This is a genomic window from Nonomuraea antimicrobica, assembly GCF_039536965.1.
GTDB classification, from domain to species: Bacteria; Actinomycetota; Actinomycetes; order Streptosporangiales; family Streptosporangiaceae; genus Nonomuraea; species Nonomuraea antimicrobica.
On the sequence record NZ_BAAAZP010000192.1, the window covers coordinates 1 to 56611 of the forward strand.

Sequence of the window (56611 nt, forward strand, 5' to 3'; positions counted from 1 at the left end):
GCTGCGCGCGGTGCCGGGCGCCGGGCACGTGACGCTGACCTGGGACCCGGTGCCCGGAGCCATCGGCTACCTGGTGCACCGCGACGGGCGCCCGGCCGTGCCGCCCGACGTGGACGTGCCCGCGGTGCCGTCCTGCCGGTTCGTGGACACCGGGCACGGGGCAGCGGCCCACCCGGCGGCTTACACGGCGGCCTACACGGCGGCCTACACGGTGGCCGCCGTCCTCACCATGGACGCCACCGGCCCCTTCTCGCCGCCGGTCGAGGCCGCGCCGCTGCCCGCCCGGGAGGGGGCCGAGGTCGCCGTACGGGTGGACGCGCGGCGGGTGACACGCGAGCTGCCGCGGCCGTGGGCGTACATGGTGGGGTCCGAGCACTTGTCCCACCTGCTCAGCACCGACGAGACCGGCGGCCGGCCCATCGGCGAGGAACTGGCGGCGGCGCTGCGCCTCGTCCACGAGGAGCTGGGCGTCCGGACGGTACGCGCGCACGCCATCCTCGGCGACGACCTCGGCGTCTACCGTGACGGCGGCCGGTACGACTTCTCCGGCGTGGACGCGGTCTACGACAAGGTCGTCTCGCTCGGCCTGCGGCCGATCGTGGAACTCGGCTACATGCCGCGCGACCTGGCCTCCGACCCGTCCAAGACCGTCTTCGAGTACGGCGCCATCATCTCGCCCCCCAAGGACTTCGAGGCGTGGGGTGACCTGGTCAGGGCGCTGGTCGAACACCTAGCCGCCCGCTACGGCCTGCGCGAGCTGATCGACCACTGGGCCTTCGAGGTCTGGAACGAGCCGAACCTGGCCGTCTTCTGGTCCGGCACGCCCGAGGAGTACTTCCTGCTCTACGACGTCACCGCCGCCGCCGTGAAGAACGTCCACCCCGACCTGCGCGTCGGCGGCCCCGCCTCGGCCGCCGACGGGTGGGTGGAGGAACTGCTCGCGCACGTCGCCGAGTCGGGCGCGGCGCTCGACTTCGTCTCCACCCACACCTACGGCAACGCGCCGCTCGACTGGCGGCCCACGCTGGCCAGGTACGGGCGGGACGTGCCCATCTGGTGGACCGAATGGGGGCCCACGCCGACCCACTTCCACGGCATCGGCGACGGGCCGTTCGGGGCGGCGTTCGCCCTGCACGGGATGAGGTCGGCCGCCGGACGGGTCGCCGCGCTGGCGCACTGGGTGGCCTCCGACCACTTCGAGGAGCTGGGCCGGCCGCCCAGGCTCTTCCACGGCGGGTTCGGGCTGCTGACCGTCGGCAACCTGCGCAAGCCGCGCTTCCACGCCCTCGCCCTGGCCGAGCGGCTGGGCGGCGCGGAGCTGGCCGCCGAGGTCACCGGCGACGCGGGCGGCGTCGAGGTGTGGGCCGCCCGGCACGACGAGGACGGCCGGATCGGCGTACTGGTCTGGAACGGCACGCTCAACAGCGCCCAGTCCGCCGGGGCCGCCGAGCTGGACCGTACGGTGACGCTCACCGTCGGCGGGCTGGACGGCACGTACACGCTCACCCACCACCGCATCGACGGCGAGCACACCAACGTGGAGGCGGCCTGGGCGGCGATGGGCGGCGGCGACTGGCCGTCCGGCGCGCAGTGGGACGAACTGCGCGCCGCCGACGGCCTGGACGCGCTCACCCCGCCCGCCACGGTCGGCGGGCCCGAGCTGACGCTGACGTTCGACCTGCCCATGCCGGGCGTCTCGTTCGTCGAGCTGACCCCGAGCTGACACTCCCTGCGCCTGCGGCGGCGGTCCCGGACCGGCGGCCCGGCGGGGGGCGGTCCTGTACGGGGAGGCGCACCGGTGAGAGCCTGTGCGCATGACCGAACCGGCCGAGGCGCTGGCCGCCCGCATCGAGCGGTTCGAACAGGTCGCGGATCCCGGCCTGATCTGGGACTCCGCGGCGCTGTCCGAGGCGGAGCAGGCGATGCGCGCGTGTGCGGGCGACCGGTCCGACGCGGCCACCTGGCGACTGATCGGCATCCTGCACCTGGCCCGCTTCCGGCTCGACCCGGGCACCACGCAGGACGCGGCGGTGGCGGGCGCCTTCTTCGCCGCCGTCGCCGTCCTGGACCCCGGACGGCTGCCGGAGAAGCTGCGCGGCCCCAGCGTGCCGCCCGGCGAGTCGGCAGAAGCCTGGGCCGGGCTGGTGGAGGAGGTGTTCCGGCACGTGGATCCGTCCGCGTACCGGCACGTCGGGCTGCTCGTGCACGCGCTGGTACGCCGCGCCATGGCACACCCGACCCCGGAGGTGGCCGACCGGCTCGGGCAGTTCCTGCTGCAGGAGTCCATGCACGCGGCCGACCCCTCCTGGGTCCCGGGCGCACTGGCGTCGCTGGGCACCGGAATGGTCCGCCTGTACGAGGCGAGCGGCGACCGGAACGTCATCGACGACGCGGTGCACGTACTCCTGCGCGCCTGCCTGTCCGCGCCGGGGTCCGCCACGGGGTCCGCCACGGGGTCCGCGCCGGGGAACGCGCCCCACCCGCCCCCGGCCGACGATCTGGTGACGGCGCTCGGGCTGGCGGTGCCCGGCGACGAGGAACTGGTCAGGGCGTACCTGGCGGCGGCGGAGCCCTCTCCCACCGCGCAGGACCGGTCGCGGGCGCTGCTGGCGCTCGTCGACCTCACCCGGGCGCGGGCCACGGCCACGTACGCGGACGGGGACCTGCTGGCGTTCATCCGGGTGGGACAGTGCGCCCTGGACTTCTGGCACGAGCGGTGGGCGCACCCGGAGGTGCTGGCACCGTACGCGGCCGGGCTGGTCGAGTGGTACGTCGTCACAGGCGACGAGCGCTCGCTGGAAGCCGGAACGGAGATGCTCGAAGCCCTCCGCGTGCCCCCCGACGAACGCACCCGAGGACTCGGGAGCGACCCCGTCGTACGCCTCGCCCTCCTCGGGGAACGCCGCCGCCACCGCTACGACGTCACCGGCGACCCCGCCGACCTGGACGCCGCCGTCACGGCCCTGCACGAGGCCGTCCGCCTCACCCCGCCCACACCCACGGTCCGTGCCGGGCAGCCCGAGGAGGCCCGGCCCTCCGGCCGGAACGGGTGCTTCGACCGGGCGGGCTTGCTGACCGACCTGGCGGACGCGCTGCTCATCCGGGCCGTCGTGACCGGAGGCGAGCCCGCCGAGCCGATCGCCGTCGCACGCGCCGCCCTGGCCGCGCACGGCGAGCACGGTCCGGACCGGGCCAGGCCCCTGCTGCTCCTCGGCCAGGCGCTCACGATCCGCCTGGTGGCCGATGACGTCGATGAGGCCGTGGCCGCGCTGCGCGAGGCCGCGTCGGCCGACGAGCGGATGGAGGTCAGGACGCGGGCGTACGGGCTGGTCTCGGACGTGCTGCTCTGGCGCGCCACACAGACGGAGGTCGAACGGCCCGCCGAGGACCTCCACGAGGCTGTGCTGTCGGCCCGGCAGGCCGTGGAGTCGGCCATGAAGACCTCGGGCGGGCAGGCGTCCGCCCAGCGCGCGTTGTGCGGTGCCCTGCTGGCCCGCTACGCGGCGCAGGGCGACCCCCGCGACCTCACCGAGGCACTTCCCCTGATCGGCGACGGCGACCCGGACCTGCTCGCCGACCTCACCACCGCCCTCGACACCCCTCCCACCCCCGGCCGCCCCGACTCCGGTGACCGCCGTGCGCCGGCCCGTCCTTCCGCGCCCGCCGACCCCGCCGCAGCGGACGAGGGGGAGCCGCCCTCCCCGGACGAGCCGTCCGCCGCGACCGGCGTCGGCGAGGCGCTCGTCCCCGTCGTGGACGAGGAGCTCGCGCGGGCCGCGACCGAGGCGGCGCTGCGCTCGCAGGACGAGGCGCTGACCCGCAAGCTGCTGCTGGTGGCCGAACGGGCGGCAGGGACGCGGGCCGGGCGCGGTGAGTTCCTGCTCGGCGTGGCGTCGCGGCTGGCGGAGGCGGGCCGGGCACGCACTGCCGAGGGCGTGCTGGAGCGGGCGGTCCAGACGTTTGAGGCGGCCGGGGCTCGTTCGCGGGCGGCGTACGCGCTGTCACGGCTGGCGGAGCTGGGAGACGTGGCTCGGGCGCTGGCGGCCCACGCCCGTTCGGCGGCCCTCCACCACGACCTGGACGACCCCCGCTCCGAGGCGTCGCAGCTCGCCCGGATGGGCCTCCTGCACCTCAGGAACGGCGACCCCGGCCAGGCGGTCGAACACCACCTGCGTGCCGTCGCCCTGTGCGAGGCCGCCGGGCTGGCCGCCGAGGAGGCCGCCCACCAGGGGCACGCGGCCGAGGCGTACCTGGCGGCGGGCGACCCCGCGGGGGCCGTCGGGTGCGCGGTCCGGTCCCGTGAGCTGTACCTGGAGCTGGGCGAGCCGGAGGCCGCCGCGCTGGCCCTGGTCCACGCCGCCAGGGCCGCGGTGGACGAGGACGACCTCACCGCGTCCGCCGAACGCATGGCCGCCTGCGCCATCGAACTGGAGGCCGCCGGGGCCTGGGAGGAGGCGTGCCGGACGCTCGACGCCCACGCGGTCGTGCTGGCCGGGCGCGGCCACCCGGGGCATGCCGCGGCCTGCGAGACCCGGCTGGTGGAGATCGTACGGCGGCGGGGACGGCGCCGCGAGCCCGCCGACGAGTGGTACCGGATCGCGCGGCGCCGCCGTGGGCGCGGCGACGTCGACGGGGCGCGCGTGGCGTTCGAGCTGGCCGAACGCGAATACGAGGCCGTCGGCCACGACGACGGTGCAGGGTCGGTGCGCTACAACCTGGGGGTCCTGGAGTACGCGGAGGGCGAGACGGAGCGGGCGCTGGAGGCGTTCGGGGCGGCGGGGGAGACGTTCGCGGGGCTGCGGGCGTCCGCGAAGGAGGCGGCGGCGCTGACCATGCGCGCCTCCTGCCTGACCGTCCTCGGCCGTCTCGACGACGCCGTGAACGACCTGGACCGCGCCCTGGAGCTGTCCGCCGAGGAGGGCGAGCTGGAGACCCTGCTCACCGCCACCCTCGGCCGGGCGACGGTGGACGTGGCGCTCGGCCGGCCGGGTCCGGCGGCGGAACGGCTGAGCGCGGCTCTGACTCTGGCCGCCGGGGACGCCTTCAAGGAGGCCGTCGTACGGGAGCGGCTGGCGGCGCTGGCCGCCCGTACCGGAGACGTGGGGGCGCAGGCGGAGGCGCTGGAGGCGGCGCTGGCAGGCTTCCGCGACTCCGGACAGCACCGGCTGGCGGCCCTCACCTCGATCAGGCTCGGCTTCACCCTGGAGGCGCGCGGGGAGTTCCGCCGCGCGCGGGCGGCGCTGGAGGAGGGGCTGACCGGCCTGGAGGCGGCCGAGGACGTACGTGCGGGCGGCGCGCCGTTCGAGATCGTCGCCGCCATGGGCGGGGACCTGGACGGGGCGGTCCTGTCCCGCCTGGCGGCCATCCAGCTCACGCTGGGGGACGTCACCCGGGGCCGCGCCGGTCTCACCCGGGCCGTGTCCCTGCTGCGGGGCGGGCGACGCCGGACGCCGGACGCGGAACACCTGGAGACCTGGCTGCGCCTGGAGGAGGCCGAGGCGTCGGGCGACCTCGGCGCGGCCCGCACCCTCGCGGAACAGACCCTCGCACGCACCGAGCAGCCCGGCCCCACGGCTTCGCGCGAGGTGATTCCGCTCGGGGGCGGCTCCGGCGGCATCGACCGGTCGTACCTGCTGGCCAAGCTGTCGGCCTACTGCCGTGACCTGGGGGACCTGCCCGCCGCCCACGCGTACGCGGGCCAGGGGCACGAGCTGCGCGACGGGCGGGTGGTCGAGCACCTGTGCAACCTCGGCGCGGCGGCCGTCGGGCTGGGGCGGGCGGAGGAGTCGGCCGGGCACCTGTCCGAGGCGGTCGAGCTGTCACGCGACTCCGAGTCCGCGCTGCCCGTCCGGCTCGTGCGCTCCCTCGGCCTGCTCGCGAACGCTCTCACGGACCTGGGGCGGTGGGGGGAGGCCGCGACGGCGTACGCGGAGGGCCTCGCCCTGGTCGACGCCCCCGTCTGGCGGGCGTTACGCGTACCGCTCCTGACCGGCCGCGCCACCCTCCACCTCAAGCTCGGACAACTGGACGAGGCCGCCGCCCGCTACCGGGAGGCCCTCGCGCTGAGCGAGGAACTGGGCCGCTCGACGGACGGGACGCCGGGGCGGCGTGGCGACCTCGCCGCCGCCTATGCCGACCTCGCCCTCGTCCACGAGCTACGCGGCGAGCCCGCCGAAGCCAGGGCGCTCGCCGAACGCGCCCTGGACCTCGAACGCGCCCACGCCCGCCCCCACGGCACGGTCCTGGCCCTGATCGCCCTCGCTCGCCTTGAGTCGGCCGCTTCCCGCTCGAAGGTGGCCGGTTCCCGCTCGGAGTCGGCCGCCTCGCGCTCGGAGTCGGTCGCTTCGCGCTCGGAGTCGGCTGGTACCCGCTCGGAGTCGGCCGGTTCTCACCGGGAGGGAACCGGCTCCCGTTCGGAGAGCGGCGCACGTCCTGAGGCGGGTGGTTCGCGGACAGAGGGCGGTGGGATCGGGCGGGCGGTGACGCGGTTGCAGGAGGCGCTGGCCCTGGCCCAGGAGACCGGCTTTCGCGCGGGGGAGGCGATCGCGCTGAGCGACCTCGGCGCTCTCGACCTCGCCACCGCCTCCTGCACCCGTGCCCAGCGGCGGCTGTCCACGGCCATCGACCTGTTGACGGACCTCGGACACGACCTGGAGCTCCGTACCGCCTGCCACCGCCGTTCCATCGCCGCCGAGTGGCTCGGCGACCTCCCGGCGGCGCTCGCCGACGCGGAACGGGCCTGCGCACTCGGGCACGAGCCCTCAAGGGACCGGGCGATCCGGCTGGCCGTGCGTTCGGCCCGTGGGATGGCGGCCTGGACCCACGCCGAGCACGCCAGACTCCGCGCCCTCACCGCCCACCTCGACGGCCCATCCGCTCGAAGCACCCCCGGCACCGGTCACAACACCTCCCAGACCGACTTCGACCGCGTTGCCGCCCGTGCCATGCCGGGCCCCGGTCGAGACCGTCCCGCGTCCTGGCTCGACCGTCCGGCGCTGCACAGCGTCCCCGCCGCGGGACTCGACCGCGTGGGCTCTCACGCCGTGCCCGCTGACCTCCTGGGCGCCGAGCGGGACGGGCTCGACACCGTCCGTACGCTCATGGCGGCCGCCCGCAACACCCGCGACCCGGAGGCGGCCGCCCGCCTCATCGGCCGGGCCCGCGCCGCCCAGGCCGACCTGGAGGCCCTCTGGCGGCGCATGGAGGCCCTGGCCCCCGACCACGTCGCGCTGCGCCTGCGTACGCCGCCCAGCCGCGCCGAACTCGACGCCCTCGTCTCGCCCCCAGAGCCCGGTGAAGGGCCGACCGGCCTGCTCGCCTTCCACCTCGCCGAGAACACACCTCCACACGACAGCACGGACACCGCCGAGCCCCCGGCCGCCTCAGGCGGTGAGACCGCGGCCGACTCCGGCGGCGAGACCGAGGCCGCTTCGGGAGGTGAGACCGTGGTCGTGCTCGCCCATCGCACCGGCTGGCCCGAGCCGCGCGCCTTCCCCACCACCGTCGGCCGCGACCTCCTGGCCGACTTCCTGCGTGCTCTGCACGGCCCTCGTCCGGACCTGCTGGACGTCGAGGCCCGCCGTCGCCGCGCCGAGCTGTGGCGCCGCCTGGCAGACTCCCTGCTCGCCGACGCCCTCGACGCGCTCGGCGACGACCTGGCCCTGCTGCATCTGATCCCGCACGCCGAGCTGTGGGAGGTCCCGCTGCACGCCCTGGCCCCTGGCGGTCGCCCGCTGATCGACCGATGCCCCGTCGCCTACGCCCCCTCCGCTGCCGTCCTGGCCCGCCTGGCCAGGCGCGCGTCCGTACGGCGGGACGGCCCGCTGGTGCTGGGCTTCGCTCAGGACGCCGCTGGGCGTCCCGTCGTCGAGGCGGAGGCAGCGGACGCGGCGGCCCTGCTCGGCACCTCGCCGCACCTGGGCGGGGAGGCCGCCTCGGCCCTCCTGCCCGGCTCGTGGGACGTGCTCCACCTCTCCTGCCAGGTCGTCCACGACGCCGCCGACCCGGGTGGCTCTGGCATCCGCCTCGCCGACGGTCTCCTCACCGCCCGCCGCCTCATGACCATGAACGTGGGCGCGGACCTCGTCGTCGTCCCCGCGCACGGGCAGCAGGCCGAGGCGGACCCCGATGCTTCGGCGGACGGCGGCTCGCGTGCCGGTGAGGGCCCGGCAGGCACGGCCTCGCCTCGTGGGGAAGACGCGGCACGCGGTGGCGCACCTGGTGGCCGGGGCGTGGCAGGCGGTGGTTCGCGTGCGGGGGAGGGGACGGCCGCGCTGGGTCACGCGTTGCTGCACGCCGGTGCCCGGTCGGCGGTGCTCACCCTCTGGCCCGTCTCAGCCGAGATCACCCGGGCCCTCATCCACGACCTCCACACCCACCTGCGCGACGGAGCGGCCCCGGCCCAGGCTCTGCGCGCCGCCGTGCTGGGGCTGCGTGAACTCTACGGCTCCACGGAGCCGGAGCTCTGGGCCGCGTTCGTGCTCACCGGCCTGCCGGGCGACTCGCCCGTCCACTTCGAGTCGGGCAGCAGCGCCACCAGCACCAGATAGCCGAAGAACCCGACCGCCAGCCCCACCGCGTAGCCGCCGAACACCTCGGGTGCGTCGAGCAGGGCCACCACCAGGCCGCCGCCCACCGGGGCGAGCACCGAGGCGAGCACCGCCGCCAGGTCTGTCAGCGGCGCGCCGGATTGCCTGCGGCGCAGCGCCCCGTACGTGATCCAGCCGATCACCAGCCCGAAGCAGATCGCGCCGAGCACCGCCATACGAGAACCTCCAAGTCACCCGCCCACCACCGCTCGCCGGGCTGTCGCGTGGCCCTGCCCGCCGGAACGATCGCCGTTCACGATCGCACGCACAGGCCCCGGCTGGCTAGGGGCGAACCCACCCGAAAAGGCCCAGAAGCGGCAGAACCGCCACGAAGCGGCGCACCAGACGGCTCAGCGGCGGCGGGAGCGCACTTGAAGCGGCTGACCGCACCGGAGCGGCTGGGCGGGGCTCAGAGGTAGGACCTGGTCGCGCTCACCAACTCGGCCGCGGCGTCGCGGGTGTCGATGTAGAGGGCGGTCTCGGGGGTGCGCTCGCGTACGTCCTGGTCGCGGATCGCGAACACGGCCGGGGACACGCCCACGTCGCCGTAACGCCCGTTGACGGCCGCGCCGATCGCCCGGCGGACGTCGCCGAGCACCTCGCGCGAGGTGTGCCCGGCACCGGAGGCGGCCAGATAGCCGAGCATCCCGGCGAAGCGCAGCTCACCCTCGGCCGCCGGGTGCTGCTCGGGCAGCACGGGACGGTCGAGCCAGAACACCTTGCCCGCCAGGAACGCCGCGTAGCCGTCGCCGTCGCCGCCCAGCACGCGCGTCGTCTCGGCGAGCAACTCCCCGAACTCGGCCAGCTCCGCCTCCGGCGGCAGGTCCGTGGTGACGAACAAAGGCACGATCAGCGAGTCGAGCATGTCACTATCCCTCCGTGAGGTGCCTCATCGTAGGATGCCGCACCGACAATCTCCGCGCTCGCCACTCCGGCCCCACCTCCGCCGCGCGGCAAAGGCCGGAATCCTGGTCGGAAGGGCCGCCCGAAGGCGGGGAATCGGTCATCGAGCGCGCGGGCCTCGACGGGCCCGGACGCAGGAGGGACAGGTCAGCGTTGCGTCCATTCGTCCTCGACGGCCGAGTGCACGATCGAGTCGCGCCACCCCTGCGGCGTGTGCAGGTGGTGGCGGATGCGTCCCTCCTCGACCATGCCCGCCGTCAGCATCGCGAGCTGGGCGGGCAGGTTGGCGGGCGAGCGGGCGCCCCAGATGCGGTGCAGCCCGAGCTGCTTGAACCCGAACGACAACAGCAGCCGGACGAGATCGGTGCCGATGCCGCGCCCCCACTGGTCGGGACGCAGCCCGAACCCGATCTCCCCGCTGTGCGGCAGGTCGGCCTCGATCCGCAGGCGGGCCACGCCGATGACGTCGGGACGTTCGGCGTCGATCACGGCCAGCACGTAGAGCAGGCGCGGTTCGGCCGCGGCGGCGGACACGGCCTCGTCGACCAGCCCGCTCACCTCGTGACGGTCACGTGGCGCGAACGGCGCGTACTGGGTGGCGGCGGGACTGCCGTAGATGGTGTGCAGCGCGTCAACGTCGGCCTCCGTGACATCACGGAGGCCGAGTCGCTCGCCCTTGCAGACCACGCGGCGCATGCGGAGAAGGTAACGCGAGTGTCGTGATCTTTACAAGCCCTTGTCAAGTGGCGAGTTGACTGCCGTAAGCTCGCGCGACAAGTTCGGCGACGGCGCTGTGCGAGCCGAGGGGTTCCGCGTGGCCGGCGTCGATCGCCGCGGCGGCCTGCTGGACGATGCCGGCCGGCGCCTCGTGGCCGATCAGGCAGGGCGCGACGGCCAGCCGTTCGGCCCCGGCGGCGCGCAGGCGCTGGGCGGCGACGGTGACGCCGGGCTCGCTGTCCAGCGACGCGGACACGACCGGCAGCGTGAGCCGGGAGGCCAGGAGCACGGCGGTGGCCTGCACCCCGTGCACCGCGCGGTCACCACCCACAGTGGCGAGGATGACGGCGTCGACGGGGCTGGAGACGTTCAGCAGGCGGACGCGGTCGGCCCTGGCCAGCCCGCGCTCGGCCAGCCGGATGTGCAGGGCCTCGGCCAGCAGCGGGTGCGGACCGAGCGCGTCGGTCACGACGGCCCCGGAGCCCGCGGCGGCGACGGCCTTGCCGATCTCCGCGAGGACGAGGGGATCGTCCCAGGTGAGCAGCGGGACGACGATGGCGTCCCGGCCGGAGGGCAGGGAGTCTGCCAGGTCGCTCACGCTCGTCAGGCGCACCTCGATCTGCGGGTTGTCGACGCGTACGACGGCCGCGATCTCCTCGGCCACGCCGGCGGTGTCGCCGGGGGTGACGAGCACGAGCACAGGGGCGTCGGGCGGCAAGGACGTGGGCACGGGCCGACGGTGCCGACCGCCGCCCGGCCTTGGGGAACGTTCTCGTACAGGCAGGCTCACAGGCGCGCAGTTTATGCCGATTCGGGGACGCTTGTTCCGGGAATCGATGGCGATTGCATCACAACGCCGACTGTGTGATGGAGATCACATGAAGACTCCCCGAAATGTTGATTTATCCGCACAAATCGGAAAACTAGCGGCGACAAGGACCACCTCAGCCCGGCCCGGCTCGCGCCGGGTGTGCCCACGGCCGAGCCGGTGATTGGTCCAGCGGACCGCCCGTGTCCGCTGCCCTCGTCAACGCGGCCAGGAACGGCCTCGGGGCCGTCGGCATCCTGATCCCCCTGGTGGCCGCCACCGGGGCGAAGACCTGCTCCAGGTTCGCCCGGAAGCAGAATGCTCGGCAGATGTAACCCTTTTTCCGGTTCTTACCAAGAGGGGGCGAATCGACGAAGGGAGCACGACCGGTGCGTCGTAAACAGGCGAAGATCGCCACAGATCCTGTGGCCTTCGAGGCCTTCTACCGGCGGCATGTCGATGCGGTCACCCGTTTCCTCGCCCGCCGGGTCGACGACCCGCACACCGTCGCCGATCTGGTGGCCGAGGTGTTCGTGGCGGTGCTCGACTCGGCCCACACCTACCGGGCCGAGCAGGGGGCCGAGATCGCCTGGCTGTACGGCGTGGCCCGCAGGACGCTCTCCGCCGAGCGGCGCAGGGCGTACAAGCAGTACCAGTTGACGGGCCGGGTGAGCGGGCGACGCACGCTGGACGCCGACGACATCGCCGAGCTGGAGGAACGCGTCGACGCGGAGCGGCACGCCAGACAGGCGTTCACGGCCATGGCCGAGCTGCCGGAAGGGGAGCGCGCGGTACTGGAGCTGGTCGTCATCGACCAGCTCACGGTCACGGAGGCCGCGCTCGCCCTCGGCATCCGGCAGGGCGCCGCCAAGGTGCGCCTGCACCGCGCCCGCCAGAAGCTTCGGAACCTGCCCTTCGTCATGAATGGAGCACCAGGATGAACTACAAGGAGCAACTGCTGATGGAACTCAAGGCTGAGATCACCGACCGCGTCGAGCGGCGGCGCGGCATCACCCGCCGGCTGTACGCGGGGGGCGCGGTGGCTCTGGTCGCCGCGACGGCGGCGATCGCCGTTCCCCTGCTCACGGGCACGGACAAGCCCGCGTACGCCGTGAGCACGAAGGCCGACGGCACGGTCAGGGTCGAGATCAACGAGTTCGAAGAGGCCGACCGGCTCGAAGCGGACCTGGCCAAGGCGGGCGTCAAGGCCGACATCAGCTATGTCCCGGCCGGTAAGCAGTGCGAGGTGGGCAGGGGTAAGGCGATCGGCCAGGCGCTGGCCGGCCAGCCGCGCGACGCCGCTGTCTGGATGAGCGACGGCGGGGTGGACATCGACCCCCGGCATATCGGCGCGGACCAGACACTCGTGCTGGAGTTCGCCGGGCACGTCCAGGAGACGGCCGAGGCGAAGGAGAGCCGGGTGCTGTGGCGGCTGACGGGGCAGTTGGTCACCGGCCCGGTCGCGCCGTGCACGGTGATCGACGACCCGTCGTGGAAGGGCGACGCCGGGAGCTGATCCCAGCCGGCCCGCCGAACGCGAGCCGAACCGCTCCGAACCGGCGGCACGGACCGGGCGTGGGCTGACATGTGTCACATCGTCCGCGCTGACCTATGGCACTTCAGCCGGTTCCGGGTCGTCGGTCAGGGTGGTGGCCATGCGAACAGCAGTGGAACTCAAGGACGTGAGCAAACGGTACGGCGGCACCGTCGCCCTCGACGCCGTCGATCTGGACGTCGGGCAAGGGGAGACCGTCGCCGTTCTGGGGCCGAACGGCGCAGGCAAGACCACGTTGTTGTCGATCGCCCTCGGGCTCCTCGACCCCGGCTCCGGAGCGGTCAGGGTCTTCGGCCGCACACCCGTGGAGGCGCTGCACGCCGGCGGGGTGGGCGTGCTCCTGCAGGACTCCGGGCTGCTGGAGGACGCGCGGGTGGCGGAACTGGTCGCGGCGGTCGCCGGGATGTACCCGCGTCCGCTTCCCGTCGAGGCGGCGATGCGGGCAGCGGGGGTGGCCGAACTCGCCACCCGCCGGGTCGGCCGGTTGTCCGGGGGCCAGCAGCAGCGCGTACGGTTCGCTCTGGCGCTGGTCGGCGACCCGAAGCTGCTGGTGCTCGACGAGCCCACCGTGGGCCTGGACGTCGAGAGCCGCCGAGCCCTGTGGCAGGAGGTACGCGCCCGCACGGCCCAGGGCAGCACGGTGATCTTCGCCACCCACTACCTGACCGAGGCCGACGACTACGCGGACCGGGTCGTCCTGCTCGCCGGTGGGAAGATCATCGCCGACGGGCCGGTGAACACCATCAAATCCCTGGTCGGCGGCACGGAGGTGCGTTTCGTCTTCGAGGGCGCGGACGCGAGCGGATTCGAGACGCTGCCGGGCGTGCGGCAGGTGCGGATCGAGGGGCGGGCCGTCGCGCTGCACACGGGTGACTCCGACGCCACGCTTCGTGCCCTGTTCGCGGCGTTCGACGACGTCAGGGAGGTACACACGATGAGCACCGATCTGGAGAGCGCCGTCGTGAGCCTGGCGGGAGGAGCGGGACGATGAGGTCGTACCTGGGGCTCGAACTGCGCCGCGCCTTCCGCAACCCGGCCGGCATGATCCTGCTGACCGGCTTCCCGCTGGCGCTCTACCTGCTGTGGACCAAGGTGCTCAACGTGGTGCCGCAGGGGCAGCGTGGCGACTTCGCCGCCTACTCCATGGTCTCCATGGCCACGTACGGTGCGATGGGGGGCGCGTTGTTCATCGGGGGCGCCATCGCGCTGGAGCGGAGCAAGGGCTGGTCGCGGCAGCTCGCGGTGACGCCGCTGCCGCCGCACGGCTACGTGGTGGCCAAGCTGGTCAGCGGGATGACGGGAGTGCTGCCGAGCATCCTCGTCGTGCTGGCCGCCGGCGCGGTGCTGGGCGGGGTGCGCCTGCCGCTGTGGACGTGGCCGGCGCTGGTGGTGCTGATCTGGCTGGGCGTCGTGCCCTTCGCCGCGCTGGGCATCGCGTTCGGCTACACGCTGCGCGGGCAGGCGGCGAACCTGGCCATGATGGGCGTCTTCTTCGGGCTGTCCGTCCTGGGCGGACTCTGGCTGCCGGTGCAGGCGATGCCCGAGGGGATGCGCGCGCTGGCGGAGTACAGTCCCGCCTACCAGGCCGGATCGCTCGGCTGGCGGGCGTTGGACGGGCAGTGGCCGACCGGGACCGGCGTGGGTGTGCTGGCGGCCTGGACCCTGCTGTTCGCAGCGCTGGGCGCGTGGCGTTACCGTCGGGCCTTGTGACGGTGAGGACGGTGCCGGCGGTGCTGGATCACGGCCGGGCCCGCGCCAGGGCCCGGGCGGGGTCCGCCGCGTGGCTGCTGCTCCTGTGCTGGCCGCTGTGGTCGCTGCTCACCGCGGACCCTGGGCTCGTAAGAGTGGCGTGGGCGCTCGGGGGCGTGGCGCTGCTGGCGGTCTGCTGGTTGATGATCACCTGGCGGCTGTTCAGCGGCCGGGGAGGCAGCCCGCGGCCGTGGGCTCTGGCCGGGTTGCTCGGCGCGACCCTGGCCCTGTTCCCCGTCCTGGGACTGCCGTGGGCGTACGTCTGCTTCGTGCTGGTCGTCTCCGCCCTCGCGGCCACCTTGCGGCCGGCCGGATTCGTCGCGGCGGCGGTGGTGACGGCGGTCGTGGAGGTGGTCGTCCTGTGGGCCCTGGGGGCGTCGTTCGCCGGGATCTGGTGGGTGCCGCTCGTGATCGCGGTGCAGGCGGTGGTGGCGCAGAGCCTGAAACAGATGGGGGTGCTGGTGATGCGGCTGGAGGCGGCCCGCGCCGAGGTCGCGCAGATGGCCGTCGAGAACGAACGGCTGCGCTTCGCCCGGGACCTGCATGACATTCTCGGCCACACGCTCACGTCGATCACCATCAGGAGTCAGCTCGCGGCGCGGCTGGCCCGTACCGACCCGGACCGCGCCGCCCGGGAGATGACCGACGTGGAACACGCCGCCCGCCAGGCCCTCGACGAGGTGCGCCACGCGGTCACCGGCTACCGCGCCCCCGCCTTGTCGGAGGAGCTCGACAAGGCCGCCCGCGGTCTGCGCTCCGCCGGGATCGAGCTGGACGTCTCACCCGCCGAGGGGCCCATTCCCGCCTCCGCCGAGATCCTGCTCGCCTGGGCCGTACGGGAGGCGGTGACCAACGTGCTGCGCCACAGCCGGGCCCGGCACTGCCGGATCGTCCTGAGCGTCGACGACTCGGCCGCGGGCCTGGAGGTCCGCGACGACGGTACGCCGACGGGCGAGGGGCCCGGCGCGACGCGGACGGGGCACGGGCTCACCGGGCTGGCCGAGCGGGTCGCGGAGGCCGGTGGACGGCTGGAGGCGGGCCCGTCGCCCGGCGGGGGATACCGGCTGTGCGTGCGCGTGCCGGTGGAGGCGTCGTGATCCGCGTGCTGATCGCCGACGACCAGGACCTGGTCAGGGGCGGCCTGGCGGCGCTCCTCGCCCTGGAGGACGGCATCGAGGTGGTGGCCGAGGTCGGGCGTGGAGACCTGGTCGAGTCCGCGGTGGCGGAGCACGACCCCGACGTGGTGCTGCTCGACATCGAGATGCCCGGACTGTCGGGTCTGGAGGTCGCCGAACGACTCCGCGACCACCGGGTGATCATCGTGACCACGTTCGGCAGGCCCGGCTATCTCAGCAGGGCGCTGAAGGCCGGGGTGGCGGGTTTCGTGGTGAAGGACGCCCCGGTCACCGAGCTGACGGCCGCCGTACGGCGGGTCATGACCGGCGAACGGGTGATCGACCCGAGGCTGGCGGTGAGCGCTCTGACCATGGGCCCCAGCCCGCTCACCCAGCGAGAGGCCGAGGTGCTGCGCGTGGCCGCCGACGGCAGCACCGTGGCGGACATCGCCCGCAGGCTGTTCCTCACGGAGGGCACCGTCCGCAACTACCTGTCCTCCGCCATCGGCAAGACGGGAGCCCGCAACCGGGTCGAGGCCGCTCGCGTGGCCGAGTCCCGCGGCTGGCTCTGAGCCGGGTCCCGCGCCCGGCTCTGACCGGCGGGCGAACCCGCCCACGACCTCAAGACGACCTGGCCGGAAAATGCGTTGCCGTAGGTCCACTCAAAACGTATTGTTCTGCACTCGTGATCGCAGTGGTGGAGCGAGTTCTGCCTGCCCGGCTGGGGACAGGTTTTCGGTGGTTGCTGGCCTCGAGCTGGCTGACGAATCTCGGTGACGGGATCGCGGCCGCCGCGGGCCCGCTGCTGATCGCGACCTTGACCCGCGATCCGCTGATGATCTCGCTGTCGGCCCTGGTGAGCTGGGCCCCGCCGCTGGTGTTCAGCCTGTACGCGGGTGTGCTCTCGGACCGGTACGACCGGCGCAGGATCGTGCTCGTCGCGAACGCGGTGCGGGCCCTGGTGCTGGCGGCGCTCGTCGCGCTCATGGCGACCGGCACCGTGACCGTCGCGCTGGCGCTGGTGGCGCTCACGCTCCGGTCCGTGGCCGAAGTGTTCGCCGACAGCGCGACGGCCACGCTGACGCCCATGATGGTCGGCAAGGACGATCTCGTCGTCGCCAACGCCCGCCTGGGCACGGGTTTCATCACGCTCAACCAGCTCGCCGGGCCGCCGATCGGCGCGGCACTGTTCGGCCTGGGCCTGAGCTGGCCGTTCGCGGCCCAACTGCTCCTGGTGATGGCGGGGATCATCCTGGTCTCCCGGATCACGTTGCCTCCGGACGGCCGGCAGGCCGACGATCCCAGGCCCGGCACCGTACGAGAACTCATCGCCGGGCTCACCTGGACGATCCGGCACGCGGCGGTCCGCACGCTGGCGCTCACCATCCTGATCTTCAACTTCACGTTCGGCGCGGCCTGGTCGGTCCTCGTCCTCTACACCCAGGAGCAACTCGGCCTCGGCGCCATCGGCTTCGGCCTGATGACCACCATCGGCGGCATCGGCGGCTTGATCGGCACGGGCCTGTACGGAGCCATCACCCGCAGAGTGAGCCTCGGAGCCCTGATGCGGATCGGGCTCATCATCGAAACGCTCACCCACCTGGGCCTGGCACTCACCCATTCGCCGTGGGTCGCAGGGGGCATCTTCCTGGTCTTCGGCGCGCACGCGTTCATCTGGGGCACGACCTCGGTCACCGTCCGCCAGCGCGCGGTCCCGCGCGAACTCCAGGGCCGGGTGGGCAGCGTCAACACCATCTGCGTCTACGCCGGTCTGGTCGTCGGCTCGTTGATCGGCGGTGTGCTGGCCTCCCGGTTCGGCGTCGCGGCGCCGTTCTGGTTCGCCTTCGCCGGCTCCGCGGTGTTCGTCGTGCTGCTGTGGCGGCAGCTCATGCTCATCGCCCACGACGACTGAGATCGGGGCCGGCACCTGTCGAGGGATTCGGCGACGCGCTGGAAGCCGTAGGGGATCGTTGTCTAACGTGCGGGTACGACCACCGACTGCGGGTTGCCGGGGGCGTACACGGTGATGCCCTGGGGCAGCGACTTCAGTTTCTCGATCTCCGCGCACGCCGGGCACGTGTCGTAGCCGTCCTGGCGGGCCCGGTTCGCCTCCGCCTCCGCCTTGGCCTGGGACACCTTCGCCTGGGCCTCCGAGACGGCGGCCGAGGCGGCCAGCGAACGGTCCACGGCCTTCTGCACCTCGCCGGGCAGCGTCACCTTCACCAGCGTGAACCGCAGCCCGGTGAGGAACTCTCCGCCCAGCGTGACGGGCAGGTCGCGGGCCAGCGTGGCGTTGACCGCGTTCTGCACCTTGGCGATGCTGGCGTTGCTGTCCTGCGGCTTGAGCGTCGAACTCTCCAGCAGCGAGCAGGACGGCACCAGCTCGGCGCAGCGCATGGCCCCGATCTGCCCGCGCAGCGCGTTGTCCACCACGGGACGGACGGCCTGGCCGAAGAAGGCGCTCCAGCCGTCGTCCCCGTCCCAGGGGTAGAGCGAGCGGTCGTCCTGCGCGCGGAACGTCCGGGTGCCGTACTTGTCGTCGAACTTCTTCAGCGTCCCGTGGTCCAGGTTGAGGGTGAAGTAGAGGGTGCCCTCGATGCCGAGGTTGACCCCGTCGCTGCTGGGCACGGTCACCACGTCCACGCCGAGGGTGGTGGCCCGCTTGGCGTCGGCGGTGATCGTGTAGAAGCGCTGCTGCGCCGGGTAGGGGTGGACGGACGACCACATCCCCGTCCAGGTGAGCCCGGAGCCGGGGTCGATCACCTGGCGTACCTTGTTGTCGTCGAGCGGTCCGCCGTCGCGTACGACGGCCACCTCGCCACCGCTGGTGCTCTTCATGCCCCCCAGGCCCCCGATGAGCAGGGGGATCGCGACGAGAGCGGCGACTACGGCCAGGGCGATTCGCATGTGGTCCCCTTTCCGCGCGGGCGGCGTCGGCAGCCGCCGCCCGCGACTTCCGCGGCATTCCTGTGACGTCAGACGAACGAGCAGGTGGAGGGGCAGGCGGTCAGGCGAACGGCCCGACCGGCGGCGATTTCGGGGAACCCCCGGACGCGGCCTGGGACGCGGCTTCCGGCCCATTCGTGGACGCGGTCGCGGACGCGGTCTCGGGTGCTGCCTCGGCGAGGTCGAGATCGCGGGTCTCCGGCGCGATGGCCAGGCCCACGGTCGTGATCGCCAGAGCGGCGACGACGTAGATCGAGACCGCGACCGTCGTCCGGTAGCTCTCGAAGAGCTGGAGCGCGATGATCGGGGCGAGTGCGCCGCCGACGATTCCGGCGACCTGGTAGCCCATGGACGCGCCGCTGTACCGCAGGCGCGTGCTGAACAACTCGGCGATGAACGCGGCCTGCGGGCCGTACATGAGGGCGTGGGTGACCAGCGCCACCACGGCGGCCAGCGCGATGAGCGGGAACGACTTCGTGTCGAGCAGCGGGAAGAACGCGAACACCCACACCGCCGCGGCCACCACGCCCGCGAGATAGACCGGGCGGCGGCCGTACCGGTCGGACAGGGCGCCCGCGGCCGGGATGAGCGCGAGCTGCAGGGCCGAGCCGATGAGCACCGCGTTCAGCGCGTACGAACGCGGCAGCTCCAGCACCCCGGTGAGGTAGACGATGATGTACGCGGTGAAGGTGTAGAACGCGACGTCCACCCCGATCCGCGCGGTGAAGGCCGACAGCAGCGCCCGCGGATGCGTGCGCAGCACCTCGACCAGCGGCATCCTGGCCTTGGCGCCGCGCTGCTGGACCTCGGCGAACAACGGCGACTCGGTGATCTTCACCCGGACCCACAGGCCCACGAACACCAGCACGCCCGACAGCAGGAAGGGCACCCGCCAGCCCCACGACAGGAACGCCTCGTCGGACATGGCGAAGGACATCACGGTCAGCAGGCCGGTGGCCAGTACGTAGCCCGCGGGCACGCCGACCTGCGGCCAGCTCGCGTTGAAGCCGCGACGGCGGCCGTCCCCGTGCTCCAGCGACATGATCACCGCGCCGCCCCACTCGCCGCCGAGCCCCAGTCCCTGGACGAACCTGAGCACCGCCAGCAGCAGCGGGGCCAGCACGCCCACGCTCGCGTAGCCGGGCAGCAACCCGATGAGGAACGTCGAGACGCCCATCACCAGCAGCGTGACCACCAGCACGGTCTTGCGGCCCACCCGGTCGCCGAAGTGGCCGAACACGACGCCGCCGAGCGGCCGGGCGACGAACGCCACGGCGTTGGTGGTCAGCGAGGCCAGGGTCGCGGTGAACGGGTCGAGGGAGGGGAAGAACAACTTCGGGAAGACCAGGGTCGCCGCGGTGGTGTAGAGGAAGAAGTCGTACCACTCCAGCGACGTGCCGATCAGGCTGGCGAGGATCACCCGCCGGGTCTGTTGCGTGGAGCCTGCCATCCTTTGCTCCTTGAGTTGAGGGGGGATACTCATTCAACGTAAGGATCGTTGAACAATTCGACAAGAGGTTTGCTCCATGATTCCCTGTTAAATGTGGATGACGTGGTTGCTGATCTCTCCCAGGACCGCCCCCGTCTGGGACGCAGCAGCACTGCGGAGCGGGTGGCCGACATTCTGCGCGAGCGCATCAGCGAGGGCTTCTTCCAGCCCGGCCAGCGGTTGTCGGAGGAGGCCATCTCCGAGGCGCTGGGCGTGTCGCGCAACACGTTGCGCGAGTCGTTCCGGCTGCTCGGGCACGAGCGGCTGCTCGACCATCGGCTCAACCGGGGGGTCTTCGTCCGGCTCCCGTCCGTGGAGGACGTGTCCGACCTCTACCGCGTACGCCGCGTGCTCGAAGGGGCGGCCGTGCGGCGCACGCCGTCGGAGCGGGCGCTGACGCTGATCAGGGAGGCGGTGCGCGACGCCGAGCGCGCCGCGGAGCAGGACGACTGGCAGGGGGTCGGCACCGCCAACATCCGCTTCCACCAGGCGCTGGTGTCGGTCAACGAGAGCCCCAGGATCGACGAGGCCATGCGGCAGCTCTTCGCCGAGCTGCGCCTCGTCTTCCAGGTGATGGAGAACCCGCGCGCCTTTCACGAGCCGTTCGTCGACCGCAACCGCAGGCTGCTGGGCCTGATCGAGTCGGGCCGTACCGGCGAGGCCGCCGCCGATCTCGACGACTACCTCGACCATGCCGAGCGGTTGCTGATCCGCGCCTACGAGCCGAACCGCTAACGTTTCGGCCATGGACCGGACCTTCACCGTGGACGAGGCCCGCGCGTTGCTGCCCTCCGTCATCGAGGAGGCGGCGGTGGTGATCGCCGCCCGCGCCGACCTGGCCGAGCTCGATTTCGCGCGGCGCTCCGGCGGCAGGTCGGAGCGGGGCGGCCTGCCCGAGATCAAGGGGCTGCAGGCCCGCATCGAGGACGTCCTGAGCGGGTGGAGCGGCCGCGGCATCGAGGTCAAGGGCATCGCGCCGGTCCTCGTCGACTTCCCCGCGGTGCTCGACGGGGTGTCGGTCCGGCTGTGCTGGATCGAGGGGGAGTCGGAACTCGCCTGGTACCACCGTACGGAGCTGGGGTTCGCCGGTCGCCGACGGCTGTGATCGCACGACGGGCGCGGTGCGCCCTTGACACGGCCACGTCACGCCCTGTATTCAACTTATAGGTTGATAAACCAGGAGGTTGAATACAGTGCTTCTCAAGGACAAGACCGCCGTCGTCTACGGGGCCGGTGGCGCGATCGGCGGCGCGGTCTCCCGAGCCTTCGCCCGTGAGGGAGCCCGCGTCTTCCTGGCCGGTCGTACCAAGGACCGGCTCGACGAGGTCGCCGCGGACATCCGCGCCGCCGGTGGCGAGGCCGAGACCGCCACGGTCGACGCGCTCGACGAGGCCCAGGTCGACGCGTTCACCGCCGACGTGGCCGGGCGGGCGGGCGGCATCGACGTCTCCTTCAACGTCATCGGCGTCCAGGACGTGCAGAAACCGCTCGACCAGCTCTCGGTGGCGGAGTTCCTGCGGCCGATCGAGGTGGCCACGCGCACGCAGTTCCTGACCGGCCGGGCCGCGATCAGGCACATGGTCCCGCGCGGGTCCGGCGTGATCCTCATGTTCGGCGGCGGCGGCCCGCAGACCCTGCCGGGCCTGGGCGGGTTCAAGGTGGCGCTGGACGCGATGGAGGGCATGCGGCGACAGTTCGCGTGCGAGGCCAGCCCGTACGGCGTGCGCGTCGTGACCATGGTGACGGGCGGCATCCCGGAGGCCATCCCCGACAGCGAGCCCCACAAGGCCGAGATCGCCGCCGAGCTCGACCGGTCGGGCCTGCTCGGGTACGCCGCGACGCTGGCCGACGTGGGCGCCGTGGCCGCGTTCACCGCCTCCGACCTGGCCAGGTCCATGACCTCGGCGACCGTGAACCTCTCCTGCGGCGCCATCGTCGACCACTAAGGTGAGCGAGCGCGTACCCGACAGGGAGATCACTCCGGATGCCCGACGACCAGCTCAGCCTCACCTTCGCCGCCCTGGCCGACCCGACGCGGCGGGCGATCCTCGCGCGGCTGGCCGACGGCGAGGCGACGGTCAACGAGCTGGCCGAGCCGTTCGAGATGAGCCTCCAGGCGGTCTCCAAGCACCTCAAGGTGCTGGAACGGGCGGGGCTGATCAGCAGGGGACGTGACGCGCAGTGGCGGCCGTGCCGCCTTGAGGCGGCCCCGCTGGAGACGGCCTCGGAGTGGATCGACCGTTACCGTGACCGCTGGAGCGACCGGTTCGACCGCCTGGAGCGGGAGATCGAGCGGATCCGGCACGGGCAGGAAGGGCAAGAGCATGGCTGACATCACCGAATTCGTCGTCGAACCCGGGCGGCAGGACATCGTCATGATCCGGGCTTTCGACGCGCCACCCGAGGTGGTGTTCCGCGTGGTCACCGACCCGGAGCTGATCCCCCGGTGGTGGGGGCCGCACTCCCTCGCCACCAGGGTCGACCGCATGGAGGTCGAGGTGGGCGGCCGATGGCGCTTCGTGAACGTGGACGAACGGGGCAGGGAGTTCTTCTTCAGCGGCGTCTACCACGCGGTCGTCCCCTCGGAGCGGTACGTACGGACGTGGGAGTTCGAGGGCATGCCCGGTGACGTGGCGCTGGAGACGGTCACCCTGACGGCGGCGGACGGCGGCACCCGCTACGTCGCCCACTCCGTGCATCCGTCGGTCGAGGCGCGTGACGCGATCATCCGGGGCGGCGGGCCGAGGGGCGGCAGGGAGTCGATGGACCGGCTGGCCGCGCTCCTGGCCGACCTGTGAGCAACGGCCCCGGAGCCTCGGGCCTCAGGCGGCGCTGGTGATGACCGCGAACCGCGCCCCGAACGGGTCGGCGAGGAAGGCCATCCGCCCCACGCCCTCCATCGTCGTCGCCGGGGCCCGTGTCGTGCCGCCGAGCTGCCGCGCCTGTGCCTCCGCCGCGTCGCAGTCGGGCACCTCGAAGTACGGCAGCCAGTGCGCGCGATCGCCCTCCTGTAGCTGGGCGATGCCGGCCATGGCCGACGACTCGCCGCCTCCGGCGGGGGAGATCACCGGATAGGAGAGGCCGCCCATCGGCAGGTCCTCGATCTGCCAGTCGAACACCGCCTGGTAGAAGGCCCGGATGCCGTCGGGGTCGGGGGAGTGCAGCTCGACCCAGCCGAGCGAGCCCGCATCGGTGACCAGCCCGAGCCCCTTGGTCGCGCCCGGCTGCCAGACGGCGAACGCCGCCCCCGCCGGATCGGCGAACACCGCCATCCCGCCCTGCCCCTCGATCTCCACCGGCGCGGCCAGGACGGTGCCGCCCGCCTGCTCGACCGTCTTGGCGGCGGCACCCGCGTCGGCCGCCTGGAAGTACGTCAGCCACGCGGGCGTCCCTCGGCCCGGTGTCTCGCGGCTGATCCCGGCGACGGTCTTCCCGTCGACCTGGCAGAAGCGGTAGTCGAAGTGCGCCGGTCCCAGCGAGAAGGACCGCCAGCCGAACAGGCCCGTGTAGAAGGCGGTCGCGGCGTCCAGGTCGGGGCTGCTGACGTCGAGCCAGCACGGGGCGCCAGGGAGGTAGTCGGTGGTGAGCATGGCCTGCTCCTTCGCGTGACGAAGCGGTGGGTGGCCGCTCGCCTCTGGTGCGCTCGGAGGGGCGACGCCACTCGTATCCGGCGCCTCCCAGCCTGACACGGTGCGCCGCGCGAGTACGGCATTAGACGTAAATCATCTGAATCACCCAAGCCGAACACCTGTTTGAAGCATCGTCTACACTCGACACCATGACAGCCGCGTTCCAAGCCTCTTTGCTCGGCCTCGACGAGGAGGTCGGGCTGCGGCCGCTCGCCGGGGCCGTCCGCAGGGCCGACCTCGGCCGGGGCGCCTGGATCGAGCTGCGGCCGGGCTGGCTGGCCGGGGCCGACACCCTGTTCGAACGCCTGGCGGAGCGGGTGCCCTGGCGGGCGGAGCGGCGGCACATGTACGACAAGGTCGTCGACGTGCCCCGCCTGCTGAAGTTCTACGACGAGCACGACCCGCTGCCCGATCCGGTGCTCGGCGACGCCAGGCGCGCGCTCGACGCCCACTACGGGCGGGAGCTGGGCGAGCCGTTCCGTACGGCGGGGCTCTGCTTCTACCGCGACGGCCGCGACAGCGTGGCCTGGCACGGCGACACGATCGGGCGCGGCAGCACGGAAGACACGATGGTCGCGATCATCTCCGTCGGCAGCCCCCGCCCGCTCCTGCTCCGCCCCCGGGGCGGCGGCCCCTCGATCCGCCACGACCTGGGCCACGGCGACCTCATCGTGATGGGCGGGAGCTGCCAGCGCACCTGGGAGCACGCGATCCCGAAGACCTCCCGCCCGGCGGGGCCCCGCATCAGCATCCAGTTCCGCCCCCGCGGCGTCCGCTGACCCTGCCCCGCACTCCTACTGAGGGTGCGCGTCTCACGGCGCTCAAAAGTCGCCGGCCGCCCGTATCGCCGGCTGCACGCGTTCGCGATGGGCCGCTCGGGCTCGGAACAGTCCCTTGATGACGTCTGCACGAGATCGCCTGTTCCTCTATCGTTCTGCCTCGCGGGAAGGTCGCCGAAGAGGAGGGCTCTGTGGTCGATCTGCGCGACTGGTCAGGTCTGGTTCGGGGCCGCCACGATCGCTTCGATGGTCTACACGTACGTGCCCTCAGTGGCGCAGCCGGCCAATCATTCGCGAGCCCGTTCGAGGTTCTGGCCAACGATGGGGGCCGCTACTTCGTCAAGGCGCTGGAAGGATGCCAGGAGTTCGCACGTGGCTCGCTTGCCATCGAATACGTGGTCGCCGAAGCGGGCAGGCTGATCGGTGCGCCGGTTTGTGACACCAGTCTGATCAGGATCCCCGAAGATCTCGCCGACTGGCCGATGCCCTTCGGCAAGCTCCAGCCCGGCATCGCACATGCGAGTGCGGCGATAGACCAAGCAGTGGAGTGCCGACCGGCGCTGCAGCACCGACTAAAAGACGACAATCGCAGCCGTCAGGTTGGGCTTTATGCCCTGTATGACTGGTGCTTCGGTGATGATGCGCAATGGCTCCACGATGTGGACGACGACCGAGCCATCTACAGTCACGATCATGGTTTGTACCTGCCACCACACGACGGAACCATCAGGGCGGACCTCCTGCGGCGGTGCGTCGACGAGCCGAATGAGTTGTCCGACCCTGCAGACGGCCTCGCCCCAGAGGCGGTCAGGAGAGTGTCAGCGGCGCTTGAGAGAATTAACCGCGATGCTCTCGTCAAGGTAGTGCGTGGCGTGCCAGCATCGTGGCCAGTGACCGACGACGATCTGGAAGCACTCGGCTGGTTCCTCGAACATCGGGCGCCAGCGGTTGCCGCCAGGGTACGAGCGTTGATCTGAAGGGAGGTCGGTCCAATGAGTCGCTACGTCTACTCGATTGTTCGCTGTCTCCCGGACCCGCGCACCGGTGAGTTCGTCAACATCGGGGCCATTGCTGGAGATCCTCTCACCGGCCGGTGGGCGGTCAGGCAGCTGAGCAATACCGAGAGGATTCGCAAGTTCGTCGGCGGGCCGGCTCTCGAAGCTGCCACGAGTTGCCTTCTGGCCCTGGGCGAGGAGATCGATCAGAACCAGGCCGCCCTCATGGAGGATGAGGCCGAGCCTCTCAACGAGGACTGGCTGGCGAAACTACACCGCGATCATCGCAACGTCGTTCAATTCAGCCAGCCTGCTCCGATACTGGCGAACGATCCACAAGAAGCCCTCGCGTTTGTGTTCGATCATCTCATCATCGATCCGGTGGCGCCATCAAAGGAGCCGCACGTCACTAAGTACGATCTGCGCCGCAACCTTCGAGAAGCGTTCAAGCAAGCACTGATCCAAGAGAGTCTGATCCGCACCAAAGTCGAGATCATCGTGGGCGCTCGCGTGCACACCCCAATCGACTTCGCGATCGCGAATGGCAGAGTAGTTCAACTCACGCAGGCATGGTCATTCCAACTTGCTCAGGTTGAAGACGTTCCCATGAAGGTGAAGGCGTGGGGGTACGCGCTTGAGCGGCTGCGGAGGGGTGAAGAGGCGCGTGTCATCGACTCTGTCGGCCGAACGAGCACCATCAGCCCCAACGTTGACTTGCAAGTAGTAATCGCACCGCCGCAGACTCGCCAGCAGAGGGACGCGTTCGAAGAAGCCCAGCAGGTGTTTCGGAATCTTTCCGCTGAAGTTCATGACCTCGCCGACGTGTCAGCTGTCACATCGAAGGCAGCCGAGTTGGCGCAAACGCTCCGATAGCTCGCTGGGACTGCGCCTCCGATTCGCACATCGTGACGATGGCCAGATGAGGAGCGCCATCTGGGGTCTCCCTGACGACCGGCGATCGCAGAAGACAAAGGCGAGCCCTGCGGGACAGGCAATGCCCACTCGCCGCGAACCCGGCCTCGTCCGGCAGCGCCTCCGGCATCCCGCCGGAGGCCCACACCACGTTCCGGCTGACGGGGACAGGCCGCGCAGGCGCACACGAGGGCGGCTGACGCCGCGCCTGACGCGATTCGAAGCTTCATGTCGGGCAAACTAACCCAACGGATCATCACCGTCCATGCCGCCCAGGAAGCCGGCGATCAGTGCGTTGACGCGGTCGGGGCACTGGCGGTTCGACCAGTGGCCGACGCCCTTCAGCAGCTCCAGGCGGCAATCGGGGATGAGCGCGGCGGCGGCCCTCGTCGTGGCGGGAGGCACCCCCACGTCCCGATCGCCCTGGATGAGCAGCGTCGGGCAGGCGATCTCGCCCAGCCGCGGACGGAGGTCGACGCGCATGCGCAGCGGCCCGATGGAGGCGTTCTGCCAGTCGGACGACCCCGCGCCCGCCTCCCGCACCTCTTCGAGGATCTCGTCCACGACGTCCTCGAAATCCGGGACGGGCCCCGCGAACAGCGCCTTCCTGGTGAACGCGGCCACCCGCGGCCGGGTACGGAGCATCGCGCCCGGCAGCGTCCGGTTGAGCAGCGACACCCTGGCGGTGAGCCACAGGGCCTGGTGGACGACGGGCGGGAACGACAGGATGCCGGCCGGGGCCAGCGCCACCAGCCGGTCCACCCGCCCGGGGTGCCGGATGGCGGTGGCCAGGGCGAGGGCTCCGCCTTGGGAGAGGCCGACCAGCGCGGCCGACCTGAGCCCGAAGTGGTCGAGAACGTCGACGACGCAGCGCAGCATGCGCTCGTGGTCGGCCTTACCGCGCCAGGGACGGCTGCGGCCCTGTTTCGGCCAGTCGAGCGCGAGCACGTGATGCGTGTCGGCCAGGACGGGGATGAGGTGGCGCCAGCTCAGCAGCGCGTTGTCGACCCCGGCGCCGCTCAGGAGCAGCACGGGCGGCGCGGCGGGGTTCCCGGCGCTGTGCACGTGCAGCCGCCCTTCCGGACAGACCAGGTACGTACTGCGCAGTCCCTCCGGGGGAGGGGGACCGTCTGTCATCGTTCGCCGCCTCGCATCACGGTCGTTCCAGTCCTTTTCGGTACGACCGTATCGGCTGTCGGCCCCGATCTCATGCCGCTTGCGGGCATGCTGTCATTGGGCATGCCGTCGCCGGGCTCATGCCGACTGCTTGGCGGAGCCCCAGGAGAGCAGGGACTCGGCCGTGCTGAACCGGCGGCTGGAGGCCGACTCGTCGAGGATCACCCCGACCAGCAGCCGCCCGCCGGACTCTCCGGCGAACGCCAGGCAGTACCCCGCCGCCTGGGTGAAGCCGGTCTTGAGGCCGACCGCGCCGGGCGAGCCGAGCAGCCGGTTGGTGTTGCGCCACACGTACGAACCGTGCTCCTCGGTGGCGTCGAGGCCGTGGCGGCGGGTGCCGGCCACCTCCTTGATCAGCGGGACGCGCAGCGCCTGGGCCCCCAGTACGGCCTGGTCCCTGGCGGTGGAGTAGCCGTCGCCGGCGCGCGTGGGCAGGCCGTCGGCGTTGACGTAGCGGGTGTTGTTCATGCCCAGCTCGCGGGCCGTGGCGTTCATCTTGGCCACGAAGCCCTGGACGCCGGGCCCGTACGTGCGGGCCAGCGCGTGGGCGGCGTCGGCGCCGGAGGGCAGCATCAGGCCGTAGAGCAGTTCGCCGACCGTGATCCGGTCGCCGGCGCTCAGGTCGGCGGTGGTGCCGCCGCCGTTCTCTGCGTACGCGACGTCCTCGGCCTTGATCCGCACCACGTCCGTGGGCTTGGCGTTCTTCAGCACGACGTACGCGGTCATGGTCTTGGTCAGGCTGGCGATCGGCATCCGTTCCGTGCCGGCCTTGTCGAACAGCACCTTGCCGGAGGAGGCGTCCAGCAGGTAGGCGGCGCGGCCGTACACGGAGGGCGTGTCGGCGGCGAGGCCGGTGAGGGCGGGGTGGGCGGGCACGGAGGGCGCGCCGGTGACGACGGCGGCGGCTGCGGGGGCGGCGGTCGCGGCGGCATGCGCGGTGGTGCTCAGCCCCGTGACCAGGGCAAGGGCGCCTGCCATGGCAGTCAGATAAGCTTTCCCGTTACGCATGGGCCCCAGACTGCCGCCCCGCTTGACATGCTTTTGCCAAAAAAAGTGAAAGTCTATGACGGCTCTTCCAGAAACCCCGAGATAGCTGGAAGAACCGTTAGGTAGATTTTTTGGAGAAAGGCCGAAAACTAGGAGATTCGGCCCACTCCGCCGAGTACCCGCAGGTCGGTCCGCTGTCCGGACAGCGCGTCAGGACGCCACAAATGCACGTCGACCACCCCCGGCTCGACCGGTTCCGTGCCGTCGAACAATGCCCTGATCTCCTCGGCCGCGCGCAGATGCAATGGCGCGGGGGCGTCCGCGTTCGCATTCCGGATCCGCTCCAGCGTCTGCTCGCCGACCCCCTCGTACGTCGCGTGCGAGACCACCAGCAGGCTTCCCGGTGCCAGCCGCTCCCTGAAGGCGGCCACCACGCGGTGCGGGTCGTCCTCGTCGGAGACGAAGTGCAGCACCCCGATGAGCACGAGGGCCACCGGACGCGACCAGTCCACGACCCCGTCGAGAGCGGCGATCACGCGCTCGGGCTCGCGTACGTCGCCGGGCACGATGTGCACGCCCTCCCCCTCGCCCGGCGCCCGGCCGTACGAGAGCACCACGGGGTCGCTGTCGACGCCCACCACGACCGAGCCGTGGTTCGCCCTGGTGGCGACCTCGGCGACGTTGGGGGAGGTGGGGATGCCCGTGCCGACGTCCACGATCTGGCCGACGTGGGTGGCGCAGTAGCGTACGGACCGCCACATGAACCGCCGGTTCGCCCAGGCCAGCTCACCGCCCTCGGGGAACGCCCGCATCACCCGGTCGGCGTGGGCGCGGTCGGCGGCGAAGTTGTCCCTTCCGCCCAGGATGAAGTCGTGCACGCGGGCGGGGGAGGGCTTGGTGGTGTCGAACTCGGTCGTCACGGCGACTCCGTTGCGGGGGTGGGGTGAGGTTGGGGGACAGGGACGTCCCTGTGTGGTCCCTGCGACTCTGCGTCCCTGTCGGCAACCGAGGATAACCAGGCGCCCCACGATCCGCGAGCCCGGTCACCGCTCAGGTCTCCGGGCGATCGCAGGTCAGCGGGCGCTCCAGAAGTTGTCGACGATGCGCTCGCCCGCCGCCAGCTCCGCGAACAGGTCCTCCCAGAGCGGCATCACCTGCTCAGGCCCGTACGCCCGCGACGTCCTGACCGCCGCCTTCCCCATGCGCACCCGCAGCTCCCGGTCGGCGATCAGCCGGTTCAGCGCGGCGGCCAGCGCGTCCACGTCCCTGGGCGGCACCAGGACGCCGTCCACGCCGTCGGTGAGCACGTCCCCGGGCCCGGTCGGGCAGTCGAAGGCGACCACGGGCAGCGCGTGCGTCATCGCCTCGATCATCACCATGGGCAGCCCCTCGAAGCGGGAGCTGAGCGCGTACACCGACGCGTTGGCCAGCTCCCGATCCAGCCGATCGGTACGGCCGGGCATCGACACGTGCTCGCCCAGCCCGTACTGCTCGACGAGCCCGACGAGCTGACGCTCGCGCGCCCCGGTGCCGAAGATGCGCAGCCGCCACTCGGGATGCTCGGGCACCACCTGGGCGAACGCCTTGACCAGCAGGTCGAACCCCTTCTGCGGCACGAGCCGCCCGGCCGCGACCACCACGGGGTTGACCTGGAGGGAGGGCTCCTGGTCGACCCTGTGGACCGCGTTCGGGATCTGCACGGTCGGGGTGGAGGGCAGCAGACGCCGGTACTCCAGCCGGTTCGTACGCGTCAGCACGGTGATCGCGTCGAAGCGGTCGTAGTGGCGGGCGATCTCCCTGCGGATGACGTCGGGGTAGGCCGACAGGTTCATGTGCTCCTGGGCGACCCGGATGACCGACTTGGGGGTACGCCGGGCGGAGATCAGGTTGAGCGCCGGCCGGGTGGTCACCAGTACGCCGTCGCGCAGGCTGGAGACGTACTCCATGGCCGCCCACTCGACGCGCTCGGTGAAGTAGTCGGCCGCGAACTCGCCGCGCGGCACGATCTTCCCGCGTACGCGGCGCCACGCCTTGCGCGCCACGGAGTCGGGCTGCCGTCCGGCGCGCTGGTCCACCAGTGTGGTGACGGTGATCCGGGGGTCGAGCGTGAACTGGGGGGTGTCGCGTCGCCGTACCAGGCTGACCAGCTCGACGTCGTGACCGGCGGCGGCCATCGCGTTGGCCTGGTTGACCACCGTGCGGATGCTGCCGCCCATGCCGTAGGCGTGCAGCATGAGATAGCGGATCTTCACTTGGAGGGCTCCCAGGTCCGTCGGGTGGGGTTCTGCGCGTCCGGGATCCAGCGCGGCACGGCGCTCCCGGCGGACCTGACCAGCGCGTCGAACGTCTTCCGCGGCCAGCTCATGCCGAGGCAGACTACCTTTCGTTCCTGGTAGTTCCCTGGCAACGACCGAACGGGCATGAGCGGCCCATCAGCGCGAAGGCGGGCCGCCGGACAAAGCCGGTCGTCGACTGCCGGGGCAGGCCGTCAGGGGTCGTCGGCGGGGTCCGCCGTGTAGCGCAGCAGCTCTCCCGGCTGGCATTCGAGCACCTCGCACAGCCGGGCCAGGGTGGAGAACCTGATGGCCCTGCCCTTGCCGGTCTTGAGGATGGACAGGTTGGCGATCGTCACCTCGACCCGATAGGACAGCTCGGTCAACGTCATGCCACGCCGGGCGAGCAGCTCGTCGAGCCGGATCTCGATGCGCCCGTTGAGCTCGCCTGGTGGCACTCAGATCGTGCCTTCGATCTCGTCGAGCATGGCCAGGCCGCGCCCGATCACTTCAGCCACCACGAACACTCCCACCCCTGTCAGCACGGAGACGAACGGCCAGCCGACGTCGCCGGGCACCACGTACGCGTCGACGGTCATCATCCTGGCCGCCACGGTCTTGGCCGCGAAGTCGAGAGCACAGGCCGCCAGTGAGCCAAGCGTGAGGATCGTACCGATCTTGCGCAGGTCGCGCACCGTGTCGGTGGAGAACAGGGCGCGGTCGCCGGCCACACCCCGGCTGGTGATGCGGACGAGCAAGAACAGGGAGAAGACCAGCACCAGCGCGCCGGGCAGCCACGTGAACAGATGGAGGGCGGCCAGCATCGGCGCGCGCGCAGGGTCATGGAGGGTCGCCTCGACTGTGACGTGCAGTGCGCGTACGCCCGGAGCCAGGGCTCCGTCAAGGGACACGTCGGCGCGTGACGGCCAGAGCCCGGTGAAGCCGTAGTCGGCCTTCGCCATCGACAGGGCGGACATGACGTCGGCGATCAACCCCGCGAGGGATGCCAGCAGGCTGAGGACGAGAGTGGTGATCAGGAGCGCGTGCAGCCGCCGGGTCCAGACGCCGGCTGCCGGGGGCGCGGTTGTTGTCGGGCTGCTGGGCATCGGCCGCCTCCTTTATCGTTTATCAATGAGGACCCGGCTCACGATAGCATCGAAAAACGATAAAACAAGCGAGGCTTGGATACCTGCGGCCTGGCGCGCGCAAGCCGCAGAAGGCTGGATGCCCTCTCTGCGGCGGTCGCCGATCGAGCCCGGCGTCCGTCGGCGGCACCGATGCGGGTTCGCGTCGTCACGGCTGAAGGGGTGGGCGAACGGCGGTGGATCCCAGCCGGAGAGTGAGGCCCTATTCGCGTACGAGGACCTCGACGGGCCGGCCGTCCGGGTCTCTGAGCACCTGCCGCCCGGGAGCGCCGCCGGACAGGCCGTCGACCTCGAACGCCAGCCGCAGGGCCCCCGTCCGGCGCTCGGGCCCGCCCGGGTAGAGCTCGATGACCAGGCCGTCGTGCAGCACGGCGGCGTAGTGCGGCGGCCCGTCGCCATGCTGCTCGGCCTCGAACTCCAGGCCGAGGGAGGTGTAGAACTCCCGGCACTCCTCCAGCCGCCCGGTGTAGATCACCACAAGACTCGCCCTCGCCACCACGCCCGCCAGGCTAACCGCTCCCACCCGACCGGCACATCACCCCGGGCCGCCTGACCTGGTCGTGGCGGCCGGAACGCGGGCTTCCAGGGGGCCCGGCGCCAGGGGCGACGAAGTCGGGCAGGGCCTCGCCCTGGTGCTCGGACACGGCTTCATGCTCGATTCGGCGACCTTCTCCAGGCAGGTCGCCGCACTCTCCGACCGCTATCGCGTGATCACCTGGCACGCGCGCGGGCACGGGGCGACCGAGTACGACGGCCGCCCGTTCACGTTGTGGGGCGACGCACGGGACCTCATCGCGCTCCTCGGCGCGCTCGACATCGACCGGGCCGTCATCGGCGGCCACAGCATGGGTGGTTTCGTCGCGCTCTCGGCGGCCCTGCTTGCGCCACAGCGCGTTGCCGGGCCGGTCCTCGTCAACACCACGCCGTACGGCCAGGCGCAGAGCAACGCCGAAGAACTCGAGGACTTCGCCGACGCCTGGCAGCGGACCCGGACATCAGCGTGGCCGAGGTGCGCCGATGGTCGTCGGCGCTGCCGAACGTGCGGCAACTCGTGGTGATCGACGGCGCCCCGCACGCCAGTTGCGTCACCCACCCCGGGGAAGTGTCCAGGGCCATCGACCGCTTTCTGTCCGGACTCGTCTCCGCGTGAACTGTCCGGACCGTGAAGACCAGGGAACACCAAGAAGCCCCAGGCTCCCGGCAGATGCCGTGAGTCTGGGGCCGTTGGGCTGACCCAGAGGGGTCGTGGAGCCTGGTGGACGATACTGGGATTGAACCAGTGACCTCTTCCGTGTCAGGGAAGCGCTCTCCCGCTGAGCTAATCGTCCTTGGAGGTGGCGACGGGATTTGAACCCGTGTGGACGGCTTTGCAGGCCGCTGCCTCGCCTCTCGGCCACGCCACCGAGTCAAAAACCCTGCTCCGAGCGGAAGACGGGATTCGAACCCGCGACCCTCACCTTGGCAAGGTGATGCTCTACCACTGAGCCACTTCCGCGTTGCTGCGTGCTCAACAATAGCGCGTTTCCCGGCTGGATGCTTACTCGTAGGTGACGCTAGCGCTCCTCCCCGCGGAGCCGGCGGGCCACGTAGTGCTCGGTGGCGGGCAGGGAGAGGAAGATTTCGAGGATCCTGGTCAGGCGGTGGACCTCGATGCGGTGGAAGGCGGGCCCCTCCGAGCGGGCCAGGAGGAGCGAGAGGGCCAGCGGCGGCAGCGGGGCGTGGATGAGGTGCGGGCCGCCCTCAAGCGTCACTGCCGTGGGACGGGCGGGCGTCTCGCCGGGGACGGCGAGGTCGCGCGGGGCGCGCCAGCTCGCGTAGACCACGCGGCCCTCGGCGGCGGTGGCGGCCCAGTCGGCGCTGAACAGGACGGGGAGCGAGTCGACCAGCGTGGTCAGCGCCCGGTCTCCTGCCGTGGTGAGGTACTTGAGAATCTCCAGCTCCGGGTACGTGCCCGGCGCCTCACGGGTCGGCCAGACGCCCTCGACCGTGACGTCCGTCACGCTCTCCAGCCCCTTGACCAGCGTCTGCCTGGACGTCGTGTCGGGGCAGAAGACGGTGATGTCGTCGAGCGCCCGGCCCCCGCCCCGGTCGAGCACCGTCACCTGCGTGATGTCGGCCCCCGAGGCGCCCAGCACCGTGGTGACCTGCGCCAGGGCGCCCGGCCGGTCGGGCAGCGCGACCCGTACGCGAAGAAGCATCCGTTCCCCCTCAACCGAAGATGCCGGATCACAGATTATCCGTGGAATACCGGTTGCGGCCTGACCTGCGCTACAACTGACGGCGTGAAGATTGGGCCGATCGGGGTGTGGCCGCCGGTGGTGCTCGCGCCGATGGCGGGCATCACCAACGCGCCGTTCCGGGTGTTGTGCCGGGAGCAGGGCGCGGGACTGTTCGTGTGCGAGATGATCACGACGCGGGCCCTCGTGGAGCGCAATCCGAAGACGTTGCGGATGATCAGGTTCGCGGAGTCGGAGCGGCCGAGGAGCATCCAGCTCTACGGGGTGGACCCCGACGTCGTGGGCCGCGCCGTACGGATGATCGCCGACGAGGGCCTCGCCGACCACGTCGATCTGAACTTCGGCTGCCCGGTGCCCAAGGTGACCAGGCGCGGCGGCGGGTCGGCGCTGCCGTACAAGCGGAACCTGCTGCGCCGGATCCTGCGGCAGGCGGTCGCGAACGCGGGGTCGCTGCCCGTGACGATGAAGATGCGCAAGGGCATCGACGACGACCACCTCACCTACCTCGACGCGGGCCGGATCGCCGCGGAGGAGGGCATCGCCGCCGTCGCGCTGCACGCGCGCACCGCCCGGCAGCACTACGGCGGCGTGGCCGACTGGGCGGCCATCGCCCGGTTGAAGGAGGCCGTGCCGGAGATCCCCGTGCTGGGCAACGGCGACATCTGGTGCGCCGACGACGCCGTCAGGATGGTCGCGGAGACCGGCTGCGACGGCGTGGTCGTCGGGCGGGGCTGCCTGGGGCGGCCGTGGCTGTTCAAGGACCTGGAGAACGCGTTCAACGGCAGCCCGGAGCGGGCCCGGCCGACCCTCGGCGAGGTGGCCGGGGTGATGGCCAGGCACGCCGAGGGGCTGACCGCGTGCTTCGACATCGAGCGGTACGCCGTGGCCGACTTCCGCAAGCACGTCGGGTGGTATCTGAAGGGCTTCACGGTCGGAAGTGACCTGCGGCGCGAGCTGGCCACGGCCGAGTCGCTCGACGGGCTGCGCGAGGGGCTGGCGAAGCTGGAGCACGACCAGCCGTGGCCGCCGAACACCGACACGCCCAGGGGCAAGTCCGGCGAGCGGTCCAAGGTGCACCTGCCCGACGGGTGGCTGGACGACCCCTGGGACTGCCCGATCCCGGCCGCTGACGCGGAGTCCGACATCTCCGGCGGCTGACCGCGCGCGCTCTGCGGCCGATGGGCTGTCGGCTAGTGAGGGCCGGTGACCTCGGTGCCGCAGGGGCCGCCGCCGGTCGCCGGTTCCAGGCGTACGGGTTCGCCCGACATCGTCAGCGTCGGGTAGTACTCCGCGATCCGCTCCGCCGAGTGGCCCACGTAGTGGCAGATGAAGCTGCGGCGGAAGCGGTCGGCGGTGCCGTTGGGCTCCGAGCCGTGCACCAGGCTGCCGTTGAAGAAGAGCACGTCACCCGGGTTCATGTTCACGGGCACCTTCGCCAGGCCGGGCGGCGGGGGCACGTACTCGCGGGTGAACGACACGTCCTGGTCGGCCTCCTCCGGGCAGAACAGGTCCATCAGGTGCGTGCCGGGCACCACCTCCAGGCCGCCGTTGGCGCGGTCCACGCGGTCGAGCGCCACCCAGGCGGCCACGCAGGTGCCCGGCTCCACCCGGAGGTAGAAGTTGTCCTGATGCAGAGCCTGGCCCCTGGCGCCCGGCGGCTTGAAGTAGAACATGCTCTGGGCTGCTATCGGCTCCTCGCCCAGCAACTCGCGGACGATCGCGGCGACGCGCCCGTCGAGCAGGTAGCGCAGGGCCAGGTCGTCGATCTGGTGGGGGTGCATGATCCGGGGGTACTCGCGCAGGACGTCGTACGGCTGCCCCGGCTCCTGCGGGCGCGGCGCGAAGTGACCCGGGATCGGGCCCCGGGCGTGCAGCGCCATGAACCCGTCGCGCAGCTCGGCCACCTCCTCCGGGGCGAACAGGGCGGGCACCAGCACGTACCCCTGGTCGTGGAAGTCGTTGAGCCTCATGCCTGCCACGCTAGGCGGCCGGATCGTGCGACGGTATGCCTGTGACCGCTGAAGACCTGTCTGTTCCTGCTGCCGAGCTGATGATCGTGGGCCACTACGACCAACTGCCGGGCTACGCCACGCGCCGGGCAGCGGGCTCGCCGAGCTGGTTGCTGCTGTGGACCGAGGCGGGGGCGGGGTTCGTGGCGCAGGGCGGGGCGTCGTTCGAGGTGCGGGCGGGGGACCTGGCCGTGCTGGGGTCGGGGGTGCCGCAGCACTACCGGGTGCTGCCGGGGGCCGGGCGGTGGCGGTTCTGGTGGGTGCACTTCCAGCCGCGCGCCTCCTGGGCGGCCTGGCTGGCGCCGTATGCCAGGGAGGGCCGGGCCCACCTGGTGGCGGGCGTGCCCGGGGCCGTGCACGAGCGCATCGACCTGGCGTTCCGGCGGGCGCGGCGGGACGCGCGCTGGACGCCGGACAACCTCGTCCCCGCCGAGACGCGGGTCCCGGCCGTGGCGGTCGGCGGGGCCGCCCGGGAGCTGGTCGAGGGGGCGGTGGAGGAGGTGCTGGTGCTGGCCACCGCCGCCGCGCGGCCCGCCGAGCCGGGCGAGGAGGGGGACGAGCGCGTACGCCGCGCGCTGGCGCTCATCGCGGCCGAGCCGGGCGCCCCGCACTCGGTTGCCTCGCTGGCGCGGGCGGTGGCGCTCTCGCCCTCCCGGTTCGCGCACCTGTTCGCCGAGGAGACCGGCCAGACGCCCATGCAGGCGGTGCGCTGGGCCCGCGTACGCCACGCCGCGAGCCTGCTGGAGGTCACCGACATGGACGTGGGCCACGTGGCGGCGGCCTCGGGCTTCGTCAGCCCGTTCCACTTCAGCAGGGCCTTCAGGAAGGAGTACGGCCTGCCGCCCCGCGACTACCGCGCCCGCCTGCGCTAGACCTCGACGTGGCCGCCGCTGCGCCAGTAGACGTTGTCCTCCCTGGACAGGAGCCCTTCGTCGATCAGGTAGCGGCGCAGCGCGGCGTAGTCGTCGTGGAACGCCCGCAGGGCCACGTTCACGTCCTTCTCCGGGTAACGCACGCCGGGCTCGAAGACCGCGGCGATGTGGCGCAGCACGACCAGCCGCTTGTCGCGCCGCATGACCGTGGTCGTCAGCCGCCCGTCGACCAGGAACGTCCGCAGCACCCGCTCGTCGGGGCTCAGCGGCTCGGCGGGCTCGGCCTGTGCCCGCAGCAACTCGCGGAAGCGCTCGGGCGTCGCCCGCCAGGCGCCGCTCTCGTCACAGGCGGCCAGGCCGCCGCCGGCCAGCTTCCGCAGCGCCTTGGGGGACAGGTCGCCGCTGTGGCCGAGCACGAGGGAGGCAAAGGTGGTCAGCGTGTCGTCCTGGTAGAGGAGGCCGAGGACGCGCCGGATCTCTTCGTCGTTCACCCGTACCATGGTGTCGCATGATAACGGCATTAATGCTGGCGGCCACGGTCGCCATCCCCGACACCTTCCTCCTGTACGAGAAGGCCGCCGCGAAGAAGGACGACAACCCGGAGACGAGCTGGTCGGTCAGCGGCAAGACGACGGCCCGGCTGGTCGTCAACCCGTGCCAGCGGGCCCGGCTCGGCCAGGCGGGGCGCACGCAGGCCAGGACGATCATCCACACCGCGCTGCCCGACTACCTCAAGGCGGAGCAGGTCGTGCTCTACTCCTCGGCAGCGGCGGCGGGCAGGGCCCTGCGCGACCTGGAGGCCGCCGTACGCGCGTGCGGCACCTCCGGCTACCGCTTCTCCGCCCGCGCAACCGGCCTGGGCGACCGGGGCCTGTCGGTCACCGGGCAGACGTACCGTGGCGGGAAGCCGGCCGTCGGCGGCGAGCGCGCCGTCGTGACCCGCCGCGCGAACGCCCTGATCCTCTACACCGTGGCCGGCGAATGGGGCCCGCCCGCCAAGGCCGACTTCCAGCGGCAGACCAAGGACGCCACCCGCATGCTCGGCAAGATCTGCACCATCGCCGATTGCTGAAGGCGGGGAATGTCTCGATCTTGGGACATTGTCATGACACGACCCCGACGTTCCGTGGACCAGAATGGGTTGACAGCCCTGTGCCGGGACGCCCTTGCCAGTCCGTTCCGGCACACGGCTTGTCGTTCTCCCCGCTCCCGGCCCAGGGCCGCGCTCCCAACTACAGCCGGTTGAGCCCCTGCACGTGCAGGACCGCGCGGCCCTCCTCGTCGGAGGTGGCCAGGTCGACCTGGGCGTCGATGCCCCAGTCGCCGTCACCGGCCGGATCCTTGACCGTCTGGCGCACCTTCCACAGCCCGCTCTCCTCCTCGATGCGCAGCAGCGCGGGCCCGCGGGCGTCGGCGTCGGTGAAGATCTCCTCGTGCTCCTCGTAGTACGCGTCGAGCGCCGCACCCCAGTCGACGTCGGGAGCCAGCTCCTCCAGCTCCTCCTCCTTCTCCAGCGCGCACAGCTCGACCAGCCGGAACATGGCGTTGCGCACCAACACCCGGAAGGCCCGCGGGTTGGCCGTGACCGGCCGTACCTTGGCCTCGAGCTGCTGCTGCTCCTCCAGCGCCGCCGCCGGGTTGGTGAGCTTCTCCCACTCGTCGATCAGCGAGGAGTCGACCTGGCGGACCAGCTCGCCCAGCCACTCGATGAGGTCGACCAGGTCGTCGGTCTTGAGGTGCTCGGGCACCGTACGCGACAACGTGCGGTAGGCGTCGGCCAGGTAGCGCAGCACCGTGCCCTCCGACCGGGCCAGCTCGTAGAACTGGATGTACTCGCCGAAGGTCATGGCCCGCTCGAACATGTCGCGCACCACGGACTTCGGGCTCACCGTGTAGTCGCCCACCCACGGGTGGCCCCGCCGGTAGGTCTCGTAGGCGCCGAGCAGCAGGTCGTCGAGCGGCATCGGGTACATCACCTCGGCGAGCTGCTCCATGCGCTCTTCGTACTCGACGCCGTCGGCCTTCATCTGCGCCACGGCCTCGCCCTTGGCCTTCTTGAGCTGGGCGGACAGGATCTGGCGCGGGTCGTCGAGGATGGACTCGACGATCGAGACCAGGTCGAGGGCGTAGGCCGGCGACTCGCGGTCGAGCAGGTCGAACGCGGCCAGCGCGAACGTCGACAGCGCCTGGTTGAGCGCGAAGTCCTCCTGAAGGTCGATCGTCAGCCGGGCCCGCCGGCCCTGCTCGTCGGGCTCGGCGAACTGCTCCACGATGCCCCCGGCCAGCAGCGAGCGGTAGATCGCGATGGCCTGGCTGATGTGCCGCCGCTGCCACTTGCGGTCTTCGTGGTTGTCGGTCAGCAGGTGCTTCATCGCCTGGAAGCAGTCGCCCGGCCGGTTGATCACCGCGAGCAGCATGGCGTTGCTGACCTTGAAGCGCGAGTTGAGCGGCTCGGGCTCGGCCTCCTGGAGCTTCTGGAACGTGTCCTCGCTCCAGCCCACGAACCCCTCCGGCGGCTTCTTGCGGGCGTAGCCGCGCCGCCGCTTGGGGTCGTCGCCGATCTTGGCCAGCGCCTTGGCGTTCTCGATGTCGTGCTCGGGGGCCTGGCAGGCGACGTAGCCGATGGTGTCGAAGCCCGCGCGGCCCGCCCGGCCGGCGATCTGGTGGAACTCGCGGGCCCGCAGCCGGCGCACCTTGTTGCCGTCGTACTTGGACAGGGCGGTGAACAGCACCGTGCGGATCGGCACGTTGACGCCGACGCCCAGCGTGTCGGTGCCGCAGATGACCTTCAGCAGCCCGGCCTGGGCCAGCCGCTCGACCAGCCGCCGGTATTTCGGCAGCATGCCGGCGTGGTGCACGCCGATGCCGTGGCGAACCAGCCGCGACAGCGCCCGGCCGAACCGGGTGGTGAAGCGGAAGCCGCCGATCATGGCGGTGATGGCCTCCTTCTCGGCCTTGGTCGCCATGTTGATCGACATCAGCGCCTGGGCCCGCTCCATCGCCGCGGCCTGCGTGAAGTGCACGACGTAGACCGGGGCCTGGCCGGTGGAGAGCATCTCCTCCAGCGTCTCGTGCAGCGGCGTCATCCGGTAGGAGTAGATCAGCGGCACCGGCCGCTCGGCGTGCTTGACCACGGCGGTCTGCCGCCCGGTGCGCCTGGTCAGGTCGCGCTCGAACATCGACACGTCGCCGAGCGTGGCCGACATCAGGATGAACTGCACGTTGGGCAGCTCGAGCAGCGGCACCTGCCAGGCCCAGCCGCGGTCGGGCTCGGCGTAGAAGTGGAACTCGTCCATGACGACCTGGCCGATGTCGGCCGCCGCGCCGTCGCGCAGCGCCACGTTGGCCAGGATCTCGGCCGTGCAGCAGATGATCGGCGCGCCCGGGTTGACGCTGGCGTCGCCGGTCATCATGCCGACGTTCTCGGTGCCGAAGACGGCGCACAGGTCGAAGAACTTCTCCGACACCAGCGCCTTGATCGGCGCGGTGTAGAACGTGCGCAGGTCGCGCGTCAGCGCGGTGAAGTGGGCGCCCGCGGCCACCAGCGACTTGCCCGACCCGGTCGGCGTGGCGAGGATCAGGTTGTTGCCTGAGACCACCTCGATGAGGGCCTCCTCCTGGGCGGGATAGAGCGTGAGCCCCCGATCGGCGTTCCAGGCGACGAACGCGTCGAAGATGGCGTCGGGATCGGCGTCGATCTCTTCGGGCAGGCGGTCAACGAGAAGGCTCACGACATCTATCCTGCCGAAGATTGCCGCATGGTCGAACCGGGCGGGACGAACTCGGCGCCCCAGGCCCCGGTTTCCACGCGCATCCGCGGCGAAAGGCGGCCATCCCCGAGGGCGGGGAGCGGGTCAGCGGAGATCGAGCTGGAGCAGGAGGGTGTCGATCCAGCGGCCGTGCTTGAACCCGACCGCCCTCAGCCGCCCCGCCTCCTCGAACCCGTACGCCGCGTGCAGCCGGGCCGAGGCCGGGTCGCCCGAGTCGGCGATCACCGCGACGAGCTGACGGGCGGGGGTCTCGCGCGCCCTGGCGACCAGTTCGCCGAGCAGCAGCCGGCCCAGCCCTCGGCCGGTGTGGCCGGGGTGCAGGTAGATGCTGTCCTCAAAGGTGTGGCGGTAGGCGGCTTTGGGGCGGTAGGGGGAGAGGTAGGCGTATCCGGCCACCTCGCCGTCGGCCTCGGCCACCAGGAACGGCAGCCCGGCCCCCGTGATGCCCTCCGCCTTGGCCCGCCACTCGCCCAGCGCCGGCGGCGTCTCGTCGAACGTGGCCACGCTGGTGGTCACGTAGTGGGCGTAGACGTCGGCGACGGCGGGCAGGTCGGTCTCGGCGAGGGCACGGACACGCGTCATGAGGTCATTTTCCCCAACGGCGGATGACGTGCGTGTTTCCGACTCCTCACGGCGTCGCGGCAGGCACCTCCCACTCCAGGATTCCGGCGGAGAAACCGTTACGCAGCTTCGCGACGATCCTGAGGCCGCGGGTGGTGACGGGGTCGAAGGTGACGCGGTTGACCGTGTCGAGGGCCACGCCGTAGCCGGAGGGCGAGCCGACCGGCCGCCACTGGTCGCCGTCGAGCCAGTGCAGCTCCCAGGAGGCGGGCACCCGGCAGCGGCCGATGCCGGTGTCGTCGAACCAGTAGACCGCGCAGCCCTCGACGCGCCTGGGCTCGCGGTACGCGTACTGCACCCACTCCTCGGTGCCCAGGTGGTCCCACCAGGTGAAGCGGGGGATGTCGTGGTCGGCCGAGCTGCTGGGCCACCTGCCGTCGTACAGGGCGAGCATGGAGCCCTCGGCGTGCGAGGCGGACGCCTCGAACGCGGGCAGCGTCCACTCGTGGGCGTCCTGACCGCGGCCGGCGACCGGGAACGAGGTGATGCGCAGCCGCGCGGCGCCCATGGGGATGAGCCGGACCTCCTCGACGGGGCCGTCTGTGCGGGCCGGGCTGTCCTGCAGCTCGCGCACCACGCCCTGCGGGTCGGCCTGCCAGTTGTCGATCTTCCTGGCCCTGGCGCGCAGCTCCAGCGGGGCGGTCTGGGGCGTGAAGGGGTTGGCGGGCAGAGGGCCGCGCCGCCGCTCCAGGCGCAGGTGGCCGGGCTGCGGGCGGTCGAGGGCGTAGTTCCAGGGGGTCTCGGGGAAGACCTCGTACTCGGGCCAGTCGGGGGTGCCGCCGGTGCGCCGCCAGCTCTCGCCGATGGCCAGGGAGAACGTCAGCGGTCCGTGGTCCACCGAGACCGAGTCGTGGTTGCGCGCCCAGGTCCGTACGGACGTGCGCATCGGCAGCGTCAGCTCCACCCGGTCGCCGTCGCGCCAGGTGCGCTCCACCACCACGTAGCCGGGGCCGCGCCCGGAGACCGGATGGGAGCGCCCGGCCACCCGCAGCCTCGGGCTCCGGCACCAGCCCGGGATCCGCAGGTAGAGGGGGAAGGCGACGGGCTCGGCGGTGGCGACCGTCAGCCGGACCGTCTCCTCGAACGGGTAGTCCGTGCGCTGGTCGACGGTCACCTCCCGGCCTCCGGCGACGCGCGCGGTGACCGTGGAGTCGGCGTACATCGAGGCGGCCAGCCCGCGGTCGTGGGTGGCGAGCCACAGCTCCTCGGCGTAGTACGGCCAGCCCATGCCGTAGTTGTGCGGGCAGCAGCGGTAGTTGTGCACGCCCGGCAGGTACGCCTCCATGCCGAACCCGTTCTGGAACTGCCCGTAGAGCTTGGCCGTGCGGTCGAGCCTGACGCTGTTGGCGCTGGTGATGTAGTGGACCGACCTCTGCTCGGGGTCGAACGCGGCCGGCATCGAGTTGATCGCCAGCTCCTCGCACCGGTCGGCCCACACCGGGTCGCCCGTGAAGCGGGTCAGCATCTCGAAGCTGTGCATGAACTCCACGATTCCGCAGGTCTCGAAGCCCTGGCGGGGGTCGTCGAAGCCGTCCCTGGTGTTCTCGTCGCCGGCGAACCCGCCTCCGGGGAACTGCCCGAACTGTCCCATGACGGTGTCGTAGTTCCGGTACGTGGCCCGCGCGAGGGCGGGGTCGCCGTCGAGCAGGCCGTACTGGAGCGGCTCGCGGAAGCCCTGCGCGATGTTGACGTTGTGCCGCGTCGGCAGGCCGCTGACGTAGTCGGCCGAACCGGAGTGCATCTTGCGCACCAGGTCGAGCAGCCAGCCCTCGCCGGTGCGGTTGTAGAGCCAGTAGACGCTGTCGATGTTGTCGCCCCAGCGGAAGGCGCCCCAGCTCCGGTTGAACACCTCCGCGGGCTGCGCTGCCTGGAGCCGGAAGTATCCCGTCATGAAGGACAGCACGCGGTCGTCGCCCGCGTACTCGTGCCAGGAGCGGAACGCCGACAGCAGCGGCATGCCCGGCCAGAAGTCGGGGCCGCCCTCCAGCGAGGTGCGCAGCCGCGCCGGGCCGAACCAGCCGTCCGGCTGCTGGGTGGCGACGATGCCGGTCAGCCAGCGCTCGGTCTTGGCCAGGGCGGCGGCGTCGCCGGTCACGTACGCGAGGTCGCCGTAGCCGCGCAGCCAGTACGGCAGCTCCTCCCAGGCGTTCTGGTCCGGGCGCACCCAGCCGCAGGTGTCGTAGGCCAGGAAGCCGGAGATCTGGTCGTAGCGCCCGCACAGGCCGTCGAGCTGTAACCGGAGCTGGTGCGCCAGCCAGCCGCGGGGCCGCACGGCGCCGGGCGGGAGCTTGAGGAACGGGGTGGGGGAGAGGGGCGCGCGGTTGGGCGTGTAGAGGCCGCCGGCGGTGGCCGCCGCGGGCCGTTCGACGAACCGCACCCTGGTGCCGTCACCGGCCGCCTCCGCCTGGGCGGGCCCGCCGGCCGCCACCGCCGCCGCCGTGACCCCGCCCGCGACGAGGAACCTGCGCCGCCCGATCGATGCCTCGTGTTCCATGTGAACCTCCCGCGCCTCGCTGTATCGCTCGACGGCAGGAAATCTCACAGAAACGATCTAGTCAAGACTGAATCGATCTGATTCAGTCAGAATGTGCCGGAGAGAGTGACCGACTATGTTCGTAATCGATCGTCAGGTGCGCGCTCGCGGAGCCGTCATCAGCAGTCCGCCGAGCAGCGCGAGCACCGCCAGGAACGGCCCGGCGCCGGGCACGAAGCCGCCGACCGTCAGCGTCAGCACGCCGCCGCCGACCAGCCCGGCCGCCACGAGCATGCCGCGCCAGTTCGCCGGCCCGTACGGCAGCGCCGGCGGCGTCTCGAACCTGGCGAACCCCTTCAGCAGCGGCCACATGACCAGGCACAGCAGCCCGAACCAGATCGGCCACCCGGCGAACCACAGGACGCTGCCCGGCCGCGGCGTGTCCACGCCCAGCAGGACCACCACCACCCCGGTCACCGCGAACAGGGCCGGCATGTGCCACAGGTACATCGTCATGATCCGCGGCCCGGCCCAGTCCAGCAGGCGGGTCACCGGCAGCCGCACCAGCGCCGGGCGCAGCCACCCGGCCAGCCCGACCTGTCCGAGACCGACGGCGAGCATGGCCAGCGTGGGCGGGGCCATGTTGGACACCTCGGCGCCGGGCAGGCCGATCATGCTGCCCGGGTACGGCCCCAGGGCCACCAGCAGCGCCGCCGCCCCGAACCCGCCGGCCGCGAGCAGCCACGGCCGCCGCAGCCGTCCCTCGGCGTAGAAGAAGCCGAGCTGGTGGACGGCCATCCAGACGAACACCACGTTCAGATAGCCCACGGCCTCGAACCCGGTCGAGAAGCGGGCCACGTCCGTCAGCACCGCCCCGGCCGCCAGCGCCATCGGGACGCGTACGCCGTACCGGGCGTGCAGGCGCATGGCGTACGGGGTGGCCAGGACGGCGATCAGGTACACGGCCAGGAACCACAGGAGCTGCCCGGTCAGCTTCGCGCCCACCTCCAGCGGCTGCTGCGGCACCCCCAGCGACAGCAGGACGTGCGGCAGCGGGATCCACACCGCCGCCAGCGGCAGCAGCGGCCAGGCCAGCCGGCGCAGCCGCACCGCCAGCCAGGCGGGCGCGCCCTTGGCCGAGCGGCCGAAGCTGATCGCGTTGGCCGCGCCGCCCGCGAAGAACACCAGCGGCATCACCTGGCTGAGCCACGTCACCACCCACACGCCCGGCGTGGACAGCGCGTTGCCCGTGGTCAGCCGGACGCCGTCGTAGTCGAGGACCGGGATCGTCCAGTGCTGGAAGACGATGAGTGCCATGCCGAGCACGCGCAGCAGGTCGATGAACGGGTCACGGACCGCCGGGCGCGCGCCCGCCGTCCTGCGCGGAACGGCGGCTGCGGGGACGGGGCGGTCCAGCAGGGCGGTCATGGCGGGCCTCGATTCGCGGGAAGGAGCCTCGCGGGGATTCGCGGGGATTCGCGGGGAAGAGCTGATGCCTTCAAGGCTTCCGCCCGGAGCCCGTTCGCACATTGCCGCGAGCCGCCGTCCTGTGGTCAAGATCCCACCACCGGCTCCGGTAGGGCCAGCCCTACCCCCGCACACCGGAACACCTGCTCGTACCGGGCGCGGCGACGTCATACCGTTGAGCCCATGCGCTCCCTGACGAGGCGTGTCCTTCTCGACACCCGCTACACGCTGGTCGGCTTCCCGACCACCATCATCGGCTTCGCGCTTATGCTCGTGGGCTTCGTCGCCGGTCTGGGCACCGCGGTTCTGTGGATCGGGGTGCCGCTGCTGGCGGGCACGCTGCTCATCGCGCGCGGCTTCGCCGACGCGGAGCGCGGCTGGTTGTCCGACGTGCTGCGGCGGCCCCCCGTACGGCCCCGCTACAAGCCGGTGCCGCCCGGCGCGGGTCGCTTCCGCCGGATCGTCAACCCGATGACGAGCGGGCAGTCTTGGCTCGACCTGCTGCACGGCGTCCTGAACCTGCCGTTCGCGATCATCGCCTTCGTGCTCACCGTCGTGTTCTGGGCGATCCCCCTGGCCGGCCTGACCTGGCCGATCTACGGCTTCTTCACCTCGCGCATCCCGGGCAACCAGGAGCTGCCCGAGCTGCTCGGCTTCGACATCGGTTACGGGGGCAACGCGCTCTTCTACGTCGGGCTGGGCCTGGTCTTCCTGCTGATCATGCCGTTCGCGATACGCGGGGCCGCGCTCGTACGGGCCGGGCTGGGCCGGGCGCTGCTGACCGGCGTGGCCGAGCTGCAGGAGCGGATCGAGGACCTGGCGGAGGGCCGCGCCGCCGCCGTCTCCGCCGAGGCCAACGCGCTGCGCAAGCTGGAGCGCGACATCCACGACGGGCCCCAGCAGCGGCTGGTCTCGCTGGCCATGGAGCTGTCGAGGGCACAGCGGCAGATGAACAAGGACCCCGACGCGGCCGAGGCCACCATCAAGTCGGCCATCACCGCCACCCGCGAGACGCTCGACGAGCTGCGCGCGCTCTCGCGCGGCATCGCCCCGCCCATCCTGTCCGACCGCGGCCTCGCGCCCGCCCTGGCCGCGCTGGCCGGGCGCTGCACCATACCCGTCGACCTGGACGTGCAGACCGTCGAGCGCTACCAGGCGGCCGTGGAGAACGCGATCTACTTCGTCTGCGCCGAGACCCTCACCAACGTGGCCAAGCACAGCCGGGCCACCGTCTGCACGGTCCAGCTCGTCCGCCTCGGTGACGTCCTCATGCTCACGATCGGGGATGATGGGGTCGGCGGCGCGCACGTCGCCAAGGGACATGGGCTGGCCGGGCTGGCCGATCGGCTCCGCGCCGTCGACGGGGAGCTGACCGTGCAGTCGCCCGTCGGCGGGCCCACAGTGATCGTGGCGGAGGTGCCGTGCGGGTAGTCGTGGCCGATGATGCGGTGCTGATCAGGGAGGGCCTGGTCAGATTGCTCGAGGAGTTCGGCTGCGAGGTGGTGGCGACCGTCGGCGACGGCGACGCCCTCGTCGAGGCGATCGCCGAGCACAGGCCCGACGTGTCGGTGGTCGACGTGCGCATGCCGCCGTCGTTCACCGACGAGGGGCTCCGGGCGGCGGTGGCGGCGCGGCGGCGCGTGCCCGGCGCGCCCGTGCTGATCCTCTCGCAGTACGTCGAGGTCTCCTACGCCGACGACCTGCTCGCCGACGCCCGTGGCGCGGTGGGCTACCTGCTGAAGGACCGGGTCGTCGACGTGGACGAGTTTCTGGAGGGCCTGCGGCGCGTGGCCGCGGGCGGCACGGTGTTCGATCCGCAGGTGGTGTCCCAGTTGATGGTCCGCAGGCGTAAGGACGACCCGCTGGCGCAACTCACGCCCCGCGAGCGGGAGGTGCTCGGGCTGATGGCCGAGGGGAAGTCCAACCCGGCCATCGGGCGCCAGCTCGTGATCAGTGACGGTGCCGTGGAGAAGCACATCAGGAGCATCTTCAACAAGCTCGGCCTCTACGCGGAGGACAGCGACCAGCATCGCCGGGTGCTCGCCGTGCTGACCTACCTGCGTTCCTGACCACTCGTCCCGCCGTCACCCGTCCCTCGGCCCTGCCCGCCGTCGAGCGGGGCGGCTCCGCTCGGCGGTCACTCCTGGCCGGTGAGGGGTGGCCGGCCGGTCCGCGCGACGTCGCGCGCGGACCTGGCGGCTCGGAGGTCAGCCGAGCGCGTCGACCAGCTTCTTGCGCTGCTGGGCGCCCAGGCCGCCGAGACGGCGCTTCTCGTCGACGCCCGCCTCCTCCATCAGCGCGGTGGCCTTGGCCGGGCCCACGCCCTTGACGGCGCGCAGCGCCTGGGAGACCTTGATCTTCTTCGCGATGTCGTCGTCGCGCTCCAGCAGCTGAGCGAACGTCAGCTCGCCCGCCTTGACCTTCGACAGCAGAGCCGTGCGCGCGGCACGGGCCTCGGCGGCCTTGGCCAGAGCGGCTTGACGCTGCTCGGGGGTGAGAGTGGGAAGTGCCATCTCAGTTCTCTCCTCGGGGAGTTCTTACGTTCGGGTCGTGTGACCCGTGGTGCAGTGGCTAATCATGGCGGATACCAGCGGTTCGTGTTGCGGAAAGCGCCCGCTCAGCGGCTGGCCCACACCGAGGCGGCCGCTTCCGCGCAGGCCACGTCCTGTGTGACCGTGCCCCCGCTGACGCCGATGCCGCCCGCCACGTACGCTGCGCCGCCATAACCCGACCAGAGCGGAATTCCGCCACCGAAACATACGAAACCGGACCCCGCCAGGCCCGCCAGCTCCCCACCCGGACCGGTCAGCGCGGGCAGCTCGGAGGTGGGCCTGCGCAGGGCCACGGACGTGTACGCCTTACCCGGCGCGAGCGTCGGCCCCGAGACCTCCGCACCCTCCATACGCTGGAAAGACACCAAATTTCCGCCCTCGTCGACGACCGCGACGGAGATCGCCGCGCCCTCGCGGAACGCCTGCTTCATGGCCGCCTCCGTCATGCGGAGCGCGAGTTCGAGATTCACGCGGCCCTTCCCTCGGATCATGATGGTTCACGCGCCTTGGACGCTTCCATGCGTACAGCGCTCTCGCCGGGCACGGCAAGATCGCCGATGTGACCTCTAAGCGGAGGGCTTATAGCGGCCTTTCCCCGCCCAGGGTGGAATGCGTCACACTTTGCCGGTCGGGCGTGTCGCGACCCTGGTCAGGGTGGTCTTTGCGCCAGAGTTCAAGACCCCCGGTCGTGAGGAAAGCGTCGAAGACCGACTCCATCGCGCCCAAGAGCGAGCCGCGCCAGCCGAGCGCCGAACCCTCGATCCTGGGCGGCCGGTCGCGCCGGATCGTCATGAGGAGCGGCTCGCAGGCCGCCAGGAGGGCGGCTCCGGCCCGCTCGCGCAGCTCCACGCCGTGTCCGGACAGCGTGACCACCTCGGGGTCGTGGGCGTTGACGAGGGCGGCGATGCCGCGCCCCAGCGCCTCGGCGTTGGCCCTGACCGCCTCCTGGCTCGTCGCCAGCACGCGCTCGGCCTGCTCGCGCCCCCTGCCGCCGCCGTAGGCGAGGCCGACGTGGCGCAGCAGGGCGTTGGCGCCGACGTCCATGGCCCAGCAGCCCCTCGCGCCGCACAGGCAGGGACGGTCGCCGCCGCCGAGCGGCATGTGGCCGAGCTCGGCGCCGATGCCGCTCGCGCCCGCGACGGGGTGGCCGTCGACCACCAGCACGCCGCCGGGGTCGAAGTCCACGTGCAGGTGCAGGCCGACGCGCACCCCCTGGAGCCGGCCGCGCCGCGCCTCGGCCAGTGCTGCGAACGCGGTGTCGTTGCCGATGACGGGCACGCCGGGCGCGCTGCTCCCGCCCTCCGCCTGGGAGGGTGCGGGGAGGCCCAGGAGGGCGGGGACGTCGACCGAGCGCCAGTTCAGGTGGGCGATGTCCACCAGGCCGTGGTGGCGTACCGGGCCGGCCAGGGCGACCCCGATGCCGATCACCCGGTGCCCGAGGCGGCGGCGGTGTGCGGCGACGGCCTCGCCCAGCGGCCCGAGCGCGTCCTGCGGCGTCCCGTCGTGCGGGCGCACCGCGAGGACCGTGACCCGGCCGCCCAGCTCGCACGCCGCCAGCTCCCAGGCGTCCTCCCGGACGTCGGCGGCCAGCGCGACGGGCCCGTCGGGATGCGGCCCCGGCACCAGCGTCGGCCGCCCGCGCGTGTGCTCGGCGGCCGGCTCCTCGTGCAGCAGCCCGTCCTCGGCCAGCCCGGCGACCAGCACCGAGGCCGTCCCCCGTGCCAGCCGCAGGTCTCGGGTGAGCTGCGACCTGGTACGGGTCGCCCCGCAGTCGTGTACGGCGCGCAGCAGCCTGACCCGGTTGTGCGCGCGAAGCTCCCCACTCGTCGTAGCACCGTTCACGGGTCACAGTTTATGCTCTAGCCGTGAACAAAAGCCTCATTGATGCCAGGCGCGCTCGTATCGGAGTCTTCTCCTTCTTCTTCCTTGCCGGGTTCGTCATGGGACTGTGGGCGGCCGGGCTGCCGTCGCTGAACGACCGGCTCGACCTCGGCCCCGGCCGGCTGGGCAGCGTCCTGCTGCTGATCTCCGGTGGCGCGTTGGTGTCGATGCTGGCGGCCGGGCCGCTGGTGGACCGGTTCACCAGCCGGCGGGTCTGCTGGTTCGCCGGGCCGTTCTCCGGCCTGGTGCTGCTCGGGCCCGCGCTCGCGCCCTCGTACGGGGCGCTGGCGGTGCTGGCGGTGCTCTTCGGAATCGGGCTGGGGGTGACCGAGGTCGCCATCAACGCCCACTCCGTCGAGGTCGAGCGGCGTTACGGGCGGCCCATCATCTCGGCCTTCCACGGCACGTGGAGCCTGGGCGGGGCGACCGGGGGCGGCGTCACCTCGCTGGCGCTCCAGGCGGAGCTGGACGCGCAGTGGCTGCTGATCGTGGCGGCCGTCGTGGTGCCGTTCCTGTACCTGCCCGCGGCGCGGCTGCTGCTGCCCGGCGCGCCCGTGCACGAAAGCTCCGCCGAGACCGCGTCCGGCTCGGGCGACTCCCTGCGCTGGGGGCTGATCGCGCTGCTCGGGCTGGCCGCGTTCGCCGGGCACCTGAGCGAGGGGGCGGCCATCGACTGGGCCGCGCTGCACGCCCGGTGGGTGCTGCTCACCGATCCTGCCATGGCGCCGCTGGCGTACACGATCTTCTCGGTGGCGATGACGACCGTGCGGCTGCTGGGCGACCCGATCAGGGCGCGGTTGGGCTCCGCGCGGACGATCCAGCTCGCCGGCCTCTTCGCCACCTGCGGCTACGCCCTGGTGCTCCTGTCGCCGGCGGTCTCCGAGCCGCTGCGCGTGGCGTGCGCGTGGACGGGCTGGGCGCTGGCCGGGATCGGCCTGGCCACGGTGGTGCCGGTGCTCTTCAGCGCGGTCGGGGCGGCCGGTGGCCGGGTCGGCAGGGCGCTGGCCATGGTGACCGCGTTCGGCTACTCCGGGCTGCTGATCGGGCCCGCCGTGCTGGGATACGTGGCCGAGTCGGCGTCGCTGCCGGTGGCTCTGATCATCCCGGCCGTGCTGGCCGTCGTGGTGCCACTCACCGGCGCCCCGGCCATCCGCGCCCTGCTCCGGCACGCGGCTCCCGTTCCTGCGGCAGCCCCGGCGGCGGTCCCAGGGGCGGTGCCAGGGGTGGTCCCAGGGGCGGTCACAGCCGGGGACCCCGCGCGGGAGGCGGGCGGCGAGCCCGCGCCCGCCCGCGACTGACGCCTTCAGGCCCGGCGAACGCGCCCGCCGGGCCTCGGTGCCGCACCGTCACGGTTTTGGGCTGGGGGTTGCGAAGAGGGCCGCTGACCTGGTGTTATGCGATCGTGACTTGACCTGCAAGTTACATCCGGATTTCATGTCCCCACACCGTAAACGTTTACAGGCAACCTGGCCGTAAACGTTTACACGGCGATGGAAGGACTGACCTTGGCCGACGGACCCACGATCAACACGATCGCCGAACGCGCCGGCGTCTCGATCGCCTCCGTCTCGCGCGTCCTGAACGGCCTGCCGACCAGGCAGGAGACCGTGCGCAAGGTGATGGCCGCCGCCGACGAGCTGGGCTACGTACGCAACGCCGTGGCCAGGTCGCTCAAGTCGCGCCGCACCCACCAGGTCGCCTTCGCCATGGCCGACGTCGGCAACCCGGCCTACCTGGCCATGCTCCGCGAGATCCAGCCGGTGCTGAAGTCCGCCGGTTACCGGCTCGTCCTGCACTCCACCGACGCCGTCGTGGCCGACGAGATCGACGTGCTGCACAGCCTGGGCGAACGGTACGTGGACGGCCTGATCATGAGCCCGCTGCGCGTCACCGAGGCCCACCTGGAGCTGCTGGCCGCCGCCAGGGCCCCCGTCGTGATCATCGGTTCGGTCCCGGACGGCACGCGGGTGGACAACGTACGCGCCGACTCGGGCACCGGCGTCCGCCTGGCGATCGACCACCTCTACGCGCTCGGCCGCCGCCGCATCGCCATGGTCAACGGCCCGCTCGACACCGTGCCGGGCGCCGCCCGCGGGGCCGCCTACCGGGAGGCGCTCGGCGACCTCGGCCTGCCCTACGACGACGACCTCGTGCAGATCGGCGACTTCTACCGCGCCGAGGGCGCGCGGGCGGTGGCGGAGCTGCTGGCCAGAGTCCCCGGCGTGGACGCGCTGATGTGCGCCAACGACCTGATCGCGCTCGGCGCCCTCGACGTGCTGCGCGCGGCGGGCAAGCGGGTCCCCGAGGACGTGGCGGTGGTCGGCATGGACGACACCGATCTGGCCGCGGCCTCCTGGCCGTCGCTGACGAGCGTCTCCCTGGGCTCCGCCGAACGCGGCAAGGTGGCCGCCGAACTGCTGCTGGACCGGCTGCGGGGTGAGGGCGGCGAGCCCCGGCGGGTCACCGTCCCGCCCCACCTCGCGGTACGGGCCTCCACGTCCGGCCCCGCACACGACCGCACGCCCGATCCCGGGCACGGCGACACGGACGGACGTACGGACAGAAAGGGGAGCGGCGCGTGACGGCGACCGCGACGAGACCCGCGCCGCCGCGCAGGCCGCGGGCCCAGCGCCGCGCGGCCTCGCGCCGCACGCGCGAGATGTGGGTGCTGATGCTGCCGGCGCTGGTGCCGGTGGCGCTGTTCAGCGTCGGCCCGCTGCTGTACGGCATCGGCCTGGCGTTCACCGACGCCCGCAACACCCGCGTCCACGAGACGAGCTTCGTGGGCCTGGAGAACTTCACCCGGCTGCTCGGCGACGACGATTTCTGGTCCTCGTTCCAGATCGGCGCGATCTGGGCCGTCTCGGTGACCGTGCTGCAGTTCCTGGCCGCGCTCGGCCTGGCGCTGCTGCTCAACGAGAAGCTGCGGTTCCGGGGTCTGGCCAGGGTGTTGTCCGTGGTGCCTTGGGCGATGCCGCCCGTGGTGATCGGCCTGATGTGGAAGCTCGTCTACCACCCCGACGCCGGCCTGCTGAACGACCTGCTCGGCACCCAGATCAACTGGCTGGCCGACTTCTCGCTCGCGCTGCCCGCGATCATCGTGGTCGGCATCTGGACGGGCATGCCCCAGACCACGGTGGTGCTGCTCGCGGGCCTGCAGAGCGTCCCCAAGGAGCTGTACGAGGCGGGCGCGATGGACGGCGCGGGCACCTGGCGGCGCTTCTGGAACATCACGCTGCCGCAGCTCCGCCCCGTAATCGTGGCGATCACCTCGCTCGACTTCGTGTGGAACATCAACCAGTTCGGCCTGGTCTACGTGCTCACCCAGGGCGGTCCCGGCGGCCGGACCCGGTTGCCGATGCTGTTCGCCTACGAGGAGGCGTTCAGGTACCGGATGGCCGGTTACGCCTCGATGCTCGGCCTGGCGATGGCCGTCGTCGTGCTCGCGGTGCTCGGGCTCTACCTGTGGCGTCAGATGAGGGAGGCCAAATGAGACGCGTCGCGCAGTACGCCGCCCTGGTCGCGTACGTCGCCTTCCTGGCGTTCCCGCTGCTGTGGCTGCTGTCCACGGCGCTGAAGACGCCGCAGGAGATGGCGCTCACCGACCCGACGTGGATCCCGCGCGAGCCCACGCTGGCCAACTTCGGCGCCGCGTTCGGCGAGCAGGACCTGGTCGGCGCGGCGCTGCGCAGCCTGGTCGTGGCGGTGTTCGCGAGCGTGATCACGGTGCTGATCTCGCTGCCCGCCGCCTACGCGATGGCCCGTTACCGCGGCCTGGTCAGCAAGGTCGCGATCGGGTGGGTGCTGGTCAGCCAGGTGTTCCCGTTCATCCTGATCATCATCCCGCTGTTCATGATCCTTCGTGACCTGGACCTGGTGAACACGCTGCCGGGGCTGGTGGCCGTGCACGTCACGTTCACGCTGCCGTTCGCGCTGTGGATGTTGCAGGGATACGTGCGCGCGGTGCCGCCCGAGCTGGAGGAGGCCGCGGCCACGGACGGCGCGAGCCGGCTGCGCTCGATCGTCACCGTGGTGGCCCCGCTGCTCGCGCCCGGCGTGGTGGCCACGCTGCTGTTCTCGTTCATCTCGTCCTGGAACGAGTTCATGTTCGCGCTCGTGATCCTGCAGGACCCCGAGGTCATGACGCTCCCCCTGACGCTGGTGAGGTTCACCGGCCCTGAGGGGGTGGCCAGGCTCGGCCCGCTGGCCGCGGCGTCGCTCATGGCGACGATCCCGAGCCTGATCTTCTTCGCAATCATCCAGCGGCGCCTGAAGTCCGGCCTGATGGCCGGCGCCGTCAAGGGCTAGGAGGCTCTTATGCGAATCAAGTCCGCTCTGGCGGTGGCGGCCGTGCTCACCCTCGCCGCCGCGTGCGGCGGGGGAGGCGGCGGCGGCGAGGGTTCGTCGTCGTCCCCCAACGAGCCGGTCAAGATTGATTTCCTCAGCCTGGCGTGGCAGAAGGAGTCCGTCGCCGCGAACAAGCAGATCGTGGAGGAGTGGAACAAGGCTAACCCCCTCATCCAGGTCACCTACGTCCAGGGGAGCTGGGACAACGTCAACGACCAGCTCGTCACCCAGTTCGCGGGCGGCACGGCGCCCGACGTCATCCACAATGACTCGCCCGCGTTGTCCGGCTTCGCCGCCGACGGCTACCTGCTGGACCTGAAGGACAAGCTGCCCGCCGAGCTGAAGGGCGACATCCCGCAGTCCGCCTGGGACACCGTCACCTTCGACGACGGCAAGGGCGGCCAGGGCGTCTACGGCGTGCCGTTCCTGCAGGAGTCGCAGGTCATCATCGCCAACAAGAAGCTGCTGGACGAGGCCGGGGTGCGCATCCCCACCACGGACAGCCCGTGGACGTGGGACGAGTTCTCCGCGGCGGCCAAGAAGATGACCAAGGACGGCACGTACGGCGTGGCCTGGGCCATGAAGTCGCCGGTCAACAAGACGCTCAACCTGGCGCTCAACTTCGGCGGCACGTTCTTCCAGACCACCGGCGGCAAGACCACCGTCAAGGTCGGCCCCGAGGAGCGCGAGGTGCTCCAGCGCATCCACGACCAGCTCCACAAGGACAAGTCCGCCGACCCGGCCGCGCTCGGCCAGGGCACCGCCGACCCGCTGCCGGCCTTCTACCAGGGCAAGTTCGCGCTGCTGCCCGCCGGGGTCTACCTGCGTCAGCAGGTCGTCGAGCAGGCCCCCGACGGCTTCGAGTGGGTCACGCTGCCCGCGCCCAAGGGCACCAGCGCCGAGCAGGGCGCGGTCTCGCAGACGCTGTCCGTCGCGCAGGAGAGCGAGCACCCGGCCGAGGCCATGAAGTTCATCTCGTTCTTCCTGAACGGCGCCAACCAGGCCAAGCTCGCCAAGGGCGACTGGCTGCTGCCGACCTCCCAGACGGCCGCCGCCGACCCGGCGATGACCACGAAGGACAACGGCTGGGACGTCGCCACCGCGTCGGCGAAGAACCTGGTCGTGGCCCCGTTCCTGAAGGTCAACGGGTTCGACGAGTGGAAGAGCAAGGTCGCCACGCCCGTCCTGCAGGAGTACTTCGCCAACAAGATCACCCTCGACGAGGCGGCGGCCAAGCTGGTCGAGGAGGGCAACCAGGTGCTGGAGCGGTACCAGCGGTGACTTCCTTGCGTGACAGGGCCCGGGGGTGCCTGCTCGGCCTGGCGGCCGGCGACGCCCTCGGGGCCCCGGCCGAGAACCTGTCGCCGTCGGAGATCCGGCGGCGGTGGGGGCGGCTCACCGAGATCGAGGGCGGCGGGACCGACGACACCGAGTACGCGATCTTCGCGGCCTCCCTGCTCCTCAGGCACGGGCACGCGCTGACCGCGGCCGACGTGGCGGCGGCGTACCGGGCCGAGATCATCCCCAGGGTGACCGGGCCCATGCGCGGAGCGGGTTTCTCCGAGCTGGGCACCATCGAGGCGCTGCGCCGCGGCCTGGAACCGCCGCTGACCGGGCTCGTGCACGCGCACGGCTGGTCGGACGGCCTGGCGATGCGGGCCGCCCCCTACGGGATCTTCTGCCCGGGCGACCCGGACGAGGCGGCCCGGCTGATGGCGCAGGACGGGCTGGTCAGCGGTGCTGACGAGGGCGTACTCGGCGGGCGCGCGATCGCGGGCGCGGTGGCGGCGGCGATGGCCGGGGCCGCGCCGGGCGAGGTGGTGGAGGCCGCGCTGTCGGTCATCCCCGCCGACTCGTGGACGGCCCGCGACGTCGTACGCGCCCGAGCGGCGCTGGCGCACGGCGAGGATCCCGTCGAGGCGCTGCACGAGGCCGTCGTCGTCCGGCACTACCCGTGGACCGACCTCGCCCCCGAGGCCGTCGCCCTGGCCCTGGCCGCCTTCCTGGCCGGGGACGGCGACGTCGAGGCGGCCGTGACGTTCGGGGTGAGCCTGGGCCGCGACGCCGACACGATCGGCGCCATCGCCGGGGCCGTGGCCGGGGCGAGCAGCGGCGAGCGGGGCGTACCCGCCCGCTGGGCCGCCAGGATCGGCCCCGTGACGGGCAAGTGCCTGCCCGTCGTGGCCGGAAGACACGTGCTGGACGTCGCCGACGAACTGGCCGACGAACTGACCGACAAACCGGCGGAAAGGCTGTAGATCACATGTCGGGGGACAGAATCAGGGGAGCCTTCGCCGGGCTGGCCGTGGGCGACGCCGCGGGCTGGCCGGCCGCCAGGCACCGGTCCGCGCTGCACGCGCCCTGGAGCCGGCGGCTGCACCGTGAGCTGGACGCCTTCGCCGAGGAGCACCGGGTCACCACGCTGCCCGTGCCGTTCGCGCTGAACCAGCCCGTCGCGCCGCTGCGGGTGGGCCCGTCCGACGACGCTGAGTGGCTGGCCTGGACGGCGCTGACCATCGACCGGCCGAGGGCCGAGGCGTACGGGGAGCTGGCCGCCCGCAGGACAGAGGCGGACCCGCCCGTGCGGATGCGCATCTCCGTGGCCACCGCGCTGGA

General features: G+C 71.9%; 55 protein-coding genes and 3 tRNA genes (1 of these 58 cut by a window edge). 31 read left to right on the forward strand and 27 right to left on the reverse strand.

Features of this window, described 5'->3' with window-relative positions; all coding sequences use genetic code 11:
• Nucleotides 1-1723 (forward strand): GH39 family glycosyl hydrolase (locus ABD844_RS43525; RefSeq protein ID WP_344892535.1); only part of this gene is annotated, 1723 nt, incomplete at its 5' end.
• Nucleotides 1724-1814: 91 nt separating this feature from the next.
• Nucleotides 1815-8549 (forward strand): CHAT domain-containing protein, encoded by a 6735-nt coding sequence (locus tag ABD844_RS43530; protein WP_344892538.1) that lies wholly within the window; start codon nucleotides 1815-1817, stop codon nucleotides 8547-8549.
• On the opposite strand, the gene ABD844_RS43535 is transcribed toward ABD844_RS43530, so the two are convergent.
• The 4 genes from ABD844_RS43535 to ABD844_RS43550 form a co-directional block, all read right to left on the reverse strand.
• Nucleotides 8441-8764, reverse strand: a complete 324-nt coding sequence (locus ABD844_RS43535; RefSeq protein WP_344892541.1) for a hypothetical protein — start codon at nucleotides 8762-8764, stop codon at nucleotides 8441-8443. The genes ABD844_RS43530 and ABD844_RS43535 overlap by 109 nt on opposite strands.
• Nucleotides 8765-8997: 233 nt before the next feature.
• On the reverse strand, nucleotides 8998-9453 hold the full coding sequence (locus ABD844_RS43540; protein ID WP_344892544.1) for a hypothetical protein: 456 nt from the start codon (nucleotides 9451-9453) through the stop codon (nucleotides 8998-9000).
• Nucleotides 9454-9638: 185 nt separating this feature from the next.
• Entirely contained in the window at nucleotides 9639-10187 is a 549-nt protein-coding gene (locus ABD844_RS43545) for a GNAT family N-acetyltransferase (protein ID WP_344892546.1), read from the reverse strand.
• A 43-nt stretch (nucleotides 10188-10230) separates the two neighbouring features.
• Nucleotides 10231-10938, reverse strand: a complete 708-nt coding sequence (locus ABD844_RS43550) for a sirohydrochlorin chelatase (RefSeq protein ID WP_344892549.1) — start codon at nucleotides 10936-10938, stop codon at nucleotides 10231-10233.
• A gap of 281 nt (nucleotides 10939-11219) precedes the next feature.
• On the opposite strand from ABD844_RS43550, the gene ABD844_RS43555 reads away from it, so the two are divergent.
• The 8 genes from ABD844_RS43555 to ABD844_RS43590 all read left to right on the forward strand — a co-directional run bounded on the left by ABD844_RS43555 (nucleotide 11220) and on the right by ABD844_RS43590 (nucleotide 17347).
• Nucleotides 11220-11351: a hypothetical protein gene (locus ABD844_RS43555; protein ID WP_344892552.1), complete on the forward strand. Its 132-nt coding sequence runs from the start codon at nucleotides 11220-11222 to the stop codon at nucleotides 11349-11351.
• 54 nt (nucleotides 11352-11405) lie between these two features.
• A complete protein-coding gene (locus ABD844_RS43560; RefSeq protein ID WP_344892555.1) occupies nucleotides 11406-11957 on the forward strand; it encodes an RNA polymerase sigma factor in 552 nt (183 codons plus the stop codon).
• A complete protein-coding gene (locus ABD844_RS43565; RefSeq protein WP_344892558.1) occupies nucleotides 11954-12532 on the forward strand; it encodes a hypothetical protein in 579 nt (192 codons plus the stop codon). The genes ABD844_RS43560 and ABD844_RS43565 overlap by 4 nt, the downstream gene beginning before the upstream one ends.
• A gap of 139 nt (nucleotides 12533-12671) precedes the next feature.
• On the forward strand, nucleotides 12672-13562 hold the full coding sequence (locus tag ABD844_RS43570; protein WP_344892561.1) for an ABC transporter ATP-binding protein: 891 nt from the start codon (nucleotides 12672-12674) through the stop codon (nucleotides 13560-13562).
• On the forward strand, nucleotides 13559-14281 hold the full coding sequence (locus ABD844_RS43575; protein WP_344892564.1) for an ABC transporter permease: 723 nt from the start codon (nucleotides 13559-13561) through the stop codon (nucleotides 14279-14281). Before ABD844_RS43570 ends, ABD844_RS43575 begins: the two co-directional genes overlap by 4 nt.
• Nucleotides 14278-15417 carry a sensor histidine kinase gene (locus ABD844_RS43580; RefSeq protein WP_344892567.1) on the forward strand — a complete coding sequence of 380 codons (1140 nt, stop codon included), beginning with the start codon at nucleotides 14278-14280 and terminating at the stop codon, nucleotides 15415-15417. Before ABD844_RS43575 ends, ABD844_RS43580 begins: the two co-directional genes overlap by 4 nt.
• Entirely contained in the window at nucleotides 15414-16007 is a 594-nt protein-coding gene (locus tag ABD844_RS43585) for a response regulator (RefSeq protein ID WP_344892570.1), read from the forward strand. The genes ABD844_RS43580 and ABD844_RS43585 overlap by 4 nt, the downstream gene beginning before the upstream one ends.
• Nucleotides 16008-16177: 170 nt before the next feature.
• Entirely contained in the window at nucleotides 16178-17347 is a 1170-nt protein-coding gene (locus ABD844_RS43590; RefSeq protein ID WP_344892573.1) for an MFS transporter, read from the forward strand.
• Between the two features lie 62 nt (nucleotides 17348-17409).
• On the opposite strand, the gene ABD844_RS43595 is transcribed toward ABD844_RS43590, so the two are convergent.
• Nucleotides 17410-18342 (reverse strand): SPFH domain-containing protein, encoded by a 933-nt coding sequence (locus tag ABD844_RS43595; protein ID WP_344892576.1) that lies wholly within the window; start codon nucleotides 18340-18342, stop codon nucleotides 17410-17412.
• A 100-nt stretch (nucleotides 18343-18442) separates the two neighbouring features.
• Nucleotides 18443-19831 (reverse strand): MFS transporter, encoded by a 1389-nt coding sequence (locus tag ABD844_RS43600; RefSeq protein WP_344892579.1) that lies wholly within the window; start codon nucleotides 19829-19831, stop codon nucleotides 18443-18445.
• A gap of 102 nt (nucleotides 19832-19933) precedes the next feature.
• On the opposite strand from ABD844_RS43600, the gene ABD844_RS43605 reads away from it, so the two are divergent.
• From ABD844_RS43605 to ABD844_RS43625, 5 genes are all read left to right on the forward strand, one after another.
• Nucleotides 19934-20605, forward strand: coding sequence for a GntR family transcriptional regulator (locus tag ABD844_RS43605; RefSeq protein ID WP_344892582.1), 672 nt, complete (start codon nucleotides 19934-19936; stop codon nucleotides 20603-20605).
• Nucleotides 20606-20615: 10 nt separating this feature from the next.
• Nucleotides 20616-20975 carry a DUF2203 domain-containing protein gene (locus ABD844_RS43610; protein WP_344892585.1) on the forward strand — a complete coding sequence of 120 codons (360 nt, stop codon included), beginning with the start codon at nucleotides 20616-20618 and terminating at the stop codon, nucleotides 20973-20975.
• An 88-nt stretch (nucleotides 20976-21063) separates the two neighbouring features.
• Nucleotides 21064-21816 (forward strand): SDR family NAD(P)-dependent oxidoreductase, encoded by a 753-nt coding sequence (locus ABD844_RS43615; protein WP_344892689.1) that lies wholly within the window; start codon nucleotides 21064-21066, stop codon nucleotides 21814-21816.
• Nucleotides 21817-21854: 38 nt separating this feature from the next.
• Nucleotides 21855-22202, forward strand: coding sequence for an ArsR/SmtB family transcription factor (locus ABD844_RS43620; protein WP_344892588.1), 348 nt, complete (start codon nucleotides 21855-21857; stop codon nucleotides 22200-22202).
• A complete protein-coding gene (locus tag ABD844_RS43625) occupies nucleotides 22195-22668 on the forward strand; it encodes an SRPBCC family protein (protein ID WP_344892591.1) in 474 nt (157 codons plus the stop codon). Before ABD844_RS43620 ends, ABD844_RS43625 begins: the two co-directional genes overlap by 8 nt.
• Nucleotides 22669-22692: 24 nt before the next feature.
• Here ABD844_RS43625 and ABD844_RS43630 read toward each other — a convergent pair whose 3' ends face one another.
• On the reverse strand, nucleotides 22693-23460 hold the full coding sequence (locus ABD844_RS43630; protein ID WP_344892594.1) for a VOC family protein: 768 nt from the start codon (nucleotides 23458-23460) through the stop codon (nucleotides 22693-22695).
• A gap of 188 nt (nucleotides 23461-23648) precedes the next feature.
• Here ABD844_RS43630 and ABD844_RS43635 point away from each other — a divergent pair, with 188 nt between their 5' ends.
• From ABD844_RS43635 to ABD844_RS43645, 3 genes are all read left to right on the forward strand, one after another.
• Entirely contained in the window at nucleotides 23649-24278 is a 630-nt protein-coding gene (locus ABD844_RS43635; RefSeq protein WP_344892597.1) for an alpha-ketoglutarate-dependent dioxygenase AlkB, read from the forward strand.
• A 191-nt stretch (nucleotides 24279-24469) separates the two neighbouring features.
• Nucleotides 24470-25255: a HipA family kinase gene (locus tag ABD844_RS43640; RefSeq protein WP_344892600.1), complete on the forward strand. Its 786-nt coding sequence runs from the start codon at nucleotides 24470-24472 to the stop codon at nucleotides 25253-25255.
• A 15-nt stretch (nucleotides 25256-25270) separates the two neighbouring features.
• Nucleotides 25271-26146, forward strand: coding sequence for a DUF3037 domain-containing protein (locus ABD844_RS43645; protein ID WP_344892603.1), 876 nt, complete (start codon nucleotides 25271-25273; stop codon nucleotides 26144-26146).
• A gap of 279 nt (nucleotides 26147-26425) precedes the next feature.
• Here the strand turns inward: ABD844_RS43645 and ABD844_RS43650 are convergent, their stop codons facing one another.
• From ABD844_RS43650 to ABD844_RS43680, 7 genes are all read right to left on the reverse strand, one after another.
• On the reverse strand, nucleotides 26426-27322 hold the full coding sequence (locus ABD844_RS43650; RefSeq protein ID WP_344892606.1) for an alpha/beta fold hydrolase: 897 nt from the start codon (nucleotides 27320-27322) through the stop codon (nucleotides 26426-26428).
• Between the two features lie 117 nt (nucleotides 27323-27439).
• Entirely contained in the window at nucleotides 27440-28339 is a 900-nt protein-coding gene (locus ABD844_RS43655; RefSeq protein WP_344892609.1) for a D-alanyl-D-alanine carboxypeptidase family protein, read from the reverse strand.
• A gap of 158 nt (nucleotides 28340-28497) precedes the next feature.
• On the reverse strand, nucleotides 28498-29268 hold the full coding sequence (locus ABD844_RS43660) for an SAM-dependent methyltransferase (RefSeq protein ID WP_344892612.1): 771 nt from the start codon (nucleotides 29266-29268) through the stop codon (nucleotides 28498-28500).
• 153 nt (nucleotides 29269-29421) lie between these two features.
• Nucleotides 29422-30600, reverse strand: a complete 1179-nt coding sequence (locus tag ABD844_RS43665; protein ID WP_344892615.1) for a glycosyltransferase family 4 protein — start codon at nucleotides 30598-30600, stop codon at nucleotides 29422-29424.
• 236 nt (nucleotides 30601-30836) lie between these two features.
• A complete protein-coding gene (locus ABD844_RS43670) occupies nucleotides 30837-31079 on the reverse strand; it encodes a helix-turn-helix domain-containing protein (RefSeq protein WP_344892618.1) in 243 nt (80 codons plus the stop codon).
• Nucleotides 31080-31727: a DUF2975 domain-containing protein gene (locus ABD844_RS43675; protein WP_344892621.1), complete on the reverse strand. Its 648-nt coding sequence runs from the start codon at nucleotides 31725-31727 to the stop codon at nucleotides 31080-31082. It lies immediately after the preceding gene.
• A 241-nt stretch (nucleotides 31728-31968) separates the two neighbouring features.
• Nucleotides 31969-32265 carry a VOC family protein gene (locus ABD844_RS43680; RefSeq protein ID WP_425568755.1) on the reverse strand — a complete coding sequence of 99 codons (297 nt, stop codon included), beginning with the start codon at nucleotides 32263-32265 and terminating at the stop codon, nucleotides 31969-31971.
• 61 nt (nucleotides 32266-32326) lie between these two features.
• Here ABD844_RS43680 and ABD844_RS43685 point away from each other — a divergent pair, with 61 nt between their 5' ends.
• Nucleotides 32327-32824, forward strand: a complete 498-nt coding sequence (locus tag ABD844_RS43685; protein WP_344892624.1) for an alpha/beta fold hydrolase — start codon at nucleotides 32327-32329, stop codon at nucleotides 32822-32824.
• A 195-nt stretch (nucleotides 32825-33019) separates the two neighbouring features.
• On the opposite strand, the gene ABD844_RS43690 is transcribed toward ABD844_RS43685, so the two are convergent.
• From ABD844_RS43690 to ABD844_RS43705, 4 genes are all read right to left on the reverse strand, one after another.
• Nucleotides 33020-33094: transfer RNA gene (locus ABD844_RS43690), tRNA-Val, on the reverse strand.
• 1 nt (nucleotide 33095) lies between these two features.
• A tRNA-Cys gene (locus ABD844_RS43695) sits at nucleotides 33096-33169 on the reverse strand.
• 20 nt (nucleotides 33170-33189) lie between these two features.
• Nucleotides 33190-33261: transfer RNA gene (locus ABD844_RS43700), tRNA-Gly, on the reverse strand.
• A gap of 58 nt (nucleotides 33262-33319) precedes the next feature.
• Entirely contained in the window at nucleotides 33320-33964 is a 645-nt protein-coding gene (locus ABD844_RS43705) for an ACT domain-containing protein (RefSeq protein ID WP_344892626.1), read from the reverse strand.
• An 84-nt stretch (nucleotides 33965-34048) separates the two neighbouring features.
• On the opposite strand from ABD844_RS43705, the gene dusB reads away from it, so the two are divergent.
• Nucleotides 34049-35161 (forward strand): tRNA dihydrouridine synthase DusB, encoded by a 1113-nt coding sequence (gene dusB / locus ABD844_RS43710; protein ID WP_344892629.1) that lies wholly within the window; start codon nucleotides 34049-34051, stop codon nucleotides 35159-35161.
• Nucleotides 35162-35193: 32 nt separating this feature from the next.
• On the opposite strand, the gene ABD844_RS43715 is transcribed toward dusB, so the two are convergent.
• Nucleotides 35194-35973, reverse strand: a complete 780-nt coding sequence (locus tag ABD844_RS43715; protein WP_344892632.1) for a phytanoyl-CoA dioxygenase family protein — start codon at nucleotides 35971-35973, stop codon at nucleotides 35194-35196.
• Between the two features lie 41 nt (nucleotides 35974-36014).
• Between ABD844_RS43715 and ABD844_RS43720 the strand changes: the two genes are divergently transcribed.
• On the forward strand, nucleotides 36015-36884 hold the full coding sequence (locus tag ABD844_RS43720; RefSeq protein ID WP_344892635.1) for a helix-turn-helix domain-containing protein: 870 nt from the start codon (nucleotides 36015-36017) through the stop codon (nucleotides 36882-36884).
• Here the strand turns inward: ABD844_RS43720 and ABD844_RS43725 are convergent.
• Nucleotides 36881-37375: a DUF2087 domain-containing protein gene (locus tag ABD844_RS43725; RefSeq protein WP_344892638.1), complete on the reverse strand. Its 495-nt coding sequence runs from the start codon at nucleotides 37373-37375 to the stop codon at nucleotides 36881-36883. The genes ABD844_RS43720 and ABD844_RS43725 overlap by 4 nt on opposite strands.
• Before the next feature lie 17 nt (nucleotides 37376-37392).
• Here ABD844_RS43725 and ABD844_RS43730 point away from each other — a divergent pair, with 17 nt between their 5' ends.
• Nucleotides 37393-37956, forward strand: coding sequence for a hypothetical protein (locus ABD844_RS43730; protein WP_344892641.1), 564 nt, complete (start codon nucleotides 37393-37395; stop codon nucleotides 37954-37956).
• Between the two features lie 160 nt (nucleotides 37957-38116).
• On the opposite strand, the gene ABD844_RS43735 is transcribed toward ABD844_RS43730, so the two are convergent.
• From ABD844_RS43735 to ABD844_RS43750, 4 genes are all read right to left on the reverse strand, one after another.
• On the reverse strand, nucleotides 38117-40624 hold the full coding sequence (locus tag ABD844_RS43735; protein WP_344892695.1) for a DEAD/DEAH box helicase: 2508 nt from the start codon (nucleotides 40622-40624) through the stop codon (nucleotides 38117-38119).
• A gap of 114 nt (nucleotides 40625-40738) precedes the next feature.
• Nucleotides 40739-41236, reverse strand: coding sequence for a GNAT family N-acetyltransferase (locus tag ABD844_RS43740; protein WP_344892644.1), 498 nt, complete (start codon nucleotides 41234-41236; stop codon nucleotides 40739-40741).
• A gap of 46 nt (nucleotides 41237-41282) precedes the next feature.
• On the reverse strand, nucleotides 41283-43769 hold the full coding sequence (locus ABD844_RS43745; protein ID WP_344892646.1) for a beta-L-arabinofuranosidase domain-containing protein: 2487 nt from the start codon (nucleotides 43767-43769) through the stop codon (nucleotides 41283-41285).
• A 132-nt stretch (nucleotides 43770-43901) separates the two neighbouring features.
• Nucleotides 43902-45176, reverse strand: coding sequence for an acyltransferase family protein (locus ABD844_RS43750; protein WP_344892649.1), 1275 nt, complete (start codon nucleotides 45174-45176; stop codon nucleotides 43902-43904).
• Between the two features lie 222 nt (nucleotides 45177-45398).
• Between ABD844_RS43750 and ABD844_RS43755 the strand changes: the two genes are divergently transcribed.
• Both ABD844_RS43755 and ABD844_RS43760 read left to right on the forward strand, forming a co-directional pair.
• The gene (locus ABD844_RS43755; RefSeq protein WP_344892652.1) at nucleotides 45399-46646 is read left to right on the forward strand and encodes a sensor histidine kinase; all 1248 of its coding nucleotides are present in this window, start codon (nucleotides 45399-45401) and stop codon (nucleotides 46644-46646) included.
• Entirely contained in the window at nucleotides 46637-47284 is a 648-nt protein-coding gene (locus ABD844_RS43760) for a response regulator (protein ID WP_344892655.1), read from the forward strand. Before ABD844_RS43755 ends, ABD844_RS43760 begins: the two co-directional genes overlap by 10 nt.
• Before the next feature lie 138 nt (nucleotides 47285-47422).
• Here ABD844_RS43760 and mihF read toward each other — a convergent pair whose 3' ends face one another.
• From mihF to ABD844_RS43775, 3 genes are all read right to left on the reverse strand, one after another.
• On the reverse strand, nucleotides 47423-47728 hold the full coding sequence (gene mihF, locus ABD844_RS43765) for an integration host factor, actinobacterial type (protein ID WP_344892658.1): 306 nt from the start codon (nucleotides 47726-47728) through the stop codon (nucleotides 47423-47425).
• A gap of 104 nt (nucleotides 47729-47832) precedes the next feature.
• Nucleotides 47833-48237, reverse strand: coding sequence for a GlcG/HbpS family heme-binding protein (locus tag ABD844_RS43770; protein WP_344892662.1), 405 nt, complete (start codon nucleotides 48235-48237; stop codon nucleotides 47833-47835).
• Nucleotides 48238-48346: 109 nt separating this feature from the next.
• On the reverse strand, nucleotides 48347-49609 hold the full coding sequence (locus ABD844_RS43775) for an ROK family protein (RefSeq protein ID WP_344892665.1): 1263 nt from the start codon (nucleotides 49607-49609) through the stop codon (nucleotides 48347-48349).
• A gap of 23 nt (nucleotides 49610-49632) precedes the next feature.
• On the opposite strand from ABD844_RS43775, the gene ABD844_RS43780 reads away from it, so the two are divergent.
• The 7 genes from ABD844_RS43780 to ABD844_RS43810 form a co-directional block, all read left to right on the forward strand.
• The gene (locus ABD844_RS43780; protein ID WP_344892668.1) at nucleotides 49633-50946 is read left to right on the forward strand and encodes an MFS transporter; all 1314 of its coding nucleotides are present in this window, start codon (nucleotides 49633-49635) and stop codon (nucleotides 50944-50946) included.
• A gap of 207 nt (nucleotides 50947-51153) precedes the next feature.
• Nucleotides 51154-52230: a LacI family DNA-binding transcriptional regulator gene (locus tag ABD844_RS43785; RefSeq protein ID WP_344892671.1), complete on the forward strand. Its 1077-nt coding sequence runs from the start codon at nucleotides 51154-51156 to the stop codon at nucleotides 52228-52230.
• Nucleotides 52227-53141, forward strand: a complete 915-nt coding sequence (locus tag ABD844_RS43790; protein ID WP_344892674.1) for a carbohydrate ABC transporter permease — start codon at nucleotides 52227-52229, stop codon at nucleotides 53139-53141. Before ABD844_RS43785 ends, ABD844_RS43790 begins: the two co-directional genes overlap by 4 nt.
• Nucleotides 53138-53956 (forward strand): carbohydrate ABC transporter permease, encoded by an 819-nt coding sequence (locus ABD844_RS43795; RefSeq protein ID WP_344892677.1) that lies wholly within the window; start codon nucleotides 53138-53140, stop codon nucleotides 53954-53956. The genes ABD844_RS43790 and ABD844_RS43795 overlap by 4 nt, the downstream gene beginning before the upstream one ends.
• A gap of 9 nt (nucleotides 53957-53965) precedes the next feature.
• Nucleotides 53966-55276: an ABC transporter substrate-binding protein gene (locus ABD844_RS43800; protein WP_344892680.1), complete on the forward strand. Its 1311-nt coding sequence runs from the start codon at nucleotides 53966-53968 to the stop codon at nucleotides 55274-55276.
• Nucleotides 55273-56253 carry an ADP-ribosylglycohydrolase family protein gene (locus tag ABD844_RS43805; RefSeq protein WP_344892683.1) on the forward strand — a complete coding sequence of 327 codons (981 nt, stop codon included), beginning with the start codon at nucleotides 55273-55275 and terminating at the stop codon, nucleotides 56251-56253. The genes ABD844_RS43800 and ABD844_RS43805 overlap by 4 nt, the downstream gene beginning before the upstream one ends.
• Nucleotides 56254-56258: 5 nt before the next feature.
• The coding region annotated (locus tag ABD844_RS43810) for an ADP-ribosylglycohydrolase family protein (RefSeq protein ID WP_344892686.1) crosses the window boundary (this coding region is incomplete at its 3' end): on the forward strand, nucleotides 56259-56611 show 353 of its 637 nt. Its footprint extends 284 nt past the window's final position.

What these genes read in the sequence shown, in the direction of transcription:
- ABD844_RS43530 (WP_344892538.1), top strand. Translation starts at nt 1,815, where the DNA reads ATGACCGAACCGGCCGAGGCGCTGGCCGCCCGCATCGAGCGGTTCGAA.
- ABD844_RS43535 (WP_344892541.1), bottom strand. Translation starts at nt 8,764, where the DNA reads ATGGCGGTGCTCGGCGCGATCTGCTTCGGGCTGGTGATCGGCTGGATC.
- ABD844_RS43540 (WP_344892544.1), bottom strand. Translation starts at nt 9,453, where the DNA reads ATGCTCGACTCGCTGATCGTGCCTTTGTTCGTCACCACGGACCTGCCG.
- ABD844_RS43545 (WP_344892546.1), bottom strand. Translation starts at nt 10,187, where the DNA reads ATGCGCCGCGTGGTCTGCAAGGGCGAGCGACTCGGCCTCCGTGATGTC.
- ABD844_RS43565 (WP_344892558.1), top strand. Translation starts at nt 11,954, where the DNA reads ATGAACTACAAGGAGCAACTGCTGATGGAACTCAAGGCTGAGATCACC.
- ABD844_RS43570 (WP_344892561.1), top strand. Translation starts at nt 12,672, where the DNA reads ATGCGAACAGCAGTGGAACTCAAGGACGTGAGCAAACGGTACGGCGGC.
- ABD844_RS43575 (WP_344892564.1), top strand. Translation starts at nt 13,559, where the DNA reads ATGAGGTCGTACCTGGGGCTCGAACTGCGCCGCGCCTTCCGCAACCCG.
- ABD844_RS43595 (WP_344892576.1), bottom strand. Translation starts at nt 18,342, where the DNA reads ATGCGAATCGCCCTGGCCGTAGTCGCCGCTCTCGTCGCGATCCCCCTG.
- ABD844_RS43600 (WP_344892579.1), bottom strand. Translation starts at nt 19,831, where the DNA reads ATGGCAGGCTCCACGCAACAGACCCGGCGGGTGATCCTCGCCAGCCTG.
- ABD844_RS43610 (WP_344892585.1), top strand. Translation starts at nt 20,616, where the DNA reads ATGGACCGGACCTTCACCGTGGACGAGGCCCGCGCGTTGCTGCCCTCC.
- ABD844_RS43620 (WP_344892588.1), top strand. Translation starts at nt 21,855, where the DNA reads ATGCCCGACGACCAGCTCAGCCTCACCTTCGCCGCCCTGGCCGACCCG.
- ABD844_RS43625 (WP_344892591.1), top strand. Translation starts at nt 22,195, where the DNA reads ATGGCTGACATCACCGAATTCGTCGTCGAACCCGGGCGGCAGGACATC.
- ABD844_RS43630 (WP_344892594.1), bottom strand. Translation starts at nt 23,460, where the DNA reads ATGCTCACCACCGACTACCTCCCTGGCGCCCCGTGCTGGCTCGACGTC.
- ABD844_RS43635 (WP_344892597.1), top strand. Translation starts at nt 23,649, where the DNA reads ATGACAGCCGCGTTCCAAGCCTCTTTGCTCGGCCTCGACGAGGAGGTC.
- ABD844_RS43645 (WP_344892603.1), top strand. Translation starts at nt 25,271, where the DNA reads ATGAGTCGCTACGTCTACTCGATTGTTCGCTGTCTCCCGGACCCGCGC.
- ABD844_RS43650 (WP_344892606.1), bottom strand. Translation starts at nt 27,322, where the DNA reads ATGACAGACGGTCCCCCTCCCCCGGAGGGACTGCGCAGTACGTACCTG.
- ABD844_RS43655 (WP_344892609.1), bottom strand. Translation starts at nt 28,339, where the DNA reads ATGGCAGGCGCCCTTGCCCTGGTCACGGGGCTGAGCACCACCGCGCAT.
- ABD844_RS43675 (WP_344892621.1), bottom strand. Translation starts at nt 31,727, where the DNA reads ATGCCCAGCAGCCCGACAACAACCGCGCCCCCGGCAGCCGGCGTCTGG.
- ABD844_RS43705 (WP_344892626.1), bottom strand. Translation starts at nt 33,964, where the DNA reads ATGCTTCTTCGCGTACGGGTCGCGCTGCCCGACCGGCCGGGCGCCCTG.
- ABD844_RS43715 (WP_344892632.1), bottom strand. Translation starts at nt 35,973, where the DNA reads ATGAGGCTCAACGACTTCCACGACCAGGGGTACGTGCTGGTGCCCGCC.
- ABD844_RS43730 (WP_344892641.1), top strand. Translation starts at nt 37,393, where the DNA reads ATGATAACGGCATTAATGCTGGCGGCCACGGTCGCCATCCCCGACACC.
- ABD844_RS43740 (WP_344892644.1), bottom strand. Translation starts at nt 41,236, where the DNA reads ATGACGCGTGTCCGTGCCCTCGCCGAGACCGACCTGCCCGCCGTCGCC.
- ABD844_RS43745 (WP_344892646.1), bottom strand. Translation starts at nt 43,769, where the DNA reads ATGGAACACGAGGCATCGATCGGGCGGCGCAGGTTCCTCGTCGCGGGC.
- ABD844_RS43750 (WP_344892649.1), bottom strand. Translation starts at nt 45,176, where the DNA reads ATGACCGCCCTGCTGGACCGCCCCGTCCCCGCAGCCGCCGTTCCGCGC.
- ABD844_RS43755 (WP_344892652.1), top strand. Translation starts at nt 45,399, where the DNA reads ATGCGCTCCCTGACGAGGCGTGTCCTTCTCGACACCCGCTACACGCTG.
- mihF (WP_344892658.1), bottom strand. Translation starts at nt 47,728, where the DNA reads ATGGCACTTCCCACTCTCACCCCCGAGCAGCGTCAAGCCGCTCTGGCC.
- ABD844_RS43795 (WP_344892677.1), top strand. Translation starts at nt 53,138, where the DNA reads ATGAGACGCGTCGCGCAGTACGCCGCCCTGGTCGCGTACGTCGCCTTC.
- ABD844_RS43800 (WP_344892680.1), top strand. Translation starts at nt 53,966, where the DNA reads ATGCGAATCAAGTCCGCTCTGGCGGTGGCGGCCGTGCTCACCCTCGCC.